Below are 57671 nucleotides of genomic sequence, written 5' to 3' on the forward strand. Positions count from 1 at the left end.
ATGAACCTAGCATCACACCTGTTTCAAAATGTCGAAACGCCAAAGACAAATCTGGTTTTTGAACAAAAGTTCAAAGAAGATATTTATAAAAATTTAGAAAAAAAATATCAATTGTCTGCTGAAGATCGAGCTTCAGTAGAATATTTTTTTCTAAAATCAAGTGGAGCACTTGAAATTAAACAGAATAAAAGCTCGATTCTAGATGTGCTTTTTTCGAAAGTTGAGTTTGCGAAATTACTCTTGACGGTGCCCTCGTTAAGAAAAGATTTCAATCTAATAAAGTCATTGGTTAAGCAATTTCCAATATTATACAAATAAAAACTTATAAAAGGTTACTTTAATGGCTGATTTAATAGAAAAAAACCAAAAGTTTGTGAAGCAGCTAATCATAGTGCCAGGTTACTTTAAGTCAGGCTCGACTTTGATGTATAGCTACGTGTGGCCAAAGCTTGGTTATACGATGCTACCAAAAAGGCATGCAAAATCAGATGTTGGATTGTTTATGAGACGTCTTACTGGATTAATTAGAAAAATCAAACAATCAAATAGTAGTTTAGATGTTGGTTCTGGCAGGCGGATTGACTTTGAGCTTACTCAAACTGCAAAACAGACAGATGAAATTGTCTCCCTAATACAAATGATATTTAAGTTGTCTCAGTCAAATAAGGTGGTTGCCGAACTTGGGTTTCTTAGACCTGGATTGAATGACGAGATTTTAAAACAATGACACAAGCCTTTTTAATTATTACGCTCTGAAGGAATTGATATAAAGTTTTTGTTTCATACAAGGAAGCAGTCGGACCTTGTTTTGTCTAGAGCAAAGCATGACTTTCGAAGTTTTCCTCCATTTTTAACAAACCCTCCGAGTTTAACTATTGACTCAACATACCTTAAGGCAAATTTTTCAGAAGAAAATGTTTGTAGGTGTATATATCCATTTTGCATCAGCTCTACTGTCGACAACTCAAAAAATGATTGTGTTTATATTGAAAATGAAAACTAATGGATGAACTTAGTGTAAATCATATTTTAGATATTAAAAGTTTATCTAAAAAGGACATAGATCTAATTTTTAATACAGCTAAACAGTTCAAAGAAGTAATTAATCGTCCAATTAAAAAAGTTCCTAGTCTTAGAGACTTGACAATAGCAAATTTATTTTTCGAAAATAGTACCCGAACAAGATTGTCATTTGAGTTAGCAGAAAAAAGATTGAGTGCAGATGTTATTAATTTTTCAGCCTCTCAATCGTCAACAAATAAAGGAGAAACTTTAGTTGATACAGTCAATAATATTCTTGCAATGAAGGTAGATATGATAGTGATAAGGCATCCACACCCTGGTTCCGCAGAATTTTTATCCAAAAACGTGAATTCTCAAATAATCAATGCTGGTGACGGAACTCACGAACACCCTACACAGGCTTTACTAGATTGTTTTTCGTTGAAAGATAAATTGGGCAGCTTAAAAGGAAAGCACATAGCAATAATTGGTGATATAATTCATAGTCGTGTAGCAATTTCAAATATTTTTGCTCTAAAAGCTTTAGGTGCTGAAGTTATGCTATGTGGTCCTAAGTCCTTACTTCCAAAATATGCCGAATCATTAGGAGTTCATGTTGAAACAGATTTAATTAAAGCTCTTCGTTGGTGTGATGCTGCAAATATGTTAAGGGTTCAAAACGAAAGAATGAGTGTAAATTACTTTCCGTCAATTAGAGAATATTCAAAACTTTATGGTCTTTCAGCTGAGAAATTAAAATTGATTAGAAAACCTATATTAATTTTACATCCTGGCCCTATAAATAGAGGTGTCGAAATCACTTCAGAAGTTGCAGATTCAAAAAATGCTATTATTTTAGATCAGGTAGAAAATGGAGTTGCAATAAGAATGGCTATCATATATTTATTAGCCTCAAAAATTAAAAAAACCAATAATACCAAATGACTTTTGAGCAAAATGATGGAATAATTCAAATAAAACCTGAGAATGATATTTTTATTAAATCGTTTAATTTCAATAAATTTAATAAAGAATTCAAAAATCAGGATATTATTTTGGTAATTGATTTTTTAATTGATTCTAATTGCATTAATTGTCTAAATAATTGGACAATTGAATTAAAAAAAAATAATAATTATTTATTGATAGTTGTTGACTCTAATGAAGCTCATTTATTGAAGCATAAATATTTAGCTTTTGTTCCATCCATTATAGAGGCAGTTGATTATATTCAGCTTGAAAGAATAAATAAGGATCTTAGTTTATAATATATGAACGTAACAATTTTAGGTTGTCATTCGGCCAGTCCTAGAAGTAATTCTCATACAACTTCTCAGTTGGTAGAGATAAAGGGACATTTGTTTTTAATTGATTGCGGGGAGGGGACTCAGGTTCGTCTAAGAGAAGAGAAAATAAAATTTTCTAGAATTAAAAATATTTTTATTTCCCACCTACACGGTGATCATTTTTATGGTTTAATAGGTTTGATTAATACATTTAAGCTTTTAGGTAGAAAATCAGATTTAACAATTTTTGGGCCAAAGGGTATAAAAGAAGTTATAATGCTTCAAATAAAATTATCAAACTCTTGGACAAATTTTAAACTTTTTTTCAATGAATTAAAAAATTTAAATTCTGAAATAATTTTTGACGATTCTGTTGTTCGAGTTGAAACAATTCCACTTAATCACAGGGTATACACTAATGGTTTTTTATTTAAAGAGAAAGAAGGTCTTCGGAACATAGATTTAGAAGAAGTTATAAAATATAATATACCAACTTGTGATTATGAAAATTTAAAAAACGGTAAAGATTACATAAATGAAAAAAATATAAAAATTATAAATAATAATTTAACCCTTCCTCCAGATAAACCAAGGAGTTATGCTTTTTGTAGTGATACGTCGTATTATCCTGAAATTGTGAGTCAAATAAAATATGTTGATTTATTATATCATGAGTCAACATTTTTAAATGAACACAAAGAATTAGCAATTAAAACTTTACATAGTACTGCTGAACAAGCTGGTAAAATTGCTTCACTAGCTAGAGTTGGGAAATTAATGCTGGGTCATTTTTCATCTAGATATAAGAAAAAAAACTCCTTTATTAACGAAGCAAATGCGTTCTTTGAAAATGTTATATTAGCAAAAGAAGGTAAAACTTATAAACTATGAATTAGTGTTTTTATTAACTTGCAAAAATGAAAAAAGACTTAGGACATTTAAGAAAAATTTACGAAGCGGGATCATTAGAATTGTCTTCTGTAGGTTTAGATCCTTTACTATTTTTTAAAAAATGGTTTGATCAAGCTCAATCTTCCAAAACTATAGCTGAGCCAAACGCTTTTAGTCTTTCAACAGTTAGTAAGGATGATTTTCCAAAATCAAGGATTGTATTGCTCAAATCATATGATATTTCTGGTTTTACATTTTACACTAATTATGATAGTGATAAAGGGAAAGATATTTTAAATAATCCTAAAGTTTGTATTTCTTTTTTTTGGCCCTGTTTAGAAAGACAAATAATTATTAAAGGAATAGCATCTAAAGTTGGAGAAGATATTTCTGACAAATATTTTAATTCAAGACCCCTAGGTAGTAGACTAGGAGCGATGGCATCTAATCAAAGTCGTGTAATAAAAAATCGGATTCTTTTAGAAAATAAACTTGAAAACTTAAAGAAAATTTACTTAAAAGCATCGCCAAATCGACCTAAAAACTGGGGTGGATTCAAGATTTCTCCTATTTCATTTGAGTTTTGGCAAGGAAGACCAAACAGACTTCACGATAGAATTATATTTAATAAAGTATTAAATAAATGGTCAGTAAACAGATTAGCACCCTGAAATGAAAACTCTTATTTTATTTCGTCATGCAAAATCATCGTGGAATTATCCATTAAAAGATATAGACCGTCCTTTAAAATTAAAGGGAATTAATAGAGCAATAAAAGTTTCTGAAGAAAATAAAAATTTATTTTCTCAAACTAATATTATTTTTACCAGCCCAGCAAATCGAGCTCTTCACACAGCTATTATTTTGGCAAGTGAAATTGATCTAGGATATGATAAAATCTCAATTGACAAATCTCTATATACTTTTTCATCAAGATTAGTTGAAATTGCTATGAGGTCTACCTCAGATAAATATGATTATGTTATTTTTGTAGGACATAATCCAGCATTCACTGAATTAATTAACAAAATAACTAATAAGAAAATAGATAATTTACCAACTGCATCTTGGGCAAAAATTGTTTTCAATGAAAATAAATGGTCTGAGGTGTCAGAAAATAAGGTGATATTTAGTAAAAATTTACATAATTTCTATGATGAGCTCTAAAAGATTTTTAAACCGTGAACATAGTTGGTTGGATTTTAATGAACGAGTTCTTCAAGAGGCTTCCGATTTTAGTGTCCCAATTATTGAGAGACTTAGGTTCTTGGGAATATTTTCTAACAATTTAGACGAGTTTTTTCAAGTCAGATATGCAACAGTCAAAAGAATTGCACAATCAGTAAAGAGTGGAAAAAAAGTTTTGGGTGGAACAAATGCTGATGACTTATTAGAAGAGATAACAAATCGCGTTATTAATCTTCAAGAAAAAAGTAATAAAATTTTAACCTCTATTGAAAAATCTCTCCAAAAAGAGAATATTCATTTTATCAACGAAAAAGAAGTTCTTCCTGATCAAGAACTATTTTTAAGAGACTATTTTTTAAGAAAAATTAGTCCTGCTCTTGTTACAATTGTTTTTAATGAAAATATTGATCAGGATTTTACTGATAATACTGCTTTTCTTGTAATTAAAATGGAGTTTAATTCATCTAAGAGTAATAAAAAACAATATGCTATAATCGAAATTTTAAATGATTTAGATAGATTTATTGTTATTCCTAAAATTAATGAAGTTCAATACATCATGTTGGTTGATGATTTAATTAGATATCACCTAGATAAAATATTTAGTTTTTTTAAATATGATTCAATTGAAGGTCATATGATTAAGATTACTCGTGATTCCGAACTAGATCTTGAAGGTGATGCTTCTAAAAGCTATATAGAGAAAATAACTGAAAGTGTTAAAGATAGAATGTTTAGTGAGCCTGTAAGAATGGTTTATGATAGTAATATATCTGACGACACGTTGAACTTTATAATGCGAAAACTTAAAATCAACCCTGAGGGAAGTATTATTCCAGGTGGAAGATATCATCACAGAAGAGATTATATGAAATTTCCAAGTCTAAACCGTTCTGATTTGCTATTTCCTAAACAAAACCCACTTCCACTTCCAGGATTACCATTAAGTGCAAATATTTTAGAAGGTATTTCGAAAAAGGATTACATGATTTTCACTCCATATCATCCCTTTTCATATTTGGTCAAATTTTTAAGAGAAGCTGCACTTGATCCCATGGTCCAAAAAATAAAAATTACAATTTATAGACTCTCAAAATCATCTCAAGTTATTAGTTCACTCATTAACGCTGCTAAAAACGGAAAAAAAGTATTTGTTCAAATTGAACTTCAAGCTAGATTTGATGAGAAAAATAATATTGAGTATGCAACCCGTTTAGAATCTGCTGGAATTCAAATATCTTTTGGAATACCTGGACTTAAAGTTCACTCTAAAATATGTGTGATTGAAAGACAGGAAGCGGGTAAAATTAAAAGATATGGTTTTGTAAGTACAGGTAATCTTAATGAAACTACTGCAAAAGTATATACTGACTACACCTTGTTTACATCAAATCAAAAGATTCTTAAAGAAGTAAATAAAATATTTAATTTTATTGATGTCAGCTATAAATTAAAAGCATACAAACACTTAATTGTTTCACCTCATTTTACTTTTAATGTAATTAATAAGCTAATCGATAACGAGATTTTATTACATAATCAAGGAAAAAAATCGGGTATAAAATTAAAAATTAATAATATTACTGATTATCGAATGATTGATAAGCTTTATCATGCGAGTCAACAAGGAGTTAAAATCCAAATGATTGTTCGTGGTGTATGTTGTCTCATTCCTGGAATTAAGGGTTTAAGTGAGAATATAGAAGTGATAAGTATAATTGATAGATTTTTAGAACATCCTAGAGTTATGATATTTGAAAACAATAAAAGTCCAAATATATACATATCCTCAGCAGACTTAATGACTCGTAATATGTCAGAAAGACTCGAAGTCGGATGTCCCATATATGATTTAGATATAAAAAAACATATTATTGATACTTTTGAGATAGCATGGAATGATAATGTAAAAGCAAGAATTATTAATAAGGGAAAACAAAATAATTTTAAAGAATCACAAAAAGTAAAAATTAGATCCCAGTGGGAGATTTATAAATATTTTAAATCTTTAGTCTAGAAACTAAAAATATACTATTATAATTTAAATGTTGTATTTTAAAAAATTAGATTTAGTAAATTTTCAAATATCTAAATCGAAAGCTCTTTTCAAATTTGTGATTGAAGGATTAATTGTCTTCATTTTTTCATATTTTTCCTCTGTTGTATATACATAGCTCTTATTACTTTCACTAATATTAACCATAAAATTAATTTTGTGATTATTTAATTTAGTTTTTAAATAAGGCAGCATCGATTCTAACTCTTTATTCAACTCAACTTTATTTATTGAGTTTGCAACATTAAATTTTATATTAAATCCACTTTTTATTTCTGGTAAATCCATCTTCAAGATAGCCAACATATTTTGATTACCATTAGACTCTATAATTTTTAAATAATTATTCCAGTGAATCATTAAATCATCAATTGTGAATTCATTATCAAGTATGTCTAAATTGGTTTTGATTTTATTTTTATGGATTATCTCTTTTTTTAATCTAATGCTTTTTAAAGAGAATCCAGAAACTCCGATAGATGAATTTAAATTAGAGTTGTCTGTTTTTAAAATTCCTTCCTCAGTATTAATTATGTCAACTTTAATTTTAGATTCTTTATGATTTACAGGTGATGCATTTTCTTCATTGGAACTTGTTTTTGAATAAATAAAAAATGTACTAGGAATTATACTTTTTTTTTTCCTCCATTAAAATGAAGTGATGCTAACTGCATTAAACAGAGCTCTGTATTTAGTCTTTTATTTATTGAAAACTTATGATTTACTTCTGCCTCTTTTATAATTTTGAGAGCATCTATAAGCCAATCAAGATTAAATTTTTGTGACTGATCGATATATTTATTTTTTGTTTTATCTCCAACTTCTAATAATTCAGTTGTTGAAGAGTCTTTACAAAGAACAAGCATTCTTATGTGGTTGGCAAGACCATTAATGAAGTGTAAAGTATCATAACCTTTACTTATTATGTCATTGAACTCAATAAGTATATTTGGAATCTGATTTTCCTTTATTAAGTCAGAAAGTAAAAAAAATGATTCATAATCAAGAACATTTAAATTTATAGAAACATTATCAGTCAGAAGATTGCCAGATGTAAAGCTAACCATTCTATCAAAAATTGATAGGGCATCTCGCATTGCACCATCTGCTTTTTGAGCAATTAAAATTAATGCATCCTCCTCAAAATTTATATTTTTTAATTCACAGATCTTAATTAAAAACTCTTTAATTTTATTTACCGATATCCTTTTAAAGTCATATATCTGACATCTTGAAAGGATAGTGGGTATAATTTTGTTTTTTTCAGTAGTAGCTAAAATAAAAATAGCATGTTTAGGAGGTTCTTCAAGTGTCTTTAAAAATGCATTGAACGCTGATAAGGACAACATGTGTACTTCATCAATTATATAAATTTTATAATTACCAATTTGAGGTGGTATACGTACTTGATCATTTAATTTCCTTATATCATCTACAGAATTATTTGAAGCTGCATCTAATTCAAAAATATTAAATGCAAAATCGTGTTCTGAAGTGATATTGTCTTGTTCATTAATTTTTTTAGCAAGAATCCTTGCACAAGACGTTTTACCAACTCCTCTGGGGCCACAAAATAATAATGCTTGAGGAAGTTGGTTAGATTCTATAGCATTTTCTAATGTTAATGTAATTTGTTCCTGACCAATTACTTGTTTAAAGTTCTTAGGGCGATATTTTAAAGCTGAAACAATAAATGATTCCATTGACAAATAATATTTATCAAAGATATAAATTGCCTTAATCTTCAATTTATTTTTAAATATTAATTATCAACAATGTGTACATTTGCATAAAGCAGGCTATCTTATCGCTGTATTGTATACAATAGAGAGGAAAGTCCGGACACCGTAGAGCAGTATAGCGGGTAATGCCCGTCCTTTCATTTTTTATGAAAGCGGACCAGTGCAACAGAAAGAATGTACAGTTAGGCTGTAGTGAAATCGGTAAACTCTATACGGTGTAACGCCAAGTATATCTGCAATTAAGAGTTGCTCGCTCGATGTAGAAGGGTAGGCGGCTTGAGCTAGATAGTAATATTTAGTCTAGATAAATGATAAGACTCGACAGAATCCGGCTTATCGGCCTGCTTTATTTTTAAAAAAAGAAAAGGAATTACTTCCATACTTTCTTGTCTCTATAAAACAAAATATTTCGTCTAAATTAACTTTCGAAAAGTGTTCAACTATTATTAAACCTCCTTCATTTAAAGAATTTTTTAAGAGTTTCAATACTAATTTTTCATATTCTTTTACTTCAAAAGTATAGGGGGGATCAAGAAAGACAACATCAAACCTATTTGAATTGTAACTCAAAAACTTTAACACTTCTTTTTCGATGGTTACTATACTTAAATTAAGGTTTTTAGAAATATCATTAATGAATTGAATACATTTTTTATTTTGATCGACTGATGTTACGGTTTTAACCTGTCTTGATGCGAATTCAAAACTAATACTACCTGTTCCAGAAAAAAGGTCAAGTACACTAATCTCTTCCCAATCAAAAAAATTATTCAATATATTAAAAAGTGCTTCTTTTGATCTATCTGTTGTTGGTCTTACAGGGAGGTTTTTTGGATATATTATTTTTCTTCCTTTATGAATTCCTGATATTATTCGCATTAAGTTGTATTAAAAATGGAGAAGAGCTGATAACATTTTTATTATTGCCTATAGATATAAACTCTACTTTTTCATGAAAAAGTTTAGCGCTATTATAATATTGTTCAAAAGACAAATAATTACCAAGAAAACAAATACTAAATTCATTTTCTTTTAGATTGTTTTTTTCAATAATAAAATATAAAAAGTATAAAAAACTATTAGAACCTTTAATAATGAATCTATTAACAAGTTGAAGTTGTTCTCCAAAAAATAAAAATATATCAAAAGAATATTTGTGAATGTTGATATATAATTTTTTGGATGTACTATTTTTATTCTTTCGGATTAGATAGTCATATAAAATAGTTTGGTAGTGAACTACATCCGAATTAACTAGGTAAACTTCTTTTAATAAATTTATTGATTTCGATATTTTATATATTATGGAGTTAATATGGTTTGTCGATTGGTCTGTACTAAGTGAATCTGAACTATTTAATGTGTCAAATTTTTCGTAATAATTCTTTGATAAATCCGCATCATATATTACGTGAGGGACAAATAAAGCTGGCGAATTACTAACAATTATTTGAGTACTATCTTTAATAGAATTTTTTTCTATCCAATTCTTAATATTGATTTTATTGGATGTTTCGTTTTTATCTATCTTTAAGGAGGAAAGTGATACTAAACCACAGAATGTATATTCATCCTCAGTAACAACAATTGAATATTTTTGCGAAAGAAGTTTTTTATTTTTTAGAAGCATCAAATATTGTAGGCCAGTTTCCGTTTGTACTAACATTTGTCATTGAACCTAAAACTATTTCTGGACCATTTACTCCGTCAACAGAAATTGTTTCATTTTCTTGCTTAAGAAGGTCTCTGTTTTGGTCAAAAAGCACAATATCCTTAGATACTTTTACCTCAAATACATTTACGTAATACGATATAGAACCTCCACTATTTTTCTCAATTTTATTTGCATCTATTGAAAATTGTGCATCAGTTCCTTCGATAGGTACTTTAGCCATATTGATGTAATTAGAGTTATTTTTAAATAGAGAGTCTTTAACACTTACTTTACCAAGAGTATCAATTACTACGATTTCTTTTAGCATATCAATTCTGTATGTCCTATCATATTCTAAATATGAAGAGTCTCTTTTTTCAATTAGAGTAAAAAAGCCCTCATCAATAAATTTTATTAGTGTATCAAAATTTTTAGAATATTTTCCATTAACGTCTTTATAAGCAATTTGAGCTTTTCGGATTTCTTTTAATCGATTTATCACTTTTGAATATCTTTGATCCCTTACTTTGTTAAAATCAATAGGTCCCATTATGGAATTATATATTTGGTAACTAAATAGGATTGAAAGAATCCACAGGAAAACTTGAAGTGCTATTTTCATTTTCAATTTGTTTAAACTTTAAACAAAACTACAATTTTTTTTTATTCATAAAAGAATTGCTTGTTAATTATAATGCGTAGTTTTCTAAAATGAATATATCTGAAGTTTATTCAATTTTATCAACCTCCTTCCCTCTTAAACCAACCACTAATCAAAACCTTTGGTTTAAAACAATAGCCGATTTTTTAAATTCTCCTTCAAAAGAAAATATTTTTTTGTTGAAGGGATACGCTGGAACCGGAAAATCAACTCTGATTGGTCATTTAGTTCAGTGTTTGCATAAATTTAACCTTAAAAGTGTATTAATTGCCCCAACGGGTCGTGCAGCAAAGGTTATTTCAAATTACTCAAAAAAAAATGCTTTTACAATTCATAAACAAATTTATTACACAAAAAATGAAAAGGGTAGTGGTGTGAAATTTATTCTAAAAGCTAATAAATATAAAAAAACAATTTTTATAGTTGATGAAGCTTCGATGATTGGAGACGACAAACAATATTCAAAATTATTTGAAAATGGGTCCTTATTAAACGATCTAATACAATATGTTTTCAGTGGAGATTCATGTTTTCTTATTTTAGTCGGAGATTCAGCACAATTACCTCCTGTTAACTTAGAAATAAGTCCAGCACTAAGTAAAAAGTATCTAGAGAGTAATTATAACAAAAATGTAACTGAAGTCACCTTAAATGAGGTTGTTAGACAACTTTCAGATTCTGGAATTTTGTATAACGCTACTAATTTAAGAGAGTTTATTTTTCAGGAAATATATAATAAATTCATATTTAAACTAGACGGTTTTACTGATATACACAGGGTAGAAGATGGGGAGGAACTTCTTAATATACTTGATGGATCATTTAATGAATTTGGAATCGATCAAGTTGTTTTTATTGTAAGATCTAATAAAAGAGCAAATTTATATAATCAAAACATAAGAAATAGAATTCTATTTTTAGAATCTTCGTTGTCTGTCGGTGATCAATTAATGGTTGTCAAGAATAATTATTTTTGGATAAAACATGAATCTCAGGCAGGTTTTATTGCAAACGGAGATATAATTGTTGTCAATAAGATTAGTAATATAAAAGAGCTTTATGGTTTTAGATTCGCAGAAATCACAGCCAGATTAATTGATTATCCAGAAATGGAACCTTTTGAAACTGTAATTTTAACTGACACTCTCACTTCAAATACTCCGTCTTTAACCTATGAAGAAAGTCAACTACTTTATAAATCAGTTCAAGAAGACTATAAAAATGAAAAATCATCTTACAAGAAATTCATTAAGATTAAGAAAAATCCCTTTTTTAATGCTCTTCAAGTGAAATATTCATATTCTATAACATGTCATAAATCTCAAGGAGGTCAATGGGATCGTGTTTTTGTAGAATATCCGTATTTACCTAACGGACCAAATAAAGATTTTTTTAGGTGGTTGTATACTGCAATTACTAGGGCAAAAAAAGGATTGTATTTGGTTGGTTTTCCTAAAGAGTATTTTGATTAATTAGTGGTTTGTTTTACTTTGCATCTTTGTTACATAATTAACACATAAATGAAAATTATTGCAGTTATTCCCGCAAGATATGGTTCTAAAAGATTTCCCGGAAAACTTTTAGAAAAATTAGGGGATAAAACTATTATTGAACAAACTTATCTAGCCGCACTTTCAACAAGTCTTTTTGACAATGTATATGTTGCAACCGACAATAAAAATATTTTTTCATTAATTAAAAATCTCGGTGGAAATTCAATAATGAGTATTGGAAATTTTGATTGTGGAAGTGATAGAATTGCCTCGGCTATTATTGATATGGATGTTGATATTGTTGTTAACATTCAGGGTGACGAACCCTTTATGAATAAAAATTCATTATCAGCTCTTATAAATATTTTGAAAGAAGATTTAAATAAAGAGATATCATTAGCTTCACTTATGACCAAGATAATTGATACTAATTTAATTAGTGATCCAAATACAGTAAAGGTTATAGTCGATAATCAAGATTTTGCAATATACTTTTCTCGCTTTGGTCTTCCTTTTAGAAGTGATGTTTCTAATACATCAATTAGTTATAAACACATTGGAGTATATGCATTTAGGAAAAATGCCTTAATTAATTTTTATAACTCTAAAATGACACCTCTTGAGAAGTCTGAGAAAATAGAATGTCTTCGTTATATCGAAAATGGACAAAAAATTAAAATGATTAACACAGCATATGAGGGAGTTTCGATTGACACACCTGAGGATTTAGAGTATGCAAAATCAATTTGGACTAATGATAAATAGGTTTTACAGATGGATTTATTTTAGGTTTATTAAATGGGAGTTAGTAGGCGAACTACCAAAAATTGACAAAATGATTTTACCGGTTATATCCCATACCCATTGGCATGATTTTTTAATGGGAATCTTGATCCGAAACGTAATAAATGAAGAAATAAATTTTGTTGGAAAAAAAGAAATTTTTGGACCAATAACTGGTTGGTTCTTCAGGTTGATGGGTGGAACATCTGTTGATAGGAATAGTAGTTCCAATTCAGTTCAGGCCATTGTTAAAATTTTTAAACAAAAAAAAGTATTTAGATTGGCTCTAGCTCCTGAGGGAAGCAGGAAAAAAGTAAAGGAATGGAAAACCGGCTTTTATCATATAGCCAAATCTGCTAAAGTTCCAATATGCCTTGTTGCCTTTGATTACGGAAAAAAACAAATTGTTTTTCATCCAGCATTTTACCCTTCAGATAACATAGAAAATGATATTAAATATTTGAAAGCCAAAGTAGATGGAGTAGTCGGGAAAATTCCTAAATATTCATGGGTCAACGAGAGTTGAAAATTATGAAAGATCCATCGAGTGGTATACATTTTGAACATCATCATCTTCTTCAATCTTTTCAATTAATCTCTCAACATTTTCCTGTTCCTCCAAACTTATTTTTTTTGTGGTTGTTGGGATTCTTTCAAAACCGGAAGATAAAATATCAATATTTCTATTTTCTAGTTCTTTCTGTATTATTCCATAACTTTCAAAAGGTCCATATAATAATATTCCATCTTCATCCACAAAAACTTCTTCAACTCCATGATCTATAAATTCTAATTCAAGCTCGTCAGAATTAAAAAGCTCTTTATCTAACCTGAAGCTACAGGTTCTTTCAAACATAAATTCTACTGAACCTGATGTGCTAAGACTCCCATTAGCTTTATTAAAATAACTTCTAATATTAGCAACAGTTCTATTATTGTTGTCACTAGCTGTTTCGACAAGAATAGCAACTCCGTGTGGCGCGTAACCTTCAAAAAGGATTTCTTTATAATTTCCACTATCTTTATCTGAAGCTTTTTTAATCGCTCTTTCTACATTTTCTTTGGGCATATTAGCTGATTTAGCATTTTGCATTACAGCTCTCAGTCTAGAGTTGTTTGTAGGGTCTGGTCCACCTTCTTTTACCGCCATAACAATATCTTTACCAATTCTTGTGAAAGTTTTAGCCATGGCTGACCATCTTTTCATTTTCCTTGCTTTTCTAAATTCAAAAGCTCTTCCCATTATTTTATTTTTAGTTACAAATATAAAAATAAGAACTTTATATTCTTTTGTGAATTAGTTCTAAATCATTTAAGCCTTCTTCAATATTGTAATATAAATGACTTGGTAAATTATTTTTTTTATTTAGAATAGCTAGATATGTAATTTCATTTGAAAAATAAACCCTTTTATATATTGGTTTAATAAAATATCGAGATTCAACAATTTTTTCTATTAATTCTGAGTGAGGTATTAAATCTTTAGTTCCCAAATGAAAAATTCCACTGAGATTATGATTTATTATGTAGTGTATTTGCTGAGTTAGTCTCCACAAACTACTAAAATTAATAATTGCATTAGGGTAAATCTCAATGGGTGTTCTTTTTTGGATACTAATATCAATCTCTTTAATTCTAGGGGATTTAGACCCAAAAGCCATTGCAGATCTGACAATCACATGCTTTGTAATTGGAAGCTTTAATACTAAATTTTCTAATTTAATTTGTAATCTCCCATATTTACTTTTAGATAAAGTTTTATCGTATTCATAGCTAGGATAGTTATGGAAAGCATCATAAACATTTGATCCTGAAATCAACATTAACCTACAATCATTATCGAGGCAAAATTTTATCAATATCTTTTGAACTACTAATAAATCATCACTCAAACCTTTTAAGGAGTTAATAATTAACTTGGGTTTAGATTTTTTTAAAATTGAGGTTAGTGAACTTTTCGATAAATTAAAGTAAAAAGTGTTTTTATTTGAATACTTTTCATTTTTATAAAAAGTAGAAAAAGTGTTATAATATGGTGCTAATTCTTTATACACCGCACTCCCGATTGTTCCGCTACCACCCAGTATTAATATATTCTTCACAAAATATTATTTTATAAAAGGTAACTTTTCAACTGAGGCTTTTATTTTCTTATTTCTTATTTCAATAAACAATTCTGTTCCTACAGATGAAAATTCGGAATCCACATATCCAAGCCCTATACCAACATTTAGTGATGGAGATTGGGTTCCAGAAGTAATAACTCCAATCTCATTATTTAGTATATTATAAATTTTATATCCTGATCTTGGAATACCTCTTTCGGTAGTTTTGAGACCAATTAATTTTTTTTCAGTACCCTTTAATTTTTCATATTCAAATTGTTCATTACTTATACATCCAGAAGAAGGATTTGTTATCCAACCAAGTCCAGCTGATATAGGAGAAGTTTTATCATTTATTTCATTTCCATACAAACAATAACCCATTTCTGTTCTAAGAGTATCTCGTGCTGCTAATCCAACAGGAATTATATTAAATTTCTTTCCAGTTTCAAGAATTAATTTCCATATTTCAATAGCATCCTCATTTTTACAATAAACCTCAACACCTCCTGCTCCAGTATATCCAGTAGTAGCAACTAAAACATCATTTATCCCTGCAAAATTTGTTTTGACATGACTATAATAGGATAAAGACTTTATATCAGCTTTTGATAGATATTGTGCAATTTCAATTGCCTTAGGACCTTGAATTGCAAATAAGGAAATTTGATCTGAAATATTATTTATTTTAGCTTTAAATAACTTATTCCATTTATTGATCCATTTCCAATCTTTCTCAATATTTGATGCATTTATAACTAAAAAGTATTTATTTTTTTCAACTCGATAAACAATTAAATCATCTATGACACCTCCATTCTCGTTAGGAAAAAAATTGTATTGAGCTTCTCCAATTTTAATTTTTTCAATATTATTACTGCAGATCTTTTGTAAAAGTTTTAATGAACTATGCCCTTCAACTAAAAACTCACCCATATGGGAAACATCAAATAATCCAACACTATTTCTAACTGCTAGATGTTCGTTTTTAACACCTGTATATTGGATAGGCATTTCATAACCTCCAAATGGTGCCATTTTTGCCCCCAAGTTTTTGTGAATATTATTTAAAATTGTTTTTTTCATTTTTATATTTACTTAACTTCAAAATTAAATTCATTTTTATTTATGAACACTAAAACACTTTACAAAGTTTTAATTATTTATTCATTGATTTTTAATGCACAACTTGCTGCTCAAGACAGATACGGTATTTCAAATGAATTTCATCGTAAAAATAGAGATAATTTACGAGATCAAATGTCAGATAATACCGTTGCTGTGTTATTTTCTAGTCCTGTTAGAAAAAGAGCAAACGATGTTTACTATTCATATCACCCTGATCCAAATTACTACTATCTTTCTGGTTGGAGAGAACCACATTCTGTTTTAGTAATATTTAAAAATACTATAACAGATACCTTAGGAAATTATAATGAAATTTTATTTGTTAGAGAAAAAAATGCATACGATGAAAAATGGAATGGGAAGAGGATGGGATTAGAAGGAGCAGAAAGATTGGGTTTTGATAAAGTTTTAAGTAAAAAAATGTTTTCAAAAATGAATTTTAATTTTGAAAACTTTGAAATGGTTTTATTAAATCCATTTCAATCAGATGTAAAAAACATTATTAATGATGAAAGTGATCTTTTTGATCTTCAAAATCAATTAAAAATCAAGTTAAACTATCCTAAGAAATATAATTCTGAAGTTTTTAAGTGGTATGAAATGATAAAATCGGTTAACACTAAAGACATTGAAAAATTAAAAAGTCAAATTCGTTTTTTTTCAGGTAAAAATAAGAATCTCTTAAATGATGAAATTTTAAAAACATTTATTTCTACCGAAACAGATGAATTTTTGAAAGAAGCTAGCTTCAATTCTAAATTAGTAATTCCAGACTTCAACTTTAACTTTGTTTTCCTAAATAAATTTCTCACAAATCAAAGAGAAATTAAGTCTAGAGAGGAGATCGATTTAATAACTAAAGCAGTAAAAATATCCACAGTTGGTCAGAATGAGGTTATGAAGGCTGTAAAGTCCGGAATGAGTGAAAGAGAAATTCAAGGAATTCATCAATATGTATATAAACGTTACGGTGCTGCTCATGAAGGTTATCCTTCTATTGTTGGGGCAGGAGAAAACTCATGTATTTTACATTATATAACTAATGACAAGACCAATATTACAAATCAACTAGTTTTGATGGATCTCGGGGCAGAGTATAAGGGTTATACAGCTGATGTCACCAGAACAATACCAATAAGTGGTAAGTTTTCAGAAGAACAAAAACTCATATATAAAATTGTTTATGACGCACAAGAGGCAGGAATTCAAATGGCTCAAAAGGGTAATTCATTTAGTCAGATCTATGAAGCTACAAAAGTTATTGCGCTTGAGGGCTTAATCAGATTAGGAATATTAAAAGACGAAAAAGATTTAAAAATATACTATCCTCATGGTGTTTCTCATCATATTGGTTTAGATGTTCATGATCCCGGTAATTATGGTTTGTTGTCAGAAAATATGATTATAACTGTTGAGCCGGGTATATATATCCCAAATGGAAGTAATTGCGATCCTAAATGGTGGTCAATAGGTGTTAGAATTGAAGATGATATACTCATAACTAAAAACGGCAATGAAAACTTATCTAGATTTGCTCCAAGAAAATGGGAGTTAATTGAGGAAAAAATGAAAATGAAAAGTCCATTAGATAATTTTATTTTACCTAATATTTTAAATTAATTTTTTAATAAATAATTTTTCATTTCATTGTAGTCAGATATTTCTATAGATTTTTTTTCACCATTTAAAGTTTTGTTTAGTTTTGAGGGTGCTTCTATTTTAATTTTAATGGTTTCTTCCACAATTTCAGAAAACTTACATGGGTGTGCAGTTTCCATAAACACACCAATTTGATTAGGATATTTTTTGGAATAATTTTTCAGTCCTAAATAACCGATAGCTCCGTGAGGTTCAAGTATGTATTTGTATTTATCATATATTTTTTTAATGCATTTTTTTGTCTGTACATCATTAAAACTATAACCGGTTATGCTTTTCTTTAATTTATAAATATCATAATTAAAAATTTTTTGAATTCGAACGAAATTACTTGGATTTCCTACATCCATTGCGCTAGATATTGTCTGAACAGTTGGTTTTGGGTTATAAATACCATTTTCTAGGTAGGAAGAAAAGGTGTTGTTGAGATTTGTGCAAGCTAAAAAATGATTAATAGGTAATCCTAATTTTTGCGCAATTAACCCTGCGCATAAATTCCCAAAATTTCCACTTGGAACAGAAAAGTTTATTGGTAATTTATATTTCATAGCACTTTTGTATGCAGCAAAATAATAAAACATTTGAGGAAGCAACCTTGCAACATTTATTGAGTTTGCAGAAGTCAGTTTAATTTTTTCAGTTATTTGGGTATCTAAAAAGGCTTTTTTAACCATAGCTTGGCAATCGTCAAAAACACCATCAACCTCTAGAGCTGTAATATTATTTCCGAGAGTTGTCATTTGCTTTTCTTGGATACTACTTATTTTTCCTTTAGGGTATAATATAACAACCTCAACTCCTTTAACACCATAAAAGCCATCTGCAACAGCTCCTCCAGTATCTCCAGATGTTGCTACTAATACTGTAATTTTTTCTTCGCTATTTTGATTGAAATAACTCAAGCATCTAGCCATAAATCTTGCCCCTACATCTTTGAATGCAAGTGTTGGACCGTGAAATAGTTCAAGAGAAAAAATATTTTTTTCTATTTCGATTAATGGAAAATCGAAAACTAAAGTCTCATTAATTATGTTTCTGAGTTGGTTTTCTGGAATTGAATCTCCTATAAATTGATTTATAGCTTCGTAAGCAACTTCATTTAAACTTAATGAATTCAAGTTTTTTATAAAACTTTTTGATAATGTATTTATTTCTGTTGGATAATATAATCCTTTATCGGGAGCAATACCCTTAATCGTTGCTTCTTTAAATGTAGCTTTTTTAGATAGATTGTTTAGGCTTTTGAAAAACATTATATAATTTTTTGAACTCCATTAGGATTTATTTTTGACACATAAATATCAGAATCTATTCCTAGTTTTGAAATAATATCTTTAAATTGATTTGCTACTTCTGTTGCTAAACTCATGCCTCTTGATATTGCAAATACTGATGGTCCTGAACCTGATATTCCACATCCTATTGCTCCAATCTCAAGAGCTGAGTTTTTTAAAGTTTTGTATTCAGGTATTAAAACAGATCTTTCTTTCTCAACTATTTCATCTTTTAAACTTCTAGATATTAAACCATAATCATTCGTGTATAGACCACTTATTAATCCAGCAATATTTGCCGTTTGTTTCACCATGCTTTTAAATGGAACCTCTTTTTTTAAAATAGCTCTGGAGTGAGATGTTTTTAGCTCTATTTTTGGATGAATAATAGTTATAACAAGATCTGAAGGAGATGGAAGTTTTATAATGTCTAAAGATTTTAAATCTCTAACCAAAGTAAGTCCACCAAGCATTGCAGGAGCAATATTATCGGCATGTGCTTCTCCACTTGCCAATTTTTCTCCATCTACTGCATGGACGATTAAATCAATTTTTTCATGCCTTCTTTCTAGTAATTCATTTATTCCATAAACAGCTCCAACTGCACTAGCAGCACTACTTCCTATTCCACTTCCAGCTTTAACTTTTTTATAAATTTCTATTTCTATACCAAATTCAGTAGGATATTTATTCAGATACGATTTTGCTGCTATCCCTGCTACATTTTCTTCTATTTCTAGAGGTAAGTTTTCGCCATCAATTTTAATAATGCTAAGACCAGGGGTTTTAGCCTTTCTAATTATCATCTCATCACCTACTGTCTCTAAACATAATCCTAGTACGTCAAAACCACATGAAAGATTAGCAACGCTCGAAGGGGAGAATATTTTTATTGAATCCATTTCTATCTTTTTCCGATTTTTATAATATCAGCAAATATTCCGGCTGCGGTAACATCAGCCCCTGCTCCAGCTCCTTTAACAACTAAAGGCTGGTCCGAATAACGACTTGTGTAAAACAATACTATATTATCATTTCCTTTCAAATTATAAAAATCGTGTCCTTTACTTATTTTTTGGAGACCAACTTTTGCCATCCCATTTTCAAGTTCGGCAACATATTTTAATTTAGAATTACTGAGTTCTGCATCTTTCAAAATTTCATTGAAGTGTTCTGAATTGTTTTTCAGATTATCATAAAACTCTTCCTTTGTTTTGGTCTTTAAAGATTCGGTAGGTAAAAAAGATTTGTTTTGAATTTCATTTAATTCAATATTTAATCCAGCCTCTCTAGATAAAATCAAAATTTTTCTAGCAACATCGATACCACTCAAATCAATTTTTGGATCTGGTTCAGTATAACCCATTTCTTCTGCTTTTTTCACAATATCTAAAAATGACACCCCATTTTTAAAATTATCAAAAATGAAATTTAAACTACCAGATAAAACTGCCTGAATCTTTAATATTTGGTCTCCAGAGTCAATCAAGTTATTTAGAGTATTGATTATTGGAAGACCAGCTCCAACATTTGTTTCATATAAAAATGGTGTGTTGAATTTTCTTGAAATGGATTTTAAATTTTTATAATTTTTTAATTTATCAGCACAAGCAATTTTATTACAAGTAACTATACTTGTGCTATTATTTAAATATTTTGAATATTCTTTTGAAATGGTTTCACTGGCAGTATTATCAATAAAAATAGTGTTTCTTAAGTTTTTGGACTTTATATGATTAAAAAATAATTTTCTATCAGATCTAATTCCATTTTTAAGAGAAGAGTCCCACTTGGTAAGATTAATCGGCTCACTACTCAATATCATTTTTTTTGAGTTTGAGATTCCCATAACTCTAACTTTTAAATGAATATTTTTATAAAGATATTCTTCTTGGCATCTAATTTGTTCCAATAATCTCCCTCCAACATTACCAACACCCGTAATGAATAAGTTTAATTCTTTAATCTGAGACTCAAAAAAGCTTTCATGAAGAGTATTCAATGCTTTTTTAATGTTGACTTTATCAATAATTATTGAAATATTTCTTTCTGAGGCGCCCTGAGCTATTGCTCTAATATTGATATTATTTGATCCTAGACTACTAAAAAGCTTTCCGCTTATACCCTGATGATCTTTCATTTTATCTCCAACTATAGCTAGATTAACCATATTAGACTCAACTCTTGTAAAATTAACTTTATCTAGGCCAATTTCAAATTCAAACTCTTCATCAATTAATATTTTGGCTTGTTGAGCATCTTCATCTTTAACTCCAATGCACATAGAGTATTCTGATGAAGCTTGAGTAATCATTATTATATTAATATTTTTTCTTGAAATTGCCTCAAAAAGTCTATTTGAAAATCCAGGAACTCCAATCATACCATTTCCCTCAAGAGTCAAAATAGATACATTATCAATGTGACTTATTCCTTTAACAATCTGACTATTTACACTAGAATGGTTAATTAATGTACCCCTGTCACTAGGTTTAAATGTATTTTTTATTATCATTGGTATTTGTTTATCAATGATGGGTTTAAGCGTTGGAGGGTAAATCACTTTAGCCCCAAAATGTGACATTTCCATTGCCTCATAATATGTCAGATTCGTAATTGGAACTGCCTGTTTCACAATTTTTGGATTTGCAGTGTACATTCCACTCACATCTGTCCAGATCTCTAAAACACTTGCATCTAGAATATTAGCTAAAATAGCAGCTGTGTAGTCGGAGCCTCCTCGACCCAATGTTGTAGGCTCTGCATTTTTGTTGGATGAAATAAAGCCTGAAATTATTGTGGCTTTAGATGTGTTTTTTTTATAAAAATCTAGTACTTTCTCTTTAGTTTTTATTAGATTAATTATCTCTTGATCATTTTTATTTTCGGTCTCAATTAATTTGACAGCATCAGCTTTAACAATATCAATATCGTTGTTTTTTAAAATTTTATATAAAATTGAACAAGAAAAAATCTCTCCAAAACTCAAAATAGTTGCAGAAGACTTTACTGTTGCTTCTTTCAAGGTAAAAACTGAGTCAAGAAGGTTTTCAAGACAAATAATTTGATTTGTTATGAAACTGATCATACTACCTTGTTGATCTAAAGGAAGACGATTTTTAATCAAATTTGTGTGACGTAACTCTAAATCACTGATTTCATTTTTGTAGTTTAATTCACCAATACTTGCCTTTTTTATCATATCTGATAAAATATCGGTAACTCCTCCAAGTGCAGAAACAACTACAGTAAGTTTATTTGGATCTTTTTTAATTATTTCAGAGACAAAATCTATAGAATTTTCGTTTGAAACAGAGGTCCCTCCAAATTTTAAAACTTTCATTTATTGGTTTTTTAAAAAAGTATAAAAATATCTTTAAATAGGTTTATCCGTTACTACGAAGTTGTTTTGATTTTGGAGATATCAAGTTTTTCATTATTTTTTGAGTGATTTATAGTAATTGAGTCTCCCTCTGTTATTAGATTATTGACTATTTGCTCAGCAACTAAGTCTTCAACATATTTCTGAAGAGCTCTTTTAAGTGGTCTGGCACCGTATTTTGTATCATAACCCTTTTCAACAATAAAATCTTTTGCAGACTTAGTTAGTGATATTGAATATCCAAGTTTTTCAACTCGAATCATTAGTTTTTTTAATTCTATTTCAACAATTTTTGATATTGCATTTTTATCTAAGGAATCAAATATTATAAAATCATCTATTCTGTTGAGAAATTCAGGAGCAAAAGTTTTTTTCAAAGCACTTTCAATGACACCTTTTTGAATTTCATCAGATTGGGATTTTTGTGAAGATGTTTCAAAACCGACTCCTGTTCCAAAGTCCTTTAGTTGTCTTGCTCCAATGTTTGAAGTCATTATTATTATTGTATTTTGAAAATTGACTTTTCTTCCTAAACTGTCAGTTAAAAAACCATCATCTAAAACTTGAAGTAACATGTTAAAAACATCAGGATGTGCTTTTTCGACTTCATCCAAAAGGATTACTGAGTAGGGGCGTGTTCTAACCTTTTCACTTAACTGACCCCCTTCTTCATAACCTACATATCCAGGAGGAGCTCCAATTAATCTAGAAATAGCAAATTTCTCCATGTATTCGCTCATATCTATTCTAATTAAGTTTTCTTCAGAATCAAATATTTCTTCAGCTAGTATTTTGGCTAACTGTGTTTTTCCGACACCAGTTTGACCAAGAAAAATAAAAGATCCAATCGGCTTATCAGGAGCCTTGAGACCTGATCTGTTTCTTTGAATGGACTTGACTACTTTTTCAACTGCTTCTTTCTGCCCAATAAGTTTTTCTGATATTATAGACGTTAAATTAGACAGTTTATTCTTTTCTGACTTAACAACTTTATTTACAGGTATATTCGTCATCATTGAAACAACATCTGCAATATCTCCTTCATCAACTAATATTCTGTTTTGTTTTGAAGTTTCATTCCATTCTTCCTGAGCAGAAAGTAATTTTCGCTCGATCTTTTTTTCATCATCACGAAGTTTTGCAGCTTCTTCATATTTCTGTTTTTTAACTACAGATGTTTTTTGATTTCTAATTTTTTCAAGCTCCTCTTCTAATTCAACAACTTCTTTGGGTACGTTCATATTCTGAATATGTACTCTTGAACCTGCCTCGTCTAGTGCATCAATTGCTTTATCTGGTAAAAATCGATCTGAAATATATCTTGAACTAAGATCTACACATGCCTCTAAAGCTTCATCTGTGTAAGTTACACTGTGGTGATTTTCATATTTATCTTTTATATTTTTCAATATCTCAAGAGTTTCTTCTAAAGAAGTTTCTTCTACTAATATTTTTTGAAAACGTCTTTCTAGAGCACCATCTTTTTCAATATTTTGTCTGAACTCGTTTAATGTGGTTGCTCCAATACATTGAATTTCTCCTCGAGCGAGTGCAGGTTTGAACATGTTGGAGGCGTCAAGACTTCCTGTAGCACCACCAGCTCCAACAATAGTATGAATTTCATCAATAAAAAGAATGATATTATTATTTTTCTCTAGCTCATTCATAACAGCTTTCATTCTTTCTTCAAATTGACCTCGGTATTTTGTTCCTGCCACAAGACTAGCTAAATCTAGGGTAACAACTCTTTTATTGTATAAAACCCTTGAAACCTTTTTCTGAATTATTCTCAAGGCTAATCCTTCAGCTATTGCAGATTTTCCAACTCCAGGTTCTCCAATTAATAATGGATTATTTTTTTTACGTCGACTCAAGATTTGAGAAACTCTTTCAATTTCTTTTTCTCTCCCAACTACTGGATCTAACTTATCGCTAAGAGCCATAGCAGTTAGATCTCTTCCGAAATTATCTAGTACAGGGGTTTTAGATTTTACATTAGATTTAGACTCGGATGAAGGTATAAAAGGATTTTCTTTTTTTAGATCGTCATCTTCATTTTCTTTTTCATCAGGAAAAGATTCGCTTCTAGATAGGTCTTGGTATTCATTTTTATCATTAGATATTAGAAGTTTAAACTCTTCTTTTATAAGTTCGTAATCTATGTTTAAATTTTGAAGAAGCTTAGTAGTTGGATCATTTTCGTTTCTGAGTATACATAACAACAAGTGCACAGTATTAATTAAATCACTTTGAAATAGTTTCGCTTCTAAAAAAGTAGTTTTTAAAGCCCTTTCAGCCTGTCTTGTTAAATGAAGATTCTTTTTTTCATTAACGGAGGAGTTAGTTTGAATAGTAGCAGGATTTAATATTTCAACTTTTTTTCTTAATGATTCTAAGTTAATTTCCATCGATGTTAAAATTGAAATAGCTTTTCCTCCACCATCTCTTAGTATACCCAACATCAGATGCTCAGTTCCAATAAAGTTATGTCCAAGTCTTAATGCTTCCTCTTTACTAAAAGCTATTACATCTTTTACACGAGGTGAAAAATTATCATCCATAATTAACATTTATTAGTTTAATTGCAATTAATGTTCCAAAACACATTTACTTCATAAAAGGACAAAAAAAAATCCATTTATCAAAACTCTGATTGGTAAAAATTATGATTAATTATCTTAATTTGAATGTTAATAAATTTAAAAATAAAAGCCCATTAATTATATAGTATTTATATGTCTTATGGTTATTTTCGTAGATACAGTAAAATTATATAAAAATGGCTTCAGAAGAAAAATTGATTCCAATCAATATTGAGGATGAAATGAAATCGGCGTACATAGATTACTCTATGTCTGTCATTGTGTCACGTGCCCTGCCAGATGTGCGAGATGGATTGAAACCAGTCCATAGAAGAGTTCTTTATGGGATGCATGAATTGGGAATAAGAGCAACAACTGCATATAAGAAGTCTGCCCGTATTGTTGGAGAGGTTTTAGGAAAATACCACCCCCACGGCGATACATCTGTATACGACACTATGGTTCGAATGGCTCAAGAGTGGAGTTTAAGATATCTTTTGGTTGATGGTCAAGGTAATTTTGGTTCTGTTGATGGAGATAGCCCCGCAGCAATGAGATATACTGAAGCAAGAATGAAAAAAATGTCTGAAGATATGCTTGCAGACATTGAGAAGGACACTGTTGATCATCAGCTTAATTTTGATGACACTTTAAAAGAACCTACTGTTTTACCTACAAGAATACCTAATTTATTGGTTAACGGCGCTTCTGGTATTGCAGTTGGTATGGCAACTAATATGCCTCCTCACAATCTAACCGAAATTGTTGATGGTACTATTTTGTATATAAATAAAACTTTTATTGATAAAACTGGACTTTCTGACCAGGTAGAAGTTGATGAAAACGAAGTAATTCAATCACTAATTGAGAAATCTTTAGATGAAAATTATTCCCCTTCAAAAGAAGAGATTAGTATTGAGGAAAAACTCTTAAAAACAAATAAGCAAAACAAAAGTGATATTGATGCTTTAATGCAACATGTAAAAGCTCCAGACTTTCCTACAGGTGGAATTATATACGGTTATGAGGGAGTTCGAGATGCTTTTCATACTGGACGTGGAAGAATAGTTATTAGAGCTAAAGCTATAATTGAAGAGGTTAATGGAAGAGAGTGCATTATAGTTACCGAAATACCCTATCAAGTTAATAAGGCTGAAATGATTAAAAAAACAGCCGAATTAGTCAATGATAAAAAAATTGAAGGAATTTCAAATATCAGGGACGAGTCTGATAGAAAGGGTATGAGAGTAGTTTATATTCTCAAGCGAGATGCTATCCCTAATATTGTTTTAAATAAATTATTTAAGTACACCTCACTCCAATCCTCCTTTAGCGTAAATAATATAGCTCTTGTCAAGGGACGTCCACAAATGTTAAACCTAAAGGATATGATTCTTCACTTTGTGGATCATAGACATGAGGTAGTTGTAAGAAGAACCAAGTATGAATTAAAAAAAGCCGAAGAACGTTCTCATGTATTAGAAGGATTAATAATTGCTTCTGATAATATAGATAAAGTAATAGCACTTATTAGAGGTTCGAAAAGTCCAGATGAGGCAAGAGAAAAGCTCATGAATAATTTTAAATTATCTGAGATTCAAGCCAAGGCCATAGTTGAAATGAGATTGAGACAACTCACAGGCTTAGAACAAGATAAACTTCGTTCTGAATTTGATGAGCTTCAAAAAACAATTACTGGATTAAATAATATACTTGACGATAAAGATATTCGAATGGGGATTATTAAATCTGAGCTTGAGGAAGTCAAAGAAAAGTATGGAGACAACAGACGTTCAGAAATTGAATATGCTGGAGGGAATTTTAGTATGGAGGATATGATTCCGGATGAGAAAGTAGTTATAACTATATCTCATGCAGGTTATATCAAAAGAACACCATTATCTGAATATAAAACTCAGAATAGAGGTGGAGTTGGACAAAAGGCTTCTACAACGAGGAATGAAGATTTTCTTGAAGATTTATTTGTTGGAACTAACCACCAGTATATGCTCTTTTTTACTCAAAAGGGTAAATGTTTCTGGATGCGAGTTTATGAAATTCCAGAGGGATCGAAAACATCAAAAGGAAGAGCAATGCAAAATCTTGTAAATATAGAGCAAGACGATAGGGTTAAGGCGTTTATTTGTACACAGGATCTAAAGGATGAAGAATACATAAATAGTCATTATGTTATTATGGTAACAAAAAAAGGTCAGGTTAAAAAAACCTCCTTAGAAAAATATTCTAGACCCAGAGCCAATGGAATAAATGCAATAACGATTAAAGAAGATGATGAACTTCTAGAAGCAAAATTAACAAACGGTTCAAGCCAAATCGTTTTAGCTGTCAAATCTGGAAAAGCTATTAGGTTTGAAGAAAGTAAGACAAGACCAATGGGAAGAGGTGCTTCTGGAGTTCGTGGGATTAGGTTAAAGGATGAGAAGGACGAGGTTATAGGAATGATTTCCGTTAACGATATGGATACAAATGTTTTAGTAGTTTCTGAAAATGGTTATGGTAAAAGGTCAAGTTTAGATGATTATAGAATTACAAATAGAGGAGGTAAAGGCGTAAAAACTATCTCTATTACTGAGAAAACAGGAGAATTAGTTTCCATTAAAAGTGTAACTGATTCTGACGATTTGATGATTATTAATAAATCTGGTGTTGCAATAAGAATGGAGGTTTTAAATCTTAGGGTTATGGGTAGGGCAACTCAAGGTGTGAAGCTTATTAACTTAAAAAGTACCGATCAAATTGCAGCAGTTGCTAAAGTTATGAAGGATGATGAGGTTATAGAAGAAATTGATGATATTGAAACAAATGAAGGGCCAATAATTAAATAAAATCTATTAATTTTACATTAAAACAATAAATAATGAAAAAAATAATAACTCTTTTTTTTATTTTATTGAGCACTTCAATTTTCGCTCAAAAAAAACAATTTAAATCCGCAGCAAAAGCCTTTAAAAAAGGAGATATAGTATTATCTGCTAAAATATTATCAGATAATACTTCTTTGTTTTCTCAAGCAGATGATAAAATAAAAAATCAAGTAAAGTTCCTTTCTGCGAGGATTGATCATGAGAATAAGAATTTTTCTTTAGCGTTAAATAGTTATAATGATTTAAAAGGTAATCCTGATTTTACGGATTTAGTAAATGAACGTCTAAAAGTATTGTCTGGTGACATAATAACTGTAGCTATAGAGGAAAGTGAAGCAAAAGAATTTATTAAATCCTCCAAGAAACTTTATATGGCATACACCATTGATAAAGAAGTGGGTATGGATTTTCTTTTTTATGCTTCACAAAATGCAATAAATGGTCAGGATTATGAAATGGGCCTCAATTATTTATTACAGTTAAAAGAAAAAAAATATTCAGGTTCAGTTATAAATTATTTTGCAAAAGAAAAAGCTACAGGAAATGAAATCCCTCTGGATGCTACACAATATAAATTTTTTCAAAAATCGGATGGTTATTCTGATTTTAGAGAAGAAAAAACCCCTTCAAAATATCCTGAAATAGTTAAGAATATTGCATTAATATACGCAAAGCAGGGTAAGAATGATAAAGCTCTTGAAGCTGTAAAGGAAGCTCGTGTTGAAAATCCAGATGATTTAAACCTGATACTCACTGCTGCTGAAATATATATTGATTTAGGTGAAAAAGAGAAGTTTAAAGAATTAATATCTCAAGCCATTGAAAAAGATCCAAACAATGCAGTTCTATATTTTAACTTAGGAGTTGTTAATAATGATCTTGGTGATATCGATTCAGCCAGAGATTTTTATGAGAAAGCCATTGAAATTGATCCTACATATGAAGCTGCATATTTTAATTTAACATCTCTAATTCTATCTGGTGAATCAGCTATAGTAGAAGAGATGAATTCATTGGGTACTTCAAGAGCGGATAATGCAAGGTATGATACTCTTAAATCTAACAGGGAAACCTTGTATCTAGAATGTGTGCCATTTTTAAACAAACTAATAAACTTGAATAATAACATTGAGGCAATTCAAACTTTAATGAATATATACGGAACAATAGGAGATAATCAGGGTTATATGAAAATGAAAAAATTGCTTGAAGAGATAAAATCATAATAATTTTATTAACTAAAACCCCCTTTTCTAAAGATTTGAAGGGGTTTTGTATTTAGGATATTTAAATACATTTAGTATTTTTATTATAAATAAATAACTTGAAAAATTTATATAGTTACTTTATCCTAAAACAATCCTTATTATATAAGATATTACTTTTTATAGGTTGTAGTGCTTTTGTAGTATATATTTTTCCTAGAGGAGGTCAATTCAAGTTTGAATATCAAAAAGGAAAAATATGGCAGCACCAAACTTTATATGCGCCTTTTGATTTCACTATTCTTAAATCAGAACAAGAAATCAAAGATGAAAAACAACAAATAGAGATCAACCAGCCTAAATACTATAGATATGACAACTCTATTTATGAAAACATTTTAATAAAATACGATACACAATCTAAATTAGTTTTTTCTAATAATGCATTAAGTGATAAATTAATTTTATTTGGAAGAGGGTTAATTGATGAAATTTATAAATACGGAGTTCTACCCATCAATTTTAATTCAAATAATAATAATTTGTATCTAATTAAAAATACAGAGGAAGCATCATTGAGCCTTGATCAGTTTTTTATTATTGAAAATCTAAATGATTTTATAATAGATAAAACTAAAGCTTCCAATTTAAATATATATAGTAATCAATTTTACAGCCTTCTTTTTGATCTAATTCAGCCTAATGTTTTTTTGGATGAGAATTTTACAAAAAAAGCTTTGAAAGAATCTTTAGATGTTATATCTCCTTCTAGAGATTATATTATTGAAGGTAAACTTATAGTAGCTCAAGGAGAGGTTGTTGAGGGAGAAAATTTCCTTCAATTAGAGTCGCTAAAGAAGGAATATATGTCTCTAAATATTTCAAAAAGTCAAGAATACACTATCCTGTTTGGTTATACAATTCTTATAAGCGTTGTGTTTTTTATGCTGTATTTATTTATAAAAAATTACAGAAATGATATTTTTAAAAATAATAAAGATTTAACTTTTATTGTTTTTAATATCCTTTTTTTGTTGAGTTTAACAACTATAATACTCAGTTTAAATGGTGATTTTTATTATGCAATCCCATTATGTATTCTTCCTCTTACTTTAAAAACATTTTATGATGCAAGGTTGGGACTCTTCACCCATGTTTTAACTGTTTTACTTCTTGGTTTTATAGTTCCCAATGGATTTGAATTTGTTTTTCTTCAAACTATCGCTGGAATAGTAATTATTCAAACACAAACTGAGCTTCACAAGCGAGCTAGTATATTTATTTCGGTCAGCCAAATAGTACTGGTATATTTAGTAGGTTATTTTTCTTTTTCTATAATTCATGAAGGTAACTTCAGTTCTTTTGATTTTAATATTGTTGTATACTTTATTGTTAACGGATTACTCACTCTTTTTGTTCAGCCTTTAATATATGTTTATGAAAAACTATTTGGTTTGGTTTCTGATGTTACTTTATTGGAGTTTTCAGATACTAATTCAAAACTATTAAAGCAATTATCTGAAAATGCTCCTGGAACTTTCAATCATTCTCTTCAAGTTGCGAATTTGGCTGAAGCTGCTGCTAACGAAATAGGAGCAAACAGCCTTTTGGTGAGAGTTGGAAGTTTATATCATGATATTGGTAAAATAAGTACTCCTACTTTTTATACAGAAAATCAAAAATCGTACGTATCTCCTCATGAAGATTTGACTCCGGATCAAAGTGCTGAAATAATTATTAATCATGTCAATGAAGGAATTAAAATTGCCAAAAAAAATAATATTCCTGATAGAGTCATTGATTTTATAAGAACTCATCATGGCTCCAACACGGTTTATTATTTTTATCAAAAAGCTGTTGAACTTTATGGAGAAGAGAATGTAAATAAAAAAAAATTTAAATATCCTGGCCCAAAACCCTTTTCAAAAGAAACTGCGATACTAATGATGGCAGATTCGGTTGAGGCTGCTTCCAAGAGTTTAAAAACGCCCACTTTTGAAAAGATAAAAGACTTTGTAAACAATTTAACTGATAAGCATATGTATGGTAAACAGTTTGAAAATTCAAATATTACTTTAAATGAGATTGAACTTGTTAAAAAAGTTTTAATTAAAAGATTGGTAAACATATATCATATAAGAATTGAGTATCCCGAATAATGTTTTTTTAAAAAACATTTGTAGTTACCATCTTAAACTTTAGATTTGCAAATTACAAATCAGGAGGGGTGCCAGAGTGGTAATGGAGCAGTTTGCTAAACTGTCAACGGGTAACCGTTGCCAGGGTTCGAGTCCCTGTCCCTCCGCAATTAAGGTCGCGTAGCTCAGCTGGATAGAGCATCTGCCTTCTAAGCAGACGGTCACAGGTTCGAATCCTGTCGCGATCACAACAAAGATCCGTAAAGTGTTTAATTATAATACTTTACGGATTTTTTCATTTTTATGTAGGCTAATATGTGGGTCGAAACTATTGATTAAATATGTATTTATTTGCTTATTTATGACAACAATACCGCCAAAACATTCAGAATTGATCAGTATTTAATAAAATGGCCGAAAGCTGTCGCGATCAAATCACACCTTACATTAATAGTCAGGATTTTTTGTTAAATAGCTGTTTTTACATTTTTTTTTAATTTAAGAAAATCCTATTTAGAAACTCCAGAATAAAATTCATCTACTTGTCTTACTTCTTTTATTATAGTATTCATTCTCAATAATGTGAAGAAATGGTTAGTAAGATTTATTATTTCTTTATAGTATAACTCTTGATTGATTTCTTTTACTTTATTTTAATAATCTTTTAAATTTTTATATACTTTTACATCAAATTTATTCTATGAAAATAGGTGTCCCTAAAGAAATCAAACCTCAAGAAGCTCGTGTTGGATTGACACCATCTGGAGCAGCAACTTTAGTTTCGGACAGTAATGAAGTTTTTATTCAAAAAAGTGCTGGAATTGATAGTGGTTTTTCAGATGAAGAATATATTGCAGCAGGCTGCAATATATTAAGTTCAATACAGGAAATATACTTTATTTCCGATATGATAGTGAAAGTAAAAGAACCATTAAAACCTGAATATTCTTTGATTAAACCAAATCAATTAATATTTACATATTTTCATTTTGCTTCAAGTGAAACTCTTACTAATGCCATGATTAAAAGTGAAGCAATTTGTATTGCTTATGAAACTGTAGAAAAAAATAAAGGTTTACCACTTTTAGTTCCCATGTCTGAAGTTGCTGGAAGAATGGCAACTCAACAAGGGGCGAAATATTTAGAAAAGCCTCAAGGAGGGTTAGGGATTCTTTTAGGAGGAGTTCCTGGTGTTGCTCCAGCTAATGTTTTAATATTGGGAGGGGGTGTAGCTGGAACAGAAGCTGCGAGAATGGCTGCTGGATTGGGAGCCAACGTTACATTGTTAGACACTAACTTAGATAGACTAAAATTATTAGGTGATATTCTTCCTCCAAATGTAACCGTACTTTATTCAGATTCATCAACAATAAGTAAACATATTAAAATTTCACATTTGATTATTGGAACAGTTTTAATTCCAGGCGCGAAGGCTCCAAAATTAATCACTAAAGAAATGCTAAATGATATGCAAAAAGGTACTGTGCTTGTAGATGTTGCTATCGATCAAGGTGGATGCTTTGAGACAAGTATTCCAACAACTCATGACAAACCTATTAATACTATTAATGGTATAGTTCATTATGCGGTAACAAATATGCCTGGAGCCGTTCCAAACACATCCACAAAAGCTTTAACAAATGCTACTATCTCATATACTCGAGAATTAGCTTCCAAAGGTTGGAAAAAAGCTTGTAATGACAACTATTCTTTAATGAAAGGTGTTAATATAGTTGATGGGAAAATTACTTATAAAGAAGTTGCAGAATCTTTTTCTCTACCATACCATTCAATTGATGCATTTTTGAATTAAAATTAATTATATTTGATTGTGAAGGTTACACCAAATCGCTTTAATATTTTTATGTTTTTTAAACTCCCATCAGCATGGTGGTCAGGAGTTAGATTACATGAAATCTCCTCTGAAAAGTGTATCGTTAAAGTAAAACATTCTTGGATTAATCAAAACCCATTTAAATCCATGTTTTGGGCGGTTCAGGGAATGGCCGCTGAAATGACTACAGGTGCCTTCTTAACTCGTGAAATTAATTTAAGTGGAAAAAATATTTCCATGTTGGTTGCTAATAATACTGCTAAGTTTACTAAAAAAGCAACAGGAAAAATTCGTTTTGTCTGTGATCAAGGATTAGAAGTAAAAAAACTTATAAATAAAACCATTACAACAGGTGATGGTCAAACCCTATGGATCGATTCCAAAGGATTTAATGAAGAAAACATTATGGTTTCTCATTTCTCCTTTGAATGGTCTGTTAAACTCAGAAAATAATGAAACCATCTTTTTTTAATGATTTATCTCTGCCCGTTATAGCAGCACCTATGTTTTTAATTTCAGGTCCAGAATTAGTTATCGCATGTTGTAAAAGTGGAATAGTAGGAACATTTCCTGCACTCAACCATAGAACAACCGATGGATTTGAGCAGTGGGTTATTCAAATTAATGAACAGCTTGATGCTTTTGAAAAGGAAACAGGACAAAAGGCAGCTCCTTTCGGAGTTAATTTAATTGTGCATGCAACTAACATGAGGGTTCAGGCTGATTTAGCAGTTTGTGTCAAACATAAAGTTCCTATAATTATTACTTCCTTGGGGGCGGTTCCAGAACTAGTAGATACAGTTCATAGTTATGGTGGTTTAGTTTATCATGACGTTATTAAAAAGCGACATGCTGAAAAAGCTTCGGAAGCAGGAGTTGATGGTCTTATATTAGTTGCTGCTGGAGCTGGAGGACATGCAGGAACTCTTCATCCTATACCTTTAATAAATGAAATTAGAAAATTTTTTAAAAAAACAATTTTACTTTCAGGATGTTTAAGTTCTGGTAAAGATATTGCTAGTGCACTTCAAATGGGTGCTGATTTCGCCTATATGGGTACTAGATTTATTAATGTTACTGAAAGTAATGCTAGTGAGGATTATAAACAAATGATTATTGATAGTTCTGCTGAAGATATTGTATATACTGCAGCTGTTTCTGGAGTTCATGGTAGTTTTTTAAAACCTAGCTTAGAAGCTATGGGAATTACGGAGGAACAATGGTCTAAATCCAAAAAAGTTGATTTCGGGAGTGAATTAGATGCTGCTAAAGCTGAAGCTCAGGCTTGGAAAACAATTTGGTCTGCTGGACAAGGTGTAACAACTATTAACGATGTTCAGTCAACTGAATCTTTAGTTACTCAACTAAAAAAAGAATTTAAATCTTCGATTGAAGAACAAGAGAAACTACTTAAAGTTTTTGCTTAAAAACTTTATTTAGAGTTAATTAATCGATAAATAAAGATTGCAGTCCTTACCGTTAGTGACTCCATTGTTTTAAGATTTACGGTTTCCTGAGGCGTATGTGCGTTTTCTCCCATTGTTCCTAATCCATCCAACGCATCAACATAATCTGCAACAAAAGAAACATCTGCAGCACCCCTTTTTCCTGGATCGTATGAAACTACTTCTCCTTGCTCAAGAGACAAACTAACATCGCTTAACTGCTTTAAAAGTTTAATATTTCCTTGGGTTGGACCCATTGCCGGATAACTGTCTGTAAAAGTAATATTTGCCGATGTATTTGGAAGTGATTCATTTACAATTGACCTCATTTTTTCTCTAGCTCTCTCTTTTTGATTCTCCGAAATAAATCGAAGTCCGCCATTAACTTTTGCAACTTGAGCTACTACATTTGTTTTTCCAAACACAAAACCTTCACTTTTTTTATTATCATAATTGATAAATGTACCTCCAATCAAATTTCCTGGATTAAAGGTTAACAATTCTTCTCCTCTAACTTCTTCATAAAAACTATTTAAAATTCGACCCATTTCAAAAATAGCTCCTGCTCCAACAGATTCACCGAATATTCCGGACGAATGAGCTCTTTCCCCTTGGGTTGTTATACTCCACCCAGATGCTCCTCTTCTAGCAATAGTTGCATTGTTATACCCTGTTGAATTTTCAAAACCAAGAGCGATATCACTCATTTTTGCAGCTTGAATAAGATCCATTCTTGACATGCTTATTGGTTTCCCAGTACTTTCTTCATCTCCAGTCATGGCAACTGTTATGTATGCATCTTTTAATAAATTTAATTCATCAAGGGCTTTAAGTGCATATAACATAACTACATTTCCACCTTTCATATCATTTCCCCCAGGAGCAAAGGCTATCGAGTCTTTTCTTTCAAAAGTTTGGAATGGGCTGTTTTCCTCAAAAACAGTATCCAAATGACCAATAAGAAGTAATTTTTTACCTTTAGATCCATTTATTTTTGCGAATAAATGGCCTGCTCTATTCATTTCCTCTGGCATTTCTACCCATCGTGTTTTGAAGTTTATATGATCAAAAGCATCTTGAAAAACATTTCCTACTTTTCTTACTCCTTTTATATTTAATGTTCCACTATTAATATTCACAACCTTTTCTAAAAAAGTAATAGCTTCTTCATTATTTAAATGAACTTGATTTAATATTTTCTTTTCTATTCTAGATAGTTTTGTTTGGGAGTAAATCGAAGTTTGAAATAAAAATAATAATAATAACAGATATCTATTAAAAATCATATTATAAGTTTTTAGTTAAAGATTTGACAATTTTATTTTCTTCAAAAAATGTTTGAAGCATCACTTTTATTGATGTATAGGCTGGAATGGCAATAATTAATCCAATTGTACCAAAAAGTGTACCGGCAATTATTATTACTATAAAAATTTCCAGAGGATGAGATTTTACTGATTTTGAAAAAATATAAGGTTGACTGAAAAAGTTATCAATTATTTGACCAAAAGTAAATCCTAAAAGAACCAATAGTGTTTTTGGAATAATAACGTCTGTGAAAGATGCATCGATGAAACTTGTCATAGTTAGTACACTAATTAAAATTGCTCCGATAACTGGCCCCAAATAGGGGATTAAATTTAATAGGGCACACAAAAAGGCTATTATAAAAGCATTTGAAACACCGAGAATTAGTAAAACAGAGGTGTATATTATAAGTAAAATCGATATTTGAAAAACAAGTCCGATAAAATATCTTGAAAGTAAATCTTTGATTTTCTCAAGACCTTTTTTAAATTTTGATTCCAAACTATCATCTACAAAGATTAAGGCTGTTTTTTCTAAAATTTTACTGTCTTTAAGAAGGAAAAAACTAGCAAAAATTACTGAGAACAGTCCAATTGTGAAATTACTTAAAGTCCCAATAATATTATTCAAAAAGTCAGGAATATTGCTAAGTCCAATATTTGAGAATATATTATTTGATATTGTATTTGTATTTAAATATGAATTATTCCATCCAATAAAATCACTAATTTGAGTACTCAAAAACATAAACTTATTCTCAAGTTCTTTAACATCTAAAAGAGATAAATTATCTCCCTGTTCTAATATTAAGGGGATAAATAAGGAAAACATGCCCATAAACAAAATAACATAAAATAATAATGTAATTATGGCAGCCCAAAGTGAAGAAAATTTTAATTTTCTTTCTAAAAACAAAACAATAGGTCTTCCCACTAAAGCCAGAACTGCTGCGATTGCTAAGTGTATAATTAATTCTTGTAGACTATAAATTAAATAAATACACAATGAAAAAAATAAAAACTTATAAATAGCATTTAAAATTCCTTTAGTTATGTTTTTAGATTCCATGTTTATAAAGATATAAAACTCCTTTAATTTATTTTTTTTGTAAACAAGAGAGAACAGATATTGCTTGTGTTACATATATGGCAGCAGTTTCCGTTCTAAGGATATTGTTACCAAGACTAATTGATTCGTAGTTATTTATATTAGCCTGAGTTATTTCATTTTTACTAAAATCTCCCTCTGGACCGATTAAAACAATTATTGGTTTATTTTCTAATGAAATATTGGCTATGTGTTTCTTATTTGAGTTTTCGCAATGTGCAATTAATTTATTTTTAAAATCATTATTTTTCAAAAAGTCGCTGAAAGTAACAATTTCCTTTATTTCTGGTACATAAAATTGTTTTGATTGTTTAATAGAGCTAATAGCAACTTTTTGAAATCGAGATAAATTAATTTTCTTACGTTCGCTATTTTCAGTTTTTATAAAATGAATTTTCTTAATACCAATTTCGGTTGCTTTTTCAATGAACCATTCATTTCTATGATTACTTTTTGGAGGAGATATTGCTATTTCAAGATCAAAACGGTTGTCTTCAATTATTTCAGATTTAATCTTTATAGCTTCGGTGTTTTTATTTCCCACCTCAATTAATTTTCCGCTCCACTTTAATCCATTTCCATTTGTGACAGTAATATTATCCCCTTCAATTTTCCTCAAAACTTTATAAACATGCTTACTTTCTTCAGATGAAAAAATAAAACTTTCTGTTTCTTGAGATATTTTTGGATTGAAAAATAGATTCATTTAAAATGTCATTCTTGAATTAGAAGTGGAACTTAAATCACTAAAGTTGTTTTCTATAAATTTAAGATAGCCAGCAATTCCAATCATTGCTGCATTATCTGTTGTGAATTCAATAGGGGGTATATAAATTTTCCACCCATTATTTTCTTTCTTGTTATTTAGAAAAGCTCGAACAGAACTATTAGCTGACACCCCTCCACCAATGGCTACTGAACTTATTTTAGTTTTATTTACAGCCATTTCAATTTTATCAGTTATTATTTTTATTAATGTTGATTGGATACTACTACAAAGATCATTGAGGTTTTCTGAAATAAAATTTGAATTATTATTTTTTTCTTTATTTATAAAATTTATGAAAGCTGTTTTACATCCACTATAGCTTAAATTTAAACCTTTTACTTTAGGTATTGGAAATTTATATTTTTTTGGATTTCCTTTTTTTGATAATTTATCAATTATTGGTCCTGAAGGATATTCAAGACCCATTTTTTTTCCACATTTATCAAATGCTTCTCCTATCGCATCATCGAGTGAAACTCCGATTACTTCCATATCAAAATAATCCCTCACAATTATTATTTGAGTATGACCCCCCGAAATATTTACACCTAAAAATGGAAAATGTGGAGATTTTTGACTCTTATTATATATAAAGTGGGCTAAAAGATGAGCTTGCATATGATCAACTGCTATCAAGGGAATTTTTAAACCTATAGACATTGATTTCGCAAAACTATTTCCAACAAGTAATGAACCTAATAGCCCTGGCCCCTGAGTATACGCAATAGCACTTATTTGATTTTTTTTTATTTTGGCATCTTTCAACGCTTGGTTAACTACTGGAATAATGTTTGCTTGGTGGGCTCTTGACGCCAATTCAGGAACAACTCCACCATATTCGTTATGAATTTCTTGGTTGATTATACAATTTGATAGAACTTTGTTGTGATCCAATATTGCTGCTGCGGTATCGTCACATGATGATTCTATTGCTAAAATGTAGCATGGTGTTTGTTTCATAAATGAAATAGTAACTTGACAAAAATAAACGATTAACATCAAACAGAGATATAAAATTTTAATTGGAATGTTGACTTTGCTAATTTTATTAGTGGTGTCTATGTTTTATATACTCAAAAAAGAAAGTATTCAAGATAAAATCGTACAAAGTTTAACAAATAAAATAAGAGAAAAATATAATTTAGATATAAGTATACGATCAGCTAAAATTTCATTTGAAAATGGTATCACAATGAGTGATATCTTATTAAATGATCACCAAAAGGATACACTCTTATACATAAATAAATTAAAAACGAACTTTAATTCAGTTGAAAAATTTTTTGAAAGTGAGGTTAGGTTTTCCTTTTTGGATATAGATGGGATGATTTTTAAAATCATAAAACACCCTAATGATGACATCAATAATTTACAATTATTTTTACAAAGTTTAAACTTAAAAATTGATGAATCCAAGTTCTCACCGATTATATCAATTTCTTCTTTAAAAATTATAAATAGTGAAATAAGATACCTAAATGAGGAAGGATCTTATAAAATAGCTTCACTAAAATCAAATAATTTTATTTATGGACCTGATTTTATTGAAATACCCTTCATTGACGGGGAATTAAATATTCCACAGATTAATTCATTTTCCTTTAAATCTAATTCATTGAAATATTTAGGGTGCTCAATATTAATTGATAATTATTCATTAGTATCTAAAAAGGGTTCTTTCTCAGGAGATATTGAATATATCAACTCTGAAGGGAATTTATCTAGTTATTTTAAAAAATCAAAAATAATATCTAGGCATAAAATTTTTGAGTTTCAGCCATCAAAATCTTTATACAAGTTGGATTCGACATTAAAAATTTCAGGTGAATTAGACTTAATCGGATCACTCGATTCAATAAACATTAAAAATGCAATATTTGATTTTGGGTTTTCAAAATTAAATACTGATTTACAAATTTTAAATATGTTTTCTGATAATAAAAGATCATTCAAGGGATATTTGGGGATTGATAGTCTTCAGTTAAAAAATTTAAATAATATTTTTAAAACTACAATCCCACAATTGAAATACTTCAATGATAAAAGTATAAAAACACTAGATATAACTGGTTTATATTCGAATAATAAATGGAATTTAAATTCAAATATTGAAAGTGATTTTGGAAGTTTTGAAATTGAATTAAATAAAAATGATGCAGTTGATAAGAATTTAATTTCTGTAGATGTTAAGAACCTTAACCTATTAAAATTTAGCAATTTAATACCAGAAGGTTTTGTTTCAGCAAGCATAGTGGTTGAATTAAAAGATAGAGTTTTTGATTGGAGTATTGATGAAGGATATTTTTTTAAGAAAAAGTATAATCATATAAATTTTAAAGCAAAAGGAATAGGGGATTTTGAAAAAGGAGAAATTTCATGGATGACAAGTTCATTTAACACATATACGGGTTTGTCAATTCCTAATGGTGATCTGGAATACGATCTTTCTGAAAAAATAAAAAAGATAAGTTCAGAAATTGATTTGAAGTCATATAATTTATCAAATATTAATAAAAAGATTGGAGGAGGTAAGGCGATTGTTAGTGGTATTTTTAAAAGTAAAATTGAAGGTAAATCTGTTGATGATGCTTCAATTTTTCTGACAGTTCAAAACTTAAAGCTGGAACACAATAATGGGGTTTTGAATTCACCTGATTTTTATTTAAATAGCACAAGAAACGAAGGATTACGCAATTTTTCCGTAATAAATTCCTCAATAGATTCTTCTTGGTTATCTGGAGAAGCGATTGGTGATTTTGACATAACTAAAATAGATCTTTTGGTCAATAATGCTTTATCAGAAACCTTTCCAGTTATTCCAAAATTAAAACTACTCTCAGATCAGGAATTGAAATTCGATTTTACTTTATCTAAAGATTTAGTAAACATTCTAAATACTGATATTCAAAGTACAGAAGATTTTAAGCTTAGCGGATATCTTAGTAACAATCAATTCGAATCTTATTTAGATATTGAAATTCCCTTTTTTCAATTCCAAGATTTTTTTACTCAAGGCATAAAGATAAATATTAACAACAAGTCTAGTAATAAGGAAAGTAAACTACTTATTAACAAGATCATATACCAAAATTATAATTTGGAAAAATTTTCATTGGGTAGTAAAAAAATAAACGAAAAATTATCATTTAATATTGGTTTAAATTCGATAAATAATGGTAGTGATGGATTTAATTTAAACTTTATTGTTGATAATGTAAATAAAAATAAAAGGATGTTTCACTTATCGGAATCTTCAATTATTTACAATAAAAACAAATGGGTATTAAAGGAGTCAGAAAATAATCCAATTGTGTATGATTATTCAGACACTTCTTTTAAAGTTGATAATTTTTTTATATCCTCGGGTGTCTCAGAAGTTATGGTAAATGGAGTTTATTCTGGAATAGAAGATTTTGATTTAAATTTTGATTTTAAAAACACAAATTTTAGTCAGTTTTTACCGCAAAACCAAAATTTTAATACTGAAGGCATGTTTAACTCAAATTGGGATATTAAAAACACTAATAACGACAACTCTTTAAATGGATATTTAAAATCCTCAGATATATTTATAAATAATGTTTTAGTTGGTGAGTTTGACTTGAAAATAGGAGGAAATACAAAGTTCAATTCGTATTCCATGTCATGGGATTTAATTAATAAAGACATTAAAACTTTTTCAGGGTTAGGTAACTTGATATATAATAATATTTCTTCTAAACTTGATCTGGATATTTCATTTTCAAATTTTGATATTTCTTTTTATTCATCCCCTGGTAGTAAATCTATTTCTAATATTCAAGGAGATTTAAATGGTGAACTTAATATTTGGGGAGATTTGAATAATCTTCAAAATACAGGATCAATTAATTTAAATAATGCAAGTTTTTCAATTCCTTACTTAAATACTACCTATGACCTATCTAGCAATACACAGCTTAATTTCAATAATAGGGTCATTGAGTTTCAATCCACTAAAATATTTGACTCACTTTTTGAAACAGAAGCAGATGTTCAAGCTAAATTTTCACATACAAATTTCAAAGAATGGCTAATGGACTTATCTCTTGACTCAGAAGGGTTTTTGTTGCTAAATAAAAAAGAAACTTCTGACGCTTTATTTTATGGACAGGGCTTAATAGCTGGTGATATTTCACTTAAAGGTCCTATTAAAAACCTTCAGCTTGAGTTGGTTGGATCAACTGCAAAAGGCACATCAATAAAAATTCCATTAAAGGATACTCAAGAAATCACAGATATTTCTTTTATCAAATTTGTAGATAAAAACACTAAGAAAAAATCGAATGAATTAAGGAAGAAACAACCACTAATTGAAGAAATTAAAGGTTTGGAAATGCGTTTTGAATTAGATATAAATAAAAATGCATTAGTTGAAATTGTAATAGACCAATCTTCTGGAAGCTATTTAAATGGTATGGGAGTTGGAAATTTATTGATGGAATCTAATACTAATGGGAAGTTTAACATGTGGGGTGATTTTACAACTTCTGATGGGATTTATAATTTTAAAAACTTAGGACTTTTAGATAAAAAATTTAATTTAAAAGAAGGTGGGACAATTGTATGGGATGGTGATCCTTTTGGAGCTCAAATGGATTTAAATGCTTTATATCAAGTTCCTGGTGGAGCAAATCCAGCAATTTTGTTGGATAATCCAAATTTCAATAAGAAAATCCCAACTGAAGTTGGTATTCATTTACAAGGAAACTTACTTAAGCCTGATAATCCAATTTTTGAAATATTTTTCCCTAATACAAGTACTGCTTTAGTTTCTGAAATTAATTATCGATTAGCTGATCCGCAAATAAGTCAACTTCAGTCAATATCCCTTCTTTCTCAGGGAATATTTATAAATGAGATAGGTCTATCTGTCGAGGGAATCACAAATAACTTATATGAAAAGGCATCTGATATTTTCACCTCTATGATAGGAGATAATGATGAAAAACTTAAAGTTGGTATTAATTATTTACAAGGAGATAGAAATTCAGAATTAGATATATATTCTGAAGATAGATTAGGGGTAACTCTTTCAACGCAGGTAAGTGATAAAATTCTCATTAATGGAAAAATTGGTGTTCCTATAGGTGGAGTTAATGAAACTATGATTGTTGGAGATGTTCAAATTGATTTTATTTTAAATGAAGACGGTACATTAAAGGCAAAAGTTTTTAATAAGGAAAACGAATTTCGTTATATTGGAGATAAGTTGGGTTACACTCAGGGAATGGGAATTTCATATAATGTTGATTTTAATACTTTTAAAGAGTTGATGAGTATTATAATTAAAAACAATAGTAATTGAACCATGATATTTAACTAAAAGTAGTTTTTTTTATGACATCAAGAATGGTTAAATTTACATAATGAAAAAAATTAAGAAAATTGGTGTTTTAACCTCTGGAGGAGATGCTCCTGGCATGAATGCCGCAGTAAGAGCAGTTGTTAGATCGAGTGTTTATAACGGTATAGAGTGTTTTGGTATATATAAGGGTTACCAAGGAATGATGGAAGGTTCGATTAAAAAATTAAACGCCAGAAGTGTTAACAATATAATTAATAAGGGAGGGACCGTACTTAAGACCGCAAGATGTAAAGAGTTTTATGAAAAAGAAGGAAGAAAAATAGCTTACGAAAAGATTAAAGAATACGACATTGATGCTTTAGTGATAATTGGTGGTGACGGTTCTTTTACTGGTGCAATTCTTTTTAATAAAGAACATGATATTCCAATTATTGGAATACCAGGCACAATTGATAATGATATCTCTGGTACTAGTTTTACCATTGGTTTTGATACAGCACTCAATACTGTGGTAGATGCAATAGACAAAATTAGAGATACTGCAATATCTCATAATCGATTATTTATAGTTGAGGTTATGGGAAGAGATGCAGGTCATATTGCCCTAAATGCTGGAATTGGAGCCGGAGCAGAAGAAATCTTAATTCCTGAGGAAGATATGGGACTGGATAGGCTTTTAGAATCTCTTAAGAAAAGTCAAAAGTCTGGAAAATCTTCAAGTATAGTAATGATAGCCGAAGGAGATAAGACAGGTAAAAATGTTTTTGAAATCGCTTCTTATGTTGAAAATAACATGCCTGAATATGAAGTAAGAGTTTCTGTTTTAGGTCATATCCAAAGAGGGGGAGCACCCTCTTGTTTTGATCGTGTTTTAGCTTCTAGGATGGGAGTACATGCAGTTGACTCTCTTTTAAATGGAACGTATAACGTTATGGTTGGTATAAAAGATGACCTTATGGTTTTAAGTCCTTTAAAAGAAGCTATAAAAGGTCAAACAGAGATAAATAAAAATTTAATTCGTGTTTCGGAAATACTTTCCATATAGTTTATATAAATTTTAATAAAAAAAATAATATGTCTTTAAGAATAGGAATAAATGGTTTTGGTCGAATTGGAAGAATGGTTTTTCGTTCTGCCATTGAACAAGATGATATCGAAATTGTAGCTATTAATGATTTATTAGAAATTAATCATTTAGCATATTTATTAAAGTATGACTCTGTTCATGGAAATTTTACTGGAACCGTAGAAATAGATGGTAATTGTTTAGTTGTTAATAACAAGCCCGTTTTAATTACTGCTGAGCGAAATCCTGAAGATATTCCATGGGGATCAATGAAAACAGATATAGTGGCAGAATGTACAGGTATTTTTACATCTATCGAAATGGCTAATCTTCATATTAAGGGTGGTGCCAAGAAAGTAGTAATTTCAGCGCCTTCTCCTGATGCTCCAATGTTTGTTATGGGGGTCAACCATGAAAATATTAAACCAGGTGATTTGATCGTTTCAAACGCTTCATGTACAACCAATTGTTTAGCCCCAATAGCTAAGGTGTTAAATGATAGTTTTGGAATTAAAGAAGGACTTATGACGACTGTTCACGCTGCAACAGCAACACAATTTGTGGTTGATGGACCTTCTAAAAAAGATTATAGGGCAGGTAGAAGTTCACTAATTAATATTATACCTGCGTCAACAGGTGCAGCCAAGGCAGTCGGTAAAGTAATCCCTGAATTAGAGGGTAAATTGACTGGAATGTCATTTCGTGTTCCTACTGCAAATGTCTCAGTTGTTGACTTAACAGTTAAACTTTCTAATAAAACTTCCTATGAAGAAATCAAGGCTGAGATGTTAAAGGCCTCAAAAAATAATTTAAAAGGTATTTTAGGGTATACCGATGAACCTGTTGCTTCTCAAGATTTTATTGGTGATTCAAGAACATCTATTTTTGATGCAGGAGCCGGAATGGAATTAAATAATAGTTTTTTCAAAATTATATCCTGGTATGATAATGAATGTGGTTATTCCAATAAGCTCATCGATTTAGCTCGATATATAAAACAAATTTAATTATGATTTTAGTTGTAGATAGTGGTTCAACTAAGACCGATTGGATATCTATTAATGATAAAGGTTCTGTATTGTTTTCAACTCAAACTCTCGGATTAAATCCTCAAGTTTTATCAAACTCCATATTAAAAGAAAGAATAATTAACAACTACGATTTATATCAAAATAGAAGTTTAGTCACTAAACTTTTTTTTTATGGTGCTGGATGTGGTGTTAGTTCATCATCAAAAAGGATTGAGAAGATTTTTAGAGAAATTTTTATAAATGCTGATCTAGACATTAAGGAGGACACTTATGCAGCTGTATATTCGATTTTTAATCCAGGGGAGCCCTCTATTGTTTGTATATTAGGTACAGGATCAAATTGTTCTTATTATAATGGTATTGATGTTGAACAAAGGATAGTTTCTTTAGGCTATGTTCTAATGGATGAAGCAAGTGGTAACTTTTTTGGAAAACAATTAATTAGGAGTTATTTTTTTAAAGAAATGTCTGAAGAATATTCAAAAGCATTTGAAAAAGAATTCGAACTTGATCCAGATATTATAAAAGAAAATATTTATAGAAAAGAAAATCCAAATACTTACTTAGCAACTTTTGCTAAGTTTCTTATTGACAGAAAAAGTCATCCCCTTATGAAAGGAATTATAAATAAAGGACTTAGGCGCTTTATTGAACATCAGATACTACAGTTTGAAAACTGTAAAGAGATTCCAATTCATTTTGTAGGGTCTATAGCATTTTATCTTCAAGATGAGATAAAAAGTACATTAATCGAGTATGACCTGAATATCGGAAGTGTTGTTAAAAGACCCATAGATGGTCTTTTGAGTTATCATAAATCAAAAATTGATAATTTAATTTAATTATTCGTGAGCTATCATACTTATCTCAACTCTGACATTTTTAGGTAATGTTTTTACAGCTACAGTTTCTCTTGCTGGAGCATTCTCATTCTTAAAAAATTCACCATACACTTCATTTACATTTTGAAAATTATCCATATTATCAAGAAAAATTGATGTTTTAACAACATTTTCAAAATTCATATTTGCAGCTTTTAAGACTGCTTTTAGGTTAATCATTACTTGATTTACTTCTTTTTTAATATCATTTTGAATTAGATCCATTTTTGGTGTTAATGGAATTTGGCCAGATAAATATAAAACCCCATTTACCTTAACTGCTTGATTGTATGGGCCAATTGGTAGAGGTGCATCTTTAGTTAATATAATTTTTTTTTTCATAATTATTTAATTTAGTTTTCTATCAGGTTCTCTGTTTTTTTCATATTTAATATCGCTCAATAGTCCGGATTTGATTCCAATAAAAAAGTTCCATGATGCTCGATTAGAAAATGGGACCCAATCAAAGCTCATTCTCCAGCTTTTTAAATCCCTATCAAAACCCAAGGATGTATATGTGAATCCTTTCCCTTTAAAATCATAACCAGATGATGCAGAAACTTGCCACTTAGGCGTTAATGTTACATTAGAACTAAACATAAGAGAATTATTTGATATTTCTCTTTGCTGAGATCTGTTATTGTATGTAAATGACCAAGCAAGTTTAAAATCCCAAGGTATTTGAGTTTTATAAAAGGGATATTTACTCTCGGATTGAGTTTCTTTAAATTGATTCATTCTTCTTCCATCTAATTTCACTGCTCTTCCAAATAATCCATCGTTTCTTCCTCCACTAGAAGCTGTCTCCTTATCCTCAGATTCTTCTTCTTTCTCTTTTTTTGATTCAGTTTTAAAATCTTTATTAGATATTGAATAGTTCATATTGATATTGGCACTCGTCATTCTTAAAAAAGAACCACCTGTTTTAAAATTGAAAGCTGCGTATCTCCTTTTGTTTTCATCTAAAGCATATGGATCAAAAGTAGCTCCAAGGTTCATGTTTAATTTATTATTTAAAGCTGTAAATCCAGTTGACATTCGAATTGGAGACCAGTTTAAAGAGTCAGCAGCAACATTATAGCTTGTTGAAAAATTTAGATTATTAAGGAGTTTCACTTTTTTTGGATCAGTTTTGGTTGTGTCTTTATCGGTTACTTTCGCTTCAAATGAGTTGTTAACTGTTATGCCTATATTACTAGAAAAGGAATTACTTGGAGCTCCAAATAATCCTTCTGCAAACCTTGTGTAGGATGCAGTATTTCCATCAGCATCTATTATGTATGTGTCATAATATTGGTCTTCAAAACTTGGATTATAGCTGTAGGATATATTAGGCCTTATAGTATGCCTAATTGATTGAATTTTTTTATCATCACCAAAATTAAAAGTACCATAGATTGTAGTTCCAATACTTGAGTTAAAATTATATGTTCTGAAAGCATCAAATTTTCTAATTGTATCCTTGATCGCAGTTTCTGTTTCTTCGTTATAATTATATCTTATTGTTTGTGGAGTCCAAACTTCTTTATAGGCACTCCCTACTGAAACACTCAGATGTTTTAATAACTTAAAATTTGTGCTTATTGGAATATTATGTACCATTCCTGATCTAGCCTCTTTGAACATATCTGATTTAAATAGATTATCTTCTGTTGTAATAATTCTGTTCTCTGCTCTTGAAGTATATTGAAAATTAATATTTTGTAAAATTCCTTTTTTCCCTCCCTCTTTTGGTTCAAAGGGAAAAATTCTTTCCATATTTGCTTGTAGAGTAGGTAGGGTTAAATTAACATTTTTAGTTTGTGAGTTTTGAGACATTGCTGAAGTTAGAGATACATTAACTCTTGGAGATCCCGGAAAAGTTTTAGAATAAGAAATAGAAGAACTTAAGTTGTTATTTAGAAAATTGGGGTTATTTAATTGGTTTACAGATTGTTGATAATAATCACTACTCCCAAAATTTACAGAAGCTGAAAATGTCGAGTAAGGGGATGCTTTGGCCTCTTTACTGTGAGACCATCTAAAGTTAAATACTGTAGATTTGGAATATCCAGATAGACCCCTTTCTCCACTAACTAAATTTTCATATCTAAAACTCAAATCTCCATTATAATTATACATTTTTCTATATTGTGTATCTCCTCTAAAACCATAACTTCCGTTTGTGTAATAATCTCCAATTATGGCAAGATTAAAATAATCAGATAAATTAAAATAATACCCTCCGTTTTGAATTGCGTACCCTCTATTATTATTTTCTCCTATCGAAGGGAATATAAATCCGGATGACTGGTTTTGAGTTGTTGGAAAATAGGCAAATGGAAGCATCAGTGGAGTTGGGACATCTGCAATATACATATTTGTGAATCCAGTTACGATTTTTCCTCCAGGGACAAGTTTACCTTTTCTAACTCTGAAATAATAATCAGCATCATCTAGCTCTCCTCCAGTAGTTACTTTTGCATCTTTAATATAGTAAACTGAATCATTTTGTTTTTTGGTGTAGTTTGAATAAACGTTCATTCCACCTTGATCAGTTTTAGAATTCCATATTAGTGCTTTTTGAGTATCAAAGTTATATCGAATTGAGTCTGGATTAATTTCATTTGGACCTTGTTTAAAAAAAGGGAATTGAACAAGTGTACCGCTTGTATCTATAATTCTTCCTGCATAAACTTCTTTCTTTTTGTAATCAAGAACTATTATTCCAGATCTTAGAATTATATCTCCATAATATAATTCAGCTTTGTTATACAACGATATTTTATTTTCTTTCTTATTAATTCTTACTGAATCTTGAGCCTTATAAGTAATAATGTCGAGTAGGAGTGGTTCTTTGATTTTAATGCTATCATTGATTTCAGTTTTTTCAACCAAAATTTCTTTTAACTTTAGTGAGTCGGTCTGTCCGTAGAAAGCCAAGCTCCATAAAAATATAAACAATAATGATGTATAACTAAACTTTGACCGCAAGATGAAACCTCTTAAATTTGTATGAACCAACATTCAAAATTAAGAATATTTTAGAGTTCTATTGATAAATTAACGTTAATGAAATGAAAATCTTACAACTAAATTTATTTATAGTTTTAATAATTCCCTGGTTAATTCAGTTTAATCATCAAAAAACTCTATCTAAAGAATTTATTGTTGTTCTTGATGCAGGACATGGGGGTCATGATATTGGAAACAATGGGAATGGCTATCTAGAAAAAGAAATTGCACTGACAATTACTCTTGAAATTGGTAAGATATTATCTAAAGACAGTGAAATTAAAGTTATTTATACACGGAAAAAAGATAAGTACATTGAACTTAATAAGCGGGCTCAAATTGCTAATGATGCTGATGCTGATTTATTTGTATCTGTTCATTGTGATGCGTTTACGTCATCTAAGGCTTTTGGTGCAGGAACTTTTGTTTTAGGATTACATGAAAATGATCGAAACTTTCAAATAGCTCAAAAAGAAAATTCTGTAATATTTATGGAAGATGATTATGAAAAAAAATATGATGGTTTTGACCCTAATAATCCCGAGTCGGTCATAAGTCTTTTACTAATGCAGGAAGAGTATTTACAACAGAGTATCTCTGCCGCAACATTCATTCAAAACAGTTTTGTAGATATTCTAGGAAGAAAAGACAGAACGGTCAAACAAGCAGGTTTTTTAGTTTTAAGAAATACATATATGCCCAGTGTTTTAGTGGAGACAGGTTTTTTAACAAATAAAAAGGAGGGAGCATACTTAAAATCTTTAAGGGGGCAAATGTCGATTGCTAAAGCTGTTTCAGCTGCAATAATTGATTATAAAAACAATTTGAACCAATCCACAGAACAAATAAATATTTTGGACAGTAAAATTACATCTAATACTAAGGTAATTCCATCATATACTGAGAATACAGTTTCTTATAAAATTCAAATATCTGCTAGTAAAAATAAAATTGACACCAAGCCCTATAATTTCAATGGATTATATCCGATAACTAGAATAAAAAGTGAAAATATTTACAGATATTATTTCGGTAGTTATAAAAAAAATAGAGATGCTAAAAAGGAATTAAAAAAAGTAAAAAGTAAAGGTTATAAATCTGCTTTTGTAGTTCCATTTTTAAATGGGGATATTATTTCAATGAGGGAAGCAAAAAAAAATGAATAAAATATTAAATCACAATTTAATTTAATTAATTTTATAAAATGATCAAATATTCAAAAGAAATTAAATCGTTTTTACTTGTAGCTATTGGCATTTTGATTTTTGTTTTTGGTTATAATTTTCTAAAGGGACAATCTGTATTCAAAACTCAAAAGATAATATATGCTGTTTATCCCGAGATTGAGGGTTTGATCCCAGGTGCAAAAGTTACGTTAAATGGTTTATCAATAGGTTCAGTATCCAAAGCCGATTTCCTCCCGGGCTCAACTAAAGTTCTGATTACTATGAATATTCGTGGTGATGTACCTTTTTCTAGTTCTAGCGAGGCAGTTTTATATGAGGCGGGGCTGATAGGAGGTAAAGCTATTTCCATTTTACCTAAACTCGACCCTGACAGACCTCTAATGTCAGGAGATACTTTAAAATCCTTTGTAAAACCAGGATTTACAGAACTTGTTAATCGACAAATTGCTCCTCTACAAGAAAAAATAGAAAGTACTTTAACAAGTGTAGATTCTCTATTTGTAGGTATTAGTAACGTATTAAATGAAGACACACAAAATAACTTAAAAAATACTCTTAAAAACCTAAGTATTTCTCTTGAAAACATTAATAGCGCATCTATTGTTTTGTCTGATCTTTTAATTTCTAATCAAAATAACTTTTCGACTACTATGAGTAACTTATCTGTGACCTCTTCTAATCTTTCAACAATAACTGATTCGCTGTCTTCAATTAATTTTAATCGTACAGTTAGACAGTACGAAGTTGTTGCTAATAATATTAACAATATACTTATCTCTTTGGAGTCCGGCGAAGGATCAGCCGGAAAGTTTTTGAAAAACGACTCTGTTTACGACAGATTAAATGATGCGGCAACTTCTCTGGAGTTTCTTTTAAAAGATTTAAAGGAAAATCCCAAACGTTACGTGCAATTTTCAATTTTTGGAAAGAATGAAAAGTCTAAAAATAATTAATAGATTTTCTTATGATATTAATACCAAACATCATTTTTTCAATTATTTTTATTTTATCAATTGTTTTCTTTATTTTAAATATTAAAAAAATAATAAATAATATTAGTCTAGGAAAAGATATAGACAGGACTGATCGCGTTAAAGAGAGGTGGAGTAATATGATTCTTTTAGCGTTAGGTCAGTCAAAGATGATTCACAGGCCTGTTTCAGGAATTTTACATATAATAGTTTACATTGGTTTTATTTTGATTAATATTGAATTACTTGAGATTATAGTAGATGGAATATTAGGAACTCACAGGGTTTTTGCTCCTTATCTCGGTAAATTTTATAATGTTTTAATAGGATCTTTTGAAATTCTTGCCTTTCTGGTGATTATTTCAGTAGTCCTTTTTTGGATTCGAAGAAATGTGTTGAAGTTAGAAAGATTTATGAAACCTGAAATGAAGGGCTGGCCAAAAAATGATGCTGATTTTATCCTTTATTTTGAAATTGTTTTGATGTTTTTGTTCTTATCCATGAATGCAACAGATGGTTTATTACAGAACTTAAACACCCCCAACTATCTGAAGGCTGGAGCTTTTCCTATTTCAATATATTTACATCCCTTATATGATGGTTTTTCGCAGTCAAGTTTAATACTATTGGAACGAACTTTTTGGTGGTTACACATAATAGGAATTTTAATATTTGCAAATTATTTATACTATTCAAAACATCTTCACATATTACTGGCATTCCCAAATACTTTTTATGCTAATCTTGATTCTAGAGGTAAACTATCAAATAACGCCAATGTAACCAAAGAGGTAAAGTTAATGATGGATCCAAATATTGATCCCTTTTCAGTTCTACCTTCTGAATCTCCAACAGAAAAATTTGGAGTTTCTGATGTTACAGATATGAATTGGGTTCAATTACTTAATGCTTATACATGTACAGAGTGTGGAAGATGTACAAGTGAGTGTCCAGCAAATCAAACTGGGAAAAAACTATCACCTCGGAAAATTATGATGGATACAAGAGACAGGTTAGTTGAGGTTGGTGATGGTTTGAGGAAAAATAAGGGAAAATTAATTCCTGATGGAAAAGAATTACTCAATGATTATATTTCATCAGAGGAGTTATGGGCTTGCACATCTTGTAATGCGTGTGTTGAAGCCTGCCCTATTGGAATTGATCCTTTATCTATTATTATGGATATGCGTCAGTATTTAGTTATGGAGAAATCATCAGCTCCTGGAGATCTGAATAACATGATGAGTAATATTGAAAATAACGGAGCACCATGGCCCTTTAGTAATCAAGATAGGTTATTATGGGTAAACGAAAATTAAATTTTTATGAAAAAAGAAGACGTTGAAAATTATTTACATAAAAAGATAGAAGAAGGAGAAATTGTTAGTCCAGTTTTACCAGAGGGTGTTAAAAACTATTTAATTGATATTGATGGAACAATATGTGACGATATTCCAAATGAAGAGCCGGAAAGAATGGCTACTGCTATAGTTTATCCTGACGCTTTGGTGACTCTAAATAGTTGGTATGACCAAGGCCATTTAATTTGTTTTTTTACTTCAAGAGTAGAATCTCATAGAAAAGTTACATCTGATTGGTTAAAGGAGAATGGTTTTAAATATCACAGCCTTTTAATGGGGAAACCAAGAGGTGGTAACTATCATTGGGTAGATAATCATTTAGTTAAGGCTACAAGATATAATGGAAAATTTACTGATTTAGTCGAAAAAGAAGTGACGATTGAAGTTTTTGATGATGAAAAACCTTAAACATTAAGAAATGGAAATACCCACTTTAGCCGAAATGACTGCCGAAGGAAAAAAACCTGATGTTCTTTTCTGGGTTGGATGTTCTGGTAGTTTTGATGAAAGGGCAAAAAAAATAACTAAGGCATTTGTCAAAATATTAAATAATTCAGGAGTTTCATTTGCAGTTCTTGGATCTGAAGAAAGTTGTACTGGAGATCCTGCAAAAAGATCAGGTAATGAATTTTTATTTCAAATGCAGGCTATTTCAAATATTGAGACCATGAATGCCTATGAGGTTACAAAAATAGTCACAACATGTCCACATTGTTTTAATACTCTTAAAAATGAATATCCTGAATTAGGTGGAAATTATCATGTTGAGCACCATACACAATTTCTTAAAAAACTTCTTGATGAAGGAAAAATGACTCTTGAAGGCGGTAGTTTTAAAGGTAAAAGAATAACATTTCACGATCCTTGCTACCTAGGAAGAGCAAACAAAGTTTATGAAGCACCTAGAGAATTAATTAAGAAGCTGGATGCAGAGTTAGTAGAAATGAAAAGTTGTAAATCAAAAGGTTTATGTTGTGGAGCAGGAGGTGCTCAGATGTTTAAAGAGCCTGAGCATGGAAATAAAGACATTAACATTGAAAGAACTGAGCAGGCTATTGAAGTTAAACCTGATATAATTGCTGCTGGATGTCCTTTTTGTAATACCATGATGACTGATGGTTTAAAGAGTAAGGATAAAGAGAATTCGATAACTGTTAGAGATATCGCCGAATTAATTGCTGAAGCTGAAGACTTATAATATGAAAATACTCTTTAAAAATCTTTCAAATAATGCCAGAATTTGGATTTATCCCTCAAATAGAAGATTGAGTGATCATGAGATTATAGAAATTAAAAAGTTATCGGACAACTTTACTGAAAAGTGGACTGCGCATAATAATAAGCTTTTGGCTTCAATAGATATTCCATATAATAGATTTATTGTTATTGGATTAGAAAATGATTTTAATTTACCTTCAGGATGTTCGATTGATTCTTCAGTTCACTTTATTCAGTCATTGGAAAAACAGTTTAATATAACTTTACTTGATAAAATGAATGTAACTTTTAAGCAAGGAGAGTATTTGACATATAAAAGTTTAAGTGATTTTAATGATATGGTCAAAAAGGGTTCTGTTAATGCTAATACAATTGTTTTTAACAATTTAGTTTCTGACATTTCAGGGTATCTTTCTGATTGGGAAATCCCCATGAAAGACAGTTGGCATTCTCGATTTATTAGGTCATAAATGAAATATTTTTATAGTTTAATTCTTGTTTTTTTCGTTTTTAAAACATATTCTCAACAACCAGACCCACTATTATCAGATGATATTATACTTCAAAAAAAATGGGTTGATAGTATCTTCAGTTCAATAACTCTTGAAGAAAAAATTGGTCAACTTTTTATTCCAATGGTTTTTTCAAATAGAGATTCTTCTCACTTAAGAAAAACAATAGAACTAATTAAAAAAAACAATATTGGAGGAATTATTTTTTCCAAAGGTCTTCCTAAGTCTCAGATAGAATGGAGTAACATTCTACAGTCAAAATCGAAGATTCCTCTTTTAATTTCTATGGACGCCGAATGGGGAGTTGCTATGAGACTTAAAAATGTTTTGTCGTTTCCCTGGAACATGACTCTTGGTGCAATTAACGATGATATTTTAATTTTTGATATTGGAAAAAGTATAGGTGAGCAGTTAGTGAGATTAGGGATTCATTTGAATTTCGCTCCTGTTCTTGATATAAACACTAACCCTAATAATCCCATAATTGGTAATAGATCATTTGGGGAATCTTCAAAGATTGTTTCCAATCAAAGTTTACATTTAATGAAAGGTATGCAAAGTGTTAATGTTTTGACTTCAGGTAAGCATTTTCCAGGTCATGGAGACACATCAAAAGATTCACATAAAACACTCCCTACCGTAAGATTTTCGAAAAATAGAATAAAAGAAGTTGAATTAGGACCATATAAAACTCTAATTGAAAAAGGTTTGTCGTCAGTTATGGTTGCTCATTTAAACATACCTAGCATTCAAGACAAAGAATTACCTACGACACTATCAAAGAGTGTTGTAACGGACTTATTAATAAATGAATTAGGGTTTAATGGCCTTATTTTTACTGATGCACTTGATATGAAAGGTGTAGCTGGTGTAAAAAACGTGGGAAATATAGATTTGGCAGCATTTTTAGCTGGAAATGATATTTTATTAATGTCTGAAAACATTTCCGAAGGAATAAATTCAATTCAAAAGGCATATCTTTCAGGTAAAATATCAGAGGAAAGACTCGAATACTCAGTTAAAAAAATTCTTAAAGCGAAGTATAAATCTGAATTAGATAATTATCGACCAGTAGAGCCGTTGACATCTCCTTTAAGCTCCTCAAAAGATACTTTGTTAGTCTCCAAGGCATTTCAAAAGGCAATAACTGTTTTGAAAAATAAAGGGCAAATCCTCCCCCTTACTTCAAAAAGAAAATACGGTTATTTATCTATAGATAAGGGGTCTGGAAAGGCTTTTAAAGATAAGTTAAATCTTTATGCTGATATTAGTGATGTTACGGGATTAATGCCCAAAGATATTATCGATGAGGCTATAAAAATGAAATGGAAGGCTATTATAGTTGGTTGGCATCCAAATGTAAATGATGATAATCCATATTCAAGAAGTAAACTATCTTCAAAAACTCTGGGTCTATTAAAAAAAATAAGTACTGAGGTACCCATAGTTATAAACATATTTGCTAATCCTTACTCTGTTTTACAAATAGAAAAATTAAAGAATATAAATGGAATTATAGTTAGTTATCAAAATAGTGAAATCGCACAAAAAATTTCTGTTGATGCATTGTTCGGGGTAACTAAAATTGAAGGTAAAATCCCAGTTTCCGTTGGGAAAAATTATCCTGTGGGAAGTGGTATTGAGATAGGTTCAAAAAAAATAATTGGTTTTTCTGAACCAGCACTTGAAGGTTTTAGCAAAGAAAAATTAAAAGCTATAGATAAGCTTGCAAATATTGCGATAGACTCCTCAATGACTCCCGGTATTCAAATGTTAATTGCTAAAAATGGTAAAATTATATACAATAAGAACTTTGGCTATCACACATATAATAAACTAAAGAAAGTAACCGACTCCTCTGTATACGATGTTGCATCTCTTACCAAAATATTGGCAACTGTTCCTTTAATAATTCAGGAGGTTGCCTTGGGTAATATAAGTCTAGAAACTAAAATTGGTGAACTTTTGCCAGAATGGAAAAAATCCAATAAAGGACAGATTACTTTAAAAGAAATTCTTTCTCATTATGGGAGGCTTAAGCCCTGGATTCCTTTTTACAAAGAAACTCTAGATAGAAAAAATAATCCAAAACGAAATCTCTATAAATCTTCAGTTTCTAACTCCCACAGTCTAAAAGTTACAGATAATTTATTCCTAAAAAACAAATATGAAAGAAAAATTATTAATCAAATAAAAGAAAGTGAACTTATAGATATCTCAAATATTGAAAATTATGAATGGAAAAAAAATTATTCTGATTTATCATATTATATTTTAAAGGAATATTTAGAAACATCAAGTAATAGTTCTTTAGATGTTTTAGTAGATAAAAAGATTTTTAAACCATTAGGCCTAATATTTACAACCTATAATCCAAAAAATAAATATTCAAAAGATCTTATTGTTCCTTCTGAAATTGACAATTATTTTAGGTATTCTGTCTTGCAAGGTGATGTACATGATATGGGAGCTGCTATGCTTGGTGGTGTTGGAGGGCATGCTGGGGTTTTTTCAAATGCGTATGAGGTAGCTGTTATAATGCAAATGTTTTTACAAAAAGGAGTATACAACGATATTGAATTATTCCCAAGTCACACTTTTGATTTATTTAACATATGTTACTATTGCAAAAATGGGAATAGACTTGGTGTAGGTTTTGATAAGCCCCAAATCGAGGGTAATGGATCTACTTGTGGATGTGTTTCAAAACAGAGTTTTGGTCATTCTGGTTTTACGGGAACTTATGCTTGGGCAGACCCTGAAAAAGAAATAGTATTTGTATTTTTATCAAATAGAACCTTTCCTTCAATGGAAAACGGTTTGTTAGTAAGTCACAATATTCGAACACGAATTCAAGGTCTAGTATATGAGGCTTTAATAGATTAAATTAGAAAAGTTGAAAATTGCAATTGTTTGTTATCCTACATACGGGGGAAGTGGAGTTGTCGCCACTGAATTAGGTCATGCTCTTTCTGTATTAGGACATGAAATACATTTCATTACATACAAGCAACCCGTAAGGTTAGATACCCTTAATAAAAATATATTTTTTCATGAAGTTTTTGTTCCTGAATATGATCTATTTCATTACCAGCCATATGAATTGGCTTTGTCTAGTAGAATTGTAGATGTGGTTAAAAACCATAAAATAGATGTATTACATGTTCATTATGCAATACCCCACGCATATGCCGCGTATATGGCTAAAATGATGTTAAAAGATGATGGGATTTCTCTTCCCATAGTTACAACTCTCCACGGAACTGATATAACTCTAGTTGGAAGCCATCCGTTTTATAAAACAGCAGTAACCTTTAGTATAAATAATTCTGATTATGTGACATCTGTTTCCAAAAGTTTAAAAGAGGATACTGAAAGTTTGTTTGATATCAATAAACCAATTGAGGTTATCCCTAATTTTATAGATGTAAACAAACATGCTCATCTTGAAAGACCATGTCACAGGGATTCGGTTGCAGATAGTAAAGAAAAAGTAATAACACATATTTCAAATTTTAGACCTCTTAAGAGGGTCGAAGATGTTTTG

Annotated in this window: 48 protein-coding genes, 2 tRNA genes, 1 other RNA gene and 1 pseudogene (1 of these 52 running past the window's edge); 34 read left to right on the forward strand and 18 right to left on the reverse strand. The window is 29.9% G+C overall.

The features are described from left to right. The 8 genes from AC3ATN_RS02750 to ppk1 all read left to right on the forward strand — a co-directional run. A partial coding sequence (locus AC3ATN_RS02750) for a hypothetical protein (RefSeq protein ID WP_487531708.1) occupies positions 1-318 on the forward strand: 318 nt, incomplete at its 5' end. A 22-nt stretch (positions 319-340) separates the two neighbouring features. Then, positions 341-727 carry a hypothetical protein gene (locus tag AC3ATN_RS02755; protein ID WP_487531709.1) on the forward strand — a complete coding sequence of 129 codons (387 nt, stop codon included), beginning with the start codon at positions 341-343 and terminating at the stop codon, positions 725-727. Between the two features lie 275 nt (positions 728-1002). After that, positions 1003-1947: an aspartate carbamoyltransferase catalytic subunit gene (locus AC3ATN_RS02760; protein WP_487531710.1), complete on the forward strand. Its 945-nt coding sequence runs from the start codon at positions 1003-1005 to the stop codon at positions 1945-1947. Next, positions 1944-2270, forward strand: coding sequence for a hypothetical protein (locus AC3ATN_RS02765; RefSeq protein ID WP_487531711.1), 327 nt, complete (start codon positions 1944-1946; stop codon positions 2268-2270). The genes AC3ATN_RS02760 and AC3ATN_RS02765 overlap by 4 nt, the downstream gene beginning before the upstream one ends. 3 nt (positions 2271-2273) lie before the next feature. Then, complete coding sequence (locus tag AC3ATN_RS02770; protein ID WP_487531712.1) at positions 2274-3179, forward strand: ribonuclease Z; 906 nt, start codon at positions 2274-2276, stop codon at positions 3177-3179. Positions 3180-3205: 26 nt separating this feature from the next. Continuing rightward, complete coding sequence (pdxH, locus tag AC3ATN_RS02775; protein WP_487531713.1) at positions 3206-3850, forward strand: pyridoxamine 5'-phosphate oxidase; 645 nt, start codon at positions 3206-3208, stop codon at positions 3848-3850. 1 nt (position 3851) lies between these two features. After that, positions 3852-4346, forward strand: coding sequence for a SixA phosphatase family protein (locus AC3ATN_RS02780; protein ID WP_487531714.1), 495 nt, complete (start codon positions 3852-3854; stop codon positions 4344-4346). Then, positions 4333-6384, forward strand: a complete 2052-nt coding sequence (gene ppk1, locus AC3ATN_RS02785) for a polyphosphate kinase 1 (RefSeq protein WP_487531715.1) — start codon at positions 4333-4335, stop codon at positions 6382-6384. Before AC3ATN_RS02780 ends, ppk1 begins: the two co-directional genes overlap by 14 nt. A gap of 63 nt (positions 6385-6447) precedes the next feature. On the opposite strand, the gene AC3ATN_RS02790 is transcribed toward ppk1, so the two are convergent. After that, a complete protein-coding gene (locus tag AC3ATN_RS02790; protein ID WP_487531716.1) occupies positions 6448-6783 on the reverse strand; it encodes a hypothetical protein in 336 nt (111 codons plus the stop codon). 13 nt (positions 6784-6796) lie between these two features. Between AC3ATN_RS02790 and AC3ATN_RS02795 the strand changes: the two genes are divergently transcribed. Beyond that, positions 6797-6985, forward strand: a complete 189-nt coding sequence (locus AC3ATN_RS02795; RefSeq protein WP_487531717.1) for a hypothetical protein — start codon at positions 6797-6799, stop codon at positions 6983-6985. A 64-nt stretch (positions 6986-7049) separates the two neighbouring features. On the opposite strand, the gene dnaX is transcribed toward AC3ATN_RS02795, so the two are convergent. Next, positions 7050-8126: a DNA polymerase III subunit gamma/tau gene (dnaX, locus tag AC3ATN_RS02800; protein ID WP_487531718.1), complete on the reverse strand. Its 1077-nt coding sequence runs from the start codon at positions 8124-8126 to the stop codon at positions 7050-7052. Between the two features lie 88 nt (positions 8127-8214). On the opposite strand from dnaX, the gene rnpB reads away from it, so the two are divergent. Then, positions 8215-8517, forward strand: an RNA gene (rnpB, locus tag AC3ATN_RS02805) — RNase P RNA component class A. A 56-nt stretch (positions 8518-8573) separates the two neighbouring features. Here the strand turns inward: rnpB and AC3ATN_RS02810 are convergent. The 3 genes and pseudogenes from AC3ATN_RS02810 to AC3ATN_RS02820 all read right to left on the reverse strand — a co-directional run. Continuing rightward, positions 8574-9044 (reverse strand): annotated as a pseudogene (locus AC3ATN_RS02810) (RsmD family RNA methyltransferase); the annotation flags it as partial. Then, positions 9019-9795, reverse strand: coding sequence for a DUF3822 family protein (locus tag AC3ATN_RS02815; RefSeq protein WP_487531719.1), 777 nt, complete (start codon positions 9793-9795; stop codon positions 9019-9021). The gene AC3ATN_RS02815 and the pseudogene AC3ATN_RS02810, both read right to left, overlap by 26 nt. Then, positions 9779-10441 (reverse strand): hypothetical protein, encoded by a 663-nt coding sequence (locus tag AC3ATN_RS02820; RefSeq protein WP_487531720.1) that lies wholly within the window; start codon positions 10439-10441, stop codon positions 9779-9781. Before AC3ATN_RS02820 ends, AC3ATN_RS02815 begins: the two co-directional genes overlap by 17 nt. 89 nt (positions 10442-10530) lie before the next feature. Here AC3ATN_RS02820 and AC3ATN_RS02825 point away from each other — a divergent pair, with 89 nt between their 5' ends. The 3 genes from AC3ATN_RS02825 (at position 10531) to AC3ATN_RS02835 (ending at position 13282) form a co-directional block, all read left to right on the forward strand. Beyond that, positions 10531-11952: an ATP-dependent DNA helicase gene (locus AC3ATN_RS02825; protein ID WP_487531721.1), complete on the forward strand. Its 1422-nt coding sequence runs from the start codon at positions 10531-10533 to the stop codon at positions 11950-11952. A 48-nt stretch (positions 11953-12000) separates the two neighbouring features. Further along, a complete protein-coding gene (gene kdsB / locus AC3ATN_RS02830; RefSeq protein ID WP_487531722.1) occupies positions 12001-12738 on the forward strand; it encodes a 3-deoxy-manno-octulosonate cytidylyltransferase in 738 nt (245 codons plus the stop codon). Between the two features lie 70 nt (positions 12739-12808). After that, on the forward strand, positions 12809-13282 hold the full coding sequence (locus AC3ATN_RS02835) for a 1-acyl-sn-glycerol-3-phosphate acyltransferase (RefSeq protein WP_487531723.1): 474 nt from the start codon (positions 12809-12811) through the stop codon (positions 13280-13282). Positions 13283-13285: 3 nt separating this feature from the next. Here the strand turns inward: AC3ATN_RS02835 and AC3ATN_RS02840 are convergent, their stop codons facing one another. From AC3ATN_RS02840 to gcvT, 3 genes are read right to left on the reverse strand one after another with little or no spacing between them, the layout of a single operon-like run. Continuing rightward, positions 13286-13999: a YebC/PmpR family DNA-binding transcriptional regulator gene (locus AC3ATN_RS02840; protein WP_487531724.1), complete on the reverse strand. Its 714-nt coding sequence runs from the start codon at positions 13997-13999 to the stop codon at positions 13286-13288. Positions 14000-14036: 37 nt separating this feature from the next. Next, complete coding sequence (locus AC3ATN_RS02845; protein WP_487531725.1) at positions 14037-14858, reverse strand: Rossmann-fold NAD(P)-binding domain-containing protein; 822 nt, start codon at positions 14856-14858, stop codon at positions 14037-14039. Positions 14859-14864: 6 nt separating this feature from the next. Beyond that, positions 14865-15947, reverse strand: a complete 1083-nt coding sequence (gene gcvT, locus AC3ATN_RS02850) for a glycine cleavage system aminomethyltransferase GcvT (protein WP_487531726.1) — start codon at positions 15945-15947, stop codon at positions 14865-14867. Between the two features lie 42 nt (positions 15948-15989). Here gcvT and AC3ATN_RS02855 point away from each other — a divergent pair, with 42 nt between their 5' ends. Further along, positions 15990-17609 carry an aminopeptidase P N-terminal domain-containing protein gene (locus AC3ATN_RS02855; RefSeq protein ID WP_487531727.1) on the forward strand — a complete coding sequence of 540 codons (1620 nt, stop codon included), beginning with the start codon at positions 15990-15992 and terminating at the stop codon, positions 17607-17609. Here the strand turns inward: AC3ATN_RS02855 and thrC are convergent. Genes thrC through AC3ATN_RS02875 form a run of 4 tightly spaced genes read right to left on the reverse strand, consistent with a single transcriptional unit; the run spans position 17606 to position 24865 of the window. After that, positions 17606-18901 carry a threonine synthase gene (gene thrC / locus AC3ATN_RS02860; protein ID WP_487531728.1) on the reverse strand — a complete coding sequence of 432 codons (1296 nt, stop codon included), beginning with the start codon at positions 18899-18901 and terminating at the stop codon, positions 17606-17608. The two genes, AC3ATN_RS02855 and thrC, sit on opposite strands and share 4 nt — an antisense overlap. After that, a complete protein-coding gene (locus tag AC3ATN_RS02865) occupies positions 18901-19824 on the reverse strand; it encodes a homoserine kinase (protein ID WP_487531729.1) in 924 nt (307 codons plus the stop codon). Before AC3ATN_RS02865 ends, thrC begins: the two co-directional genes overlap by 1 nt. Positions 19825-19826: 2 nt before the next feature. Then, complete coding sequence (gene thrA / locus AC3ATN_RS02870; RefSeq protein ID WP_487531730.1) at positions 19827-22265, reverse strand: bifunctional aspartate kinase/homoserine dehydrogenase I; 2439 nt, start codon at positions 22263-22265, stop codon at positions 19827-19829. Positions 22266-22318: 53 nt separating this feature from the next. Next, positions 22319-24865 (reverse strand): ATP-dependent Clp protease ATP-binding subunit, encoded by a 2547-nt coding sequence (locus AC3ATN_RS02875; RefSeq protein WP_487531731.1) that lies wholly within the window; start codon positions 24863-24865, stop codon positions 22319-22321. A gap of 218 nt (positions 24866-25083) precedes the next feature. On the opposite strand from AC3ATN_RS02875, the gene AC3ATN_RS02880 reads away from it, so the two are divergent. The 8 genes from AC3ATN_RS02880 (at position 25084) to AC3ATN_RS02915 (ending at position 34375) form a co-directional block, all read left to right on the forward strand. Then, on the forward strand, positions 25084-27732 hold the full coding sequence (locus tag AC3ATN_RS02880; protein WP_487531732.1) for a DNA gyrase subunit A: 2649 nt from the start codon (positions 25084-25086) through the stop codon (positions 27730-27732). Between the two features lie 32 nt (positions 27733-27764). Then, a complete protein-coding gene (locus AC3ATN_RS02885) occupies positions 27765-28997 on the forward strand; it encodes a tetratricopeptide repeat protein (RefSeq protein ID WP_487531733.1) in 1233 nt (410 codons plus the stop codon). 98 nt (positions 28998-29095) lie between these two features. Beyond that, a complete protein-coding gene (locus AC3ATN_RS02890; RefSeq protein ID WP_487531734.1) occupies positions 29096-31135 on the forward strand; it encodes an HD family phosphohydrolase in 2040 nt (679 codons plus the stop codon). Positions 31136-31197: 62 nt separating this feature from the next. After that, positions 31198-31281, forward strand: a tRNA-Ser gene (locus tag AC3ATN_RS02895). Positions 31282-31288: 7 nt separating this feature from the next. Beyond that, positions 31289-31362 (forward strand) — tRNA-Arg (locus AC3ATN_RS02900). A gap of 452 nt (positions 31363-31814) precedes the next feature. Continuing rightward, positions 31815-32927 carry an alanine dehydrogenase gene (gene ald / locus AC3ATN_RS02905; RefSeq protein WP_487531735.1) on the forward strand — a complete coding sequence of 371 codons (1113 nt, stop codon included), beginning with the start codon at positions 31815-31817 and terminating at the stop codon, positions 32925-32927. Positions 32928-32945: 18 nt separating this feature from the next. After that, a complete protein-coding gene (locus AC3ATN_RS02910; RefSeq protein WP_487531803.1) occupies positions 32946-33401 on the forward strand; it encodes a DUF4442 domain-containing protein in 456 nt (151 codons plus the stop codon). Beyond that, positions 33401-34375: an NAD(P)H-dependent flavin oxidoreductase gene (locus tag AC3ATN_RS02915; RefSeq protein WP_487531736.1), complete on the forward strand. Its 975-nt coding sequence runs from the start codon at positions 33401-33403 to the stop codon at positions 34373-34375. The genes AC3ATN_RS02910 and AC3ATN_RS02915 overlap by 1 nt, the downstream gene beginning before the upstream one ends. Positions 34376-34380: 5 nt before the next feature. On the opposite strand, the gene AC3ATN_RS02920 is transcribed toward AC3ATN_RS02915, so the two are convergent. From AC3ATN_RS02920 to tsaD, 4 genes are read right to left on the reverse strand one after another with little or no spacing between them, the layout of a single operon-like run. Next, entirely contained in the window at positions 34381-35679 is a 1299-nt protein-coding gene (locus tag AC3ATN_RS02920) for a M20/M25/M40 family metallo-hydrolase (protein ID WP_487531737.1), read from the reverse strand. Position 35680: 1 nt separating this feature from the next. After that, positions 35681-36769 (reverse strand): AI-2E family transporter, encoded by a 1089-nt coding sequence (locus AC3ATN_RS02925; RefSeq protein ID WP_487531738.1) that lies wholly within the window; start codon positions 36767-36769, stop codon positions 35681-35683. A 28-nt stretch (positions 36770-36797) separates the two neighbouring features. Continuing rightward, positions 36798-37514, reverse strand: coding sequence for an RsmE family RNA methyltransferase (locus tag AC3ATN_RS02930; protein ID WP_487531739.1), 717 nt, complete (start codon positions 37512-37514; stop codon positions 36798-36800). Then, positions 37515-38537, reverse strand: a complete 1023-nt coding sequence (tsaD, locus tag AC3ATN_RS02935; RefSeq protein WP_487531740.1) for a tRNA (adenosine(37)-N6)-threonylcarbamoyltransferase complex transferase subunit TsaD — start codon at positions 38535-38537, stop codon at positions 37515-37517. Between the two features lie 100 nt (positions 38538-38637). Between tsaD and AC3ATN_RS02940 the strand changes: the two genes are divergently transcribed. The 4 genes from AC3ATN_RS02940 to AC3ATN_RS02955 are packed head-to-tail and all read left to right on the forward strand — an operon-like array spanning position 38638 to position 45842. After that, the gene (locus AC3ATN_RS02940) at positions 38638-42903 is read left to right on the forward strand and encodes a translocation/assembly module TamB domain-containing protein (protein ID WP_487531741.1); all 4266 of its coding nucleotides are present in this window, start codon (positions 38638-38640) and stop codon (positions 42901-42903) included. A gap of 58 nt (positions 42904-42961) precedes the next feature. Then, positions 42962-43948 carry a 6-phosphofructokinase gene (gene pfkA, locus AC3ATN_RS02945; protein WP_487531804.1) on the forward strand — a complete coding sequence of 329 codons (987 nt, stop codon included), beginning with the start codon at positions 42962-42964 and terminating at the stop codon, positions 43946-43948. A 29-nt stretch (positions 43949-43977) separates the two neighbouring features. Beyond that, a complete protein-coding gene (gene gap / locus AC3ATN_RS02950) occupies positions 43978-44976 on the forward strand; it encodes a type I glyceraldehyde-3-phosphate dehydrogenase (RefSeq protein ID WP_487531742.1) in 999 nt (332 codons plus the stop codon). A gap of 2 nt (positions 44977-44978) precedes the next feature. Continuing rightward, positions 44979-45842, forward strand: a complete 864-nt coding sequence (locus AC3ATN_RS02955) for an N-acetylglucosamine kinase (protein WP_487531743.1) — start codon at positions 44979-44981, stop codon at positions 45840-45842. Here AC3ATN_RS02955 and AC3ATN_RS02960 read toward each other — a convergent pair whose 3' ends face one another. Beyond that, positions 45843-46223 carry a Rid family detoxifying hydrolase gene (locus tag AC3ATN_RS02960; RefSeq protein WP_487531744.1) on the reverse strand — a complete coding sequence of 127 codons (381 nt, stop codon included), beginning with the start codon at positions 46221-46223 and terminating at the stop codon, positions 45843-45845. 6 nt (positions 46224-46229) lie between these two features. Further along, the gene (locus AC3ATN_RS02965; protein WP_487531745.1) at positions 46230-48758 is read right to left on the reverse strand and encodes a putative LPS assembly protein LptD; all 2529 of its coding nucleotides are present in this window, start codon (positions 48756-48758) and stop codon (positions 46230-46232) included. Positions 48759-48937: 179 nt separating this feature from the next. Here AC3ATN_RS02965 and AC3ATN_RS02970 point away from each other — a divergent pair, with 179 nt between their 5' ends. The 8 genes in view from AC3ATN_RS02970 to bshA are tightly spaced (at most 38 nt apart) and all read left to right on the forward strand, a layout consistent with a single transcriptional unit that may run on beyond the window. After that, positions 48938-50041, forward strand: a complete 1104-nt coding sequence (locus AC3ATN_RS02970) for an N-acetylmuramoyl-L-alanine amidase family protein (RefSeq protein ID WP_487531746.1) — start codon at positions 48938-48940, stop codon at positions 50039-50041. A 38-nt stretch (positions 50042-50079) separates the two neighbouring features. Next, positions 50080-51015: an MlaD family protein gene (locus AC3ATN_RS02975; RefSeq protein ID WP_487531747.1), complete on the forward strand. Its 936-nt coding sequence runs from the start codon at positions 50080-50082 to the stop codon at positions 51013-51015. A gap of 11 nt (positions 51016-51026) precedes the next feature. Continuing rightward, positions 51027-52352: a 4Fe-4S dicluster domain-containing protein gene (locus AC3ATN_RS02980; RefSeq protein WP_487531748.1), complete on the forward strand. Its 1326-nt coding sequence runs from the start codon at positions 51027-51029 to the stop codon at positions 52350-52352. A 6-nt stretch (positions 52353-52358) separates the two neighbouring features. Beyond that, positions 52359-52802 (forward strand): LNS2 domain-containing protein, encoded by a 444-nt coding sequence (locus tag AC3ATN_RS02985; protein ID WP_487531749.1) that lies wholly within the window; start codon positions 52359-52361, stop codon positions 52800-52802. 10 nt (positions 52803-52812) lie between these two features. Next, complete coding sequence (locus AC3ATN_RS02990) at positions 52813-53592, forward strand: (Fe-S)-binding protein (protein WP_487531750.1); 780 nt, start codon at positions 52813-52815, stop codon at positions 53590-53592. A gap of 1 nt (position 53593) precedes the next feature. Further along, positions 53594-54082 (forward strand): ABC transporter ATPase, encoded by a 489-nt coding sequence (locus AC3ATN_RS02995; RefSeq protein ID WP_487531751.1) that lies wholly within the window; start codon positions 53594-53596, stop codon positions 54080-54082. Beyond that, positions 54083-57010, forward strand: a complete 2928-nt coding sequence (locus tag AC3ATN_RS03000) for a serine hydrolase domain-containing protein (protein WP_487531752.1) — start codon at positions 54083-54085, stop codon at positions 57008-57010. A gap of 10 nt (positions 57011-57020) precedes the next feature. Beyond that, on the forward strand, positions 57021-57671 hold the 5' portion of the coding sequence (gene bshA, locus AC3ATN_RS03005; RefSeq protein WP_487531753.1) for an N-acetyl-alpha-D-glucosaminyl L-malate synthase BshA. 480 nt of this gene lie beyond the right edge of the window; the window shows 651 of its 1131 coding nt (coding positions 1-651); its start codon is at positions 57021-57023; the stop codon falls past the right edge of the window.

It is taken from the genome of Candidatus Marivariicella sp., assembly GCF_983056325.1.

Bases quoted from the DNA above. Each gene is read 5' to 3' on its own strand.
- gap (WP_487531742.1), top strand. From the start codon at position 43,978: ATGTCTTTAAGAATAGGAATAAATGGTTTTGGTCGAATTGGAAGAATG.
- AC3ATN_RS02875 (WP_487531731.1), bottom strand. From the start codon at position 24,865: ATGGATGATAATTTTTCACCTCGTGTAAAAGATGTAATAGCTTTTAGT.
- AC3ATN_RS02815 (WP_487531719.1), bottom strand. From the start codon at position 9,795: ATGCTTCTAAAAAATAAAAAACTTCTTTCGCAAAAATATTCAATTGTT.
- AC3ATN_RS02885 (WP_487531733.1), top strand. From the start codon at position 27,765: ATGAAAAAAATAATAACTCTTTTTTTTATTTTATTGAGCACTTCAATT.
- AC3ATN_RS02760 (WP_487531710.1), top strand. From the start codon at position 1,003: ATGGATGAACTTAGTGTAAATCATATTTTAGATATTAAAAGTTTATCT.
- AC3ATN_RS02825 (WP_487531721.1), top strand. From the start codon at position 10,531: ATGAATATATCTGAAGTTTATTCAATTTTATCAACCTCCTTCCCTCTT.
- AC3ATN_RS02915 (WP_487531736.1), top strand. From the start codon at position 33,401: ATGAAACCATCTTTTTTTAATGATTTATCTCTGCCCGTTATAGCAGCA.
- ppk1 (WP_487531715.1), top strand. From the start codon at position 4,333: ATGATGAGCTCTAAAAGATTTTTAAACCGTGAACATAGTTGGTTGGAT.
- AC3ATN_RS03000 (WP_487531752.1), top strand. From the start codon at position 54,083: ATGAAATATTTTTATAGTTTAATTCTTGTTTTTTTCGTTTTTAAAACA.
- AC3ATN_RS02955 (WP_487531743.1), top strand. From the start codon at position 44,979: ATGATTTTAGTTGTAGATAGTGGTTCAACTAAGACCGATTGGATATCT.
- AC3ATN_RS02995 (WP_487531751.1), top strand. From the start codon at position 53,594: ATGAAAATACTCTTTAAAAATCTTTCAAATAATGCCAGAATTTGGATT.
- dnaX (WP_487531718.1), bottom strand. From the start codon at position 8,126: ATGGAATCATTTATTGTTTCAGCTTTAAAATATCGCCCTAAGAACTTT.
- AC3ATN_RS02755 (WP_487531709.1), top strand. From the start codon at position 341: ATGGCTGATTTAATAGAAAAAAACCAAAAGTTTGTGAAGCAGCTAATC.
- AC3ATN_RS02880 (WP_487531732.1), top strand. From the start codon at position 25,084: ATGGCTTCAGAAGAAAAATTGATTCCAATCAATATTGAGGATGAAATG.
- AC3ATN_RS02835 (WP_487531723.1), top strand. From the start codon at position 12,809: ATGATTTTACCGGTTATATCCCATACCCATTGGCATGATTTTTTAATG.
- ald (WP_487531735.1), top strand. From the start codon at position 31,815: ATGAAAATAGGTGTCCCTAAAGAAATCAAACCTCAAGAAGCTCGTGTT.
- kdsB (WP_487531722.1), top strand. From the start codon at position 12,001: ATGAAAATTATTGCAGTTATTCCCGCAAGATATGGTTCTAAAAGATTT.
- AC3ATN_RS02970 (WP_487531746.1), top strand. From the start codon at position 48,938: ATGAAAATCTTACAACTAAATTTATTTATAGTTTTAATAATTCCCTGG.
- tsaD (WP_487531740.1), bottom strand. From the start codon at position 38,537: ATGAAACAAACACCATGCTACATTTTAGCAATAGAATCATCATGTGAC.
- AC3ATN_RS02765 (WP_487531711.1), top strand. From the start codon at position 1,944: ATGACTTTTGAGCAAAATGATGGAATAATTCAAATAAAACCTGAGAAT.
- AC3ATN_RS02855 (WP_487531727.1), top strand. From the start codon at position 15,990: ATGAACACTAAAACACTTTACAAAGTTTTAATTATTTATTCATTGATT.
- AC3ATN_RS02820 (WP_487531720.1), bottom strand. From the start codon at position 10,441: ATGAAAATAGCACTTCAAGTTTTCCTGTGGATTCTTTCAATCCTATTT.
- AC3ATN_RS02990 (WP_487531750.1), top strand. From the start codon at position 52,813: ATGGAAATACCCACTTTAGCCGAAATGACTGCCGAAGGAAAAAAACCT.
- AC3ATN_RS02940 (WP_487531741.1), top strand. From the start codon at position 38,638: ATGTTTTATATACTCAAAAAAGAAAGTATTCAAGATAAAATCGTACAA.
- AC3ATN_RS02960 (WP_487531744.1), bottom strand. From the start codon at position 46,223: ATGAAAAAAAAAATTATATTAACTAAAGATGCACCTCTACCAATTGGC.
- AC3ATN_RS02925 (WP_487531738.1), bottom strand. From the start codon at position 36,769: ATGGAATCTAAAAACATAACTAAAGGAATTTTAAATGCTATTTATAAG.
- thrC (WP_487531728.1), bottom strand. From the start codon at position 18,901: ATGTTTTTCAAAAGCCTAAACAATCTATCTAAAAAAGCTACATTTAAA.
- AC3ATN_RS02770 (WP_487531712.1), top strand. From the start codon at position 2,274: ATGAACGTAACAATTTTAGGTTGTCATTCGGCCAGTCCTAGAAGTAAT.
- pdxH (WP_487531713.1), top strand. From the start codon at position 3,206: ATGAAAAAAGACTTAGGACATTTAAGAAAAATTTACGAAGCGGGATCA.
- AC3ATN_RS02780 (WP_487531714.1), top strand. From the start codon at position 3,852: ATGAAAACTCTTATTTTATTTCGTCATGCAAAATCATCGTGGAATTAT.
- AC3ATN_RS02980 (WP_487531748.1), top strand. From the start codon at position 51,027: ATGATATTAATACCAAACATCATTTTTTCAATTATTTTTATTTTATCA.
- AC3ATN_RS02975 (WP_487531747.1), top strand. From the start codon at position 50,080: ATGATCAAATATTCAAAAGAAATTAAATCGTTTTTACTTGTAGCTATT.
- gcvT (WP_487531726.1), bottom strand. From the start codon at position 15,947: ATGAAAAAAACAATTTTAAATAATATTCACAAAAACTTGGGGGCAAAA.
- AC3ATN_RS02920 (WP_487531737.1), bottom strand. From the start codon at position 35,679: ATGATTTTTAATAGATATCTGTTATTATTATTATTTTTATTTCAAACT.
- AC3ATN_RS02930 (WP_487531739.1), bottom strand. From the start codon at position 37,514: ATGAATCTATTTTTCAATCCAAAAATATCTCAAGAAACAGAAAGTTTT.
- thrA (WP_487531730.1), bottom strand. From the start codon at position 22,265: ATGAAAGTTTTAAAATTTGGAGGGACCTCTGTTTCAAACGAAAATTCT.
- AC3ATN_RS02790 (WP_487531716.1), bottom strand. From the start codon at position 6,783: ATGATTCACTGGAATAATTATTTAAAAATTATAGAGTCTAATGGTAAT.
- AC3ATN_RS02865 (WP_487531729.1), bottom strand. From the start codon at position 19,824: ATGGATTCAATAAAAATATTCTCCCCTTCGAGCGTTGCTAATCTTTCA.
- AC3ATN_RS02985 (WP_487531749.1), top strand. From the start codon at position 52,359: ATGAAAAAAGAAGACGTTGAAAATTATTTACATAAAAAGATAGAAGAA.
- AC3ATN_RS02840 (WP_487531724.1), bottom strand. From the start codon at position 13,999: ATGGGAAGAGCTTTTGAATTTAGAAAAGCAAGGAAAATGAAAAGATGG.